This is a genomic window from Roseovarius tibetensis, from assembly GCF_050896375.1.
In the GTDB taxonomy this organism is placed as follows: Bacteria; Pseudomonadota; Alphaproteobacteria; order Rhodobacterales; family Rhodobacteraceae; genus Roseovarius; species Roseovarius tibetensis.
Map to the genome: position 1 here is coordinate 1 of NZ_JBPBBB010000021.1, position 57,671 is coordinate 57,671.

Here is a 57,671-nt window from a genome sequence, read left to right on the forward strand (position 1 = left end):
GGCGGCTCCATGGTCGTGCCGCCGCAAAGATTCAGAAAAATCCTCTCTTGTCACTGTCACATGAGTTCGGAGCCCTGGGGCCGGGGCAGGGGCGTGATAATGACGCGACCCCTGCCTCGCGTCGCGACGTGGCGGCGGTGTCGGACGCCGGCGCAGGCGGATCAAGATTTGCGTGCGGCAACGTCCCAATGCAGGGCAGTTGCGACGGCGCAAGGGTGCCCCCGCTGTCTAGGAAACATTCGGGAACGCGGCGCATCGCGGATGTCGTCAATCGACGCGGCGCACCAAAAGCTGATTGCCGGGGCCGGATTTCGTTTCGAACACCTTGAGTTCCTTGATCAGGTCGCTCAGCTTTTTCTTGCCGTAGCTGCGCGTGTCGAAATCTGGCTTGTCGGCCTGGATCTGCTGGCCGATGCGGCCCAGCGGATACCATTCGTCATCGCTGTCGATCTTTTCCATCGCGTCAAAGATCAGCCGCCGGGCATCGGCGATGCGTTCGCTGTCAAGTTTGGGTTTCGGTGCGCTGCGCGGCGTTTCGCCGCCGTCGTCATAGATATTCTCGATGGCAACGAACCGGTTGCAGGCATTTTTCAGCGCGTCCGGCGCCTTGGCCTCGCCGATGCCGATCACCGTCAGGCCCTGCTCGCGGATGCGGCTTGCCAGCCGGGTGAAGTCGCTGTCCGACGACACCAGAACGAAGCCGTGGAAGTGACCCGCATGCAGGATGTCCATCGCGTCGATCACCAGCCCGATGTCGCTGGCGTTCTTGCCCTTGGTATTGGCGGTTTGCTGATGCTGCACAAGCCCGAGGTTCTGCGCCGTGCGGGTCCAGCCGGCAAGTTGCGGGCTGGACCAGTCGCCGTAGACCCTGCGCAATCCCGGCTCGCCGTAGCTTGTGACCTCTCGCAGGATAGAATCCGCGTATTTTGCGGGCACGTTGTCTGCGTCGATCAGGACGGCAAGCAGTTGGGTATCGCTGACGGGCATGGCGGGTCTCCTTTTCGCCCTCATGCCCGATCAACGGCAAAAACGAAAGCGGTTTGCGCCCTCTTTTCGCCTGTAAATCAGCCCGGCGCAGGCAACATGGCGCAGCCCCGTTTCCTGCACCTGTCTCAGCCGGCCTCGCCGATCTTGTCCTGGGTCTGGGTGTCGAAATCCTCGGGCGAATGCCGTTCGTGCAGCTGCATGTGCGGCGCACCAAAGCTGCGATTGACCATGCGACCACGCTGGACGGGTGCGCGCGCGTCGATCTTTTCGGCCCAAGCCATGACATTCGCGTAGCTCTGCACGTCAAGGAAGGTCGCCGCATCGTAAAGCCGCCCGAGGCATAGCTGCCCGTACCACGGCCAGATCGCCATGTCGGCGATGGTGTAGTCGTCGCCGGCGATATAGGGGCGCTCGGCCAGTTGCCGGTCGAGCACGTCGAGCTGACGCTTGGATTCCATCGCGAACCGGTTGATGGGATATTCCAGTTTTTCAGGCGCATAGGCATAGAAATGCCCGAACCCGCCGCCGAGGAACGGCGCGCTGCCCATCTGCCACATCAGCCAGTTGAGCGTCTCGGTGCGCGCGGGCCCCGAGGACGGCAGGAACGCATCGAATTTTTCGGCCAGATGTATCAGGATCGACCCGCTTTCGAACACTCGCAGGGGTGCGGCACCGGTATGATCCACCATCGCGGGGATCTTGGAATTGGGGTTCACCTCGACGAACCCGCTGCCGAACTGATCGCCCTCGCCGATATCGATCAGCCACGCATCGTATTCGGCGTCATGCCCGGCGGCGAGCAATTCCTCGAACATCACCGTGACCTTGACCCCGTTGGGTGTGGCCAGCGAGTAGAGCTGGAAGGGATGCGTGCCGACAGGCAGATCCTTGTCATGGGTGGCGCCGGCAACGGGGCGGTTGATCGAGGCGAACTTGCCGCCGGACGCGGCCTCCCACGTCCAGACCTCGGGCGGGGTGTAGCTGTTGTCGCTCATGGCGTGACATCCTCTTGTCCGTGCTTTTGGCGCAGGGTAACCGACCATCCACCGGATACAAGCAGCGCTGTCGCACGGAACCTGTGCGACAGCGCAACTGCGTCAGCCCAGTTGATAGCCCGGCGTCGAGGCCGAGATCGCCTGTTCCTCGTCGTTCATGTCCTCGCCGATGCCTTCGAACAGGGGCGTGGTCATGTAACGTTCGCCGGTATCGGGCAGCATGCACAGGATCACCGATCCGGGCGCGGCGGTCTCGGCGATCTGCAGCGAGACGGCAAAGGTCGATCCGCCCGAAACGCCTGTGAAGATGCCCTCCTTCGATGCCAGATCGCGGGCGCATTTGATGCCGTCGGCCCCGGCGACGGGGATCAGATCGTCGTAATACTTCTTGTCGACGGCCTCTTGCAGAACAAGCGGGATGAAATCCGGCGTCCAGCCCTGAATGGGGTGGGGCTGAAAGGCCGGGTGGCTGACGGCGGGGTTGCCCTCGGGTGTGCGCTCTTGTGCGTGGCCGCTGCCCAGAAGGGCGGCGTTGTCGGGCTCCGACAGGACGATCCTGGTGTCGGGGCGCGCCTCGCGCAGCACCCGGCCAAGGGCCGTCACCGTGCCGCCGGTACCATAGCCGGTGACGACGTAATCCAGCCGGTCGCCTTCGAAATCGCCCAGGATCTCCTGCGCGGTGGTGGCCTCGTGGATCGCGGCGTTGTCCTGGGTCTCGAACTGATGGGCCAGGAACCAGCCGTTCTTCTCGGCCAGCTCTTCGGCCTTCTTGTACATGCCGAAGCCCTTTTCGCCCTTGGGTGTCAGCACGACCTTGGCGCCCAGCATCCGCATCAGGCGGCGGCGTTCGATGGAAAAGCTTTCGGCCATGGTGATCACCAGCGGATAGCCCTTCTGCGCGCAGACCATGGCAAGGCCGATGCCGGTATTGCCGCTGGTGGCCTCGACCACCGTCTGTCCGGGCTTGAGCCGCCCGTCGCGTTCGGCCGCCTCGATTATGTTGACGGCGAGGCGGTCCTTGACCGAGGCTGCCGGGTTGAACGCTTCGGCCTTGACATAGATCGTCACATGATCGGGACCCAGATTGTTGATCCGGATCACCGGCGTGTCGCCGATCGTGTCGAGAATGCTGTCATAGCGTTTGCCGCGTCCAGTGGTGCGGCGAATGGTGCTGTCGGTCATGATGACTTCCTCCTACGGTGTGACGTGAACTTATGACCCGCGCAGGCAGGGGAAAAGGGTTGTTCCGGATATCGACGGTATCCGAGGCGAATTCAGGAAGAAATTTCAATTTTAGCCTGAATGTAAGAAGGATGGACCGCGCGGCGGATTGGCTGTTCAAGGGCATGCCATCACCGACAGGCACGAGGCATCCGGTGCATGACGATCGCGATATGCGGACGGCATGACCCGTCAGATCCAGCCGCCCCGCGACATGAGACCGAGGGCTTCCAGTTGCCGCCATCCGGTCAAGCGGGTGGCGCCTGCGCACCACAGGTCGGGGTTGGCGCAAAGGGCGTCATAGTAGTCGTCGTAAAGCCTGCTGTTGGCGAAATGCTCTTGCCGGGCCTTTTCCTCGGCGGACCGGGCGACGACGGTGTCGAGAAATTTCGTGTGCAACAGTACCCCCGAGGTCAGCTCGCCGCCATTCGTGGCGTAGACATGGTTCAGGCGCCGGGGCAAAAGCGAATGCGTCGAACTGACATAGGCATGACGCCAGTGCCATTTGACCAGCGGCACCTTGCCCATGGTGGGCGCGCGACGCGGATCGCCGGCGAAGAACATCCGTGCGCGCGGCCCGCCCTGTATCCACAGGTTTTGCAGATCCCGCTTGCGCCGAATGGTGTGATTTCCGGCATCGAACCAGCACAGCCGCGTGAACGGGTCCTCGCCCGGCGCATAGGGGTGCGCCGACAGCGGCCCCTCGGGATACATGTCAAGCATCAGCGCACCGAAGGAGGCGTGGCCCTGCCGATCCAGCCAGTCGCACAGCGCGGGCAGGGGCCGGGTCTCGTGATAGGGGTAGATCAGACATTCATCGGCATCGAGCGTCAGGCACCAGTGGCCGTGCCCGTGCCGCATCTGCAACCCTGTCAGCCAGTCGACCCCGAAACGCGACAGCCGGTAACTGTGCGCCGTCGTCCAGAGCGACACGTCGGGTTGTGCCGCCAGATAATCGCGCGTGCTGTCATCGCTGGCATTGTCGACGATCAGGAAATGCCGCACCCCGAGACGACGGTGATGGCCCAGGAACCACGGCAGGCGCACCGCCTCGTTGCGTATGGTGGCGAAACACAGGACGTCGTCGGCTTCGATGTCATGCGTCCGGTCGATCACCGGGCGCAACTGGCCCCTTTTGCGCAGGCTGCGCCAAAGCAGGCGGCGGCGTTTCCACCGCAGCCGGTACGCCAGCGCCGCATCGCCCAGCCACTCGAAAGCCTTGACCATCAGCGCAGCGTCGATCCTATCTGTCGTAATGTCCAGCCTGATGCCAACGCCACGCATCGCCGATCATCAGGTCCAGCGTTGAACGGGCCGGGCGCCAGCCCAGGTCCGCCTCGGCGCGGGTCGATCCGGAGACGAGCCGCGTGCAATCGCCGGGGCGCCGCGCCCCTTCGCGTATCGGGACCGTACGGCCTGTGACCTGCGCTGACTGGTCGATCACCTCGCGCACCGAGAACCCGCGACCGGTGCCAAGGTTGAACACCCGGCTGCCGCGCCCGTCGAGCAGCCATTTCAGGCCCAGCACATGCGCGTCGACCAGATCGGTGACATGCACGTAATCGCGGATGCAGGTGCCGTCGGGCGTGTCGTAATCGGAGCCGAAGATCGTCAGCGCCTCGCGCCTGCCGCATGTCGCCTCCAGAATCAGCGGGATAAGGTGTGTTTCGGGGCGGTGATATTCGCCGATCTCGGCCTCGGGATCGGCGCCGGCGACGTTGAAATAGCGAAAGATCACGTGGCGCAGCCCGTGCGCGGCCTCGAAATCGCGCAGCATGTCCTCGATCGCGCGTTTCGAGGCGCCGTAGGCATTGATCGGGGTCTGCGCGCAGTCTTCGTCAAGCATGATGCCGTCGTGATCGCCATAGGTCGCACAGGTCGAGGAAAAAACGATGTCGCGGCAGCCCGCCGCGACCGCCGCCCGCATCAGGCTGAGGGACCCGGCGACGTTGTTGTGCCAGTAGAGCCCCGGATCGCGCATGCTCTCATTGACTTGGCTGAGCGCCGCGAAATGCAGGATGGCGCGCGGGCGATAGGCCGCGAACACCGCGTCGAGCCGGGCGCGATCAGTCAATTCGCCCTGTTCGAACGGGCCGAACCTGACCGCGTCGGACCAGCCGGTACTCAGGTTGTCATAAGTTACGGGCGTGTAGCCCGCCGCGCCGAGCGCCTTGCAGGCATGGCTGCCGATATAGCCGGCCCCGCCCGTGACCAGAACATGGGTCAAGTCAAGCCCCGCCTGCGGTTACTGTGCCGCCTTGGACGCGTTCATGACATCCGACAGGTAGGACCACAGCTCGTCCCGCAGATCGTCGCGGGCCAGCGCGAAGGCGACCGTCGCCTGCAGAAACCCGGCCTTCGAGCCGCAATCGAATCGTTGCCCCTGAAAGCGGAACCCGTACACCTCTTCGCCATCCTTGCGGGCGTCGTCGATCGCATCGGTCAGCTGGATCTCGCCACCCGCGCCCGAGTGTTTCTTGTTGAGCTTCTTGAGGACGGTCGGTGTCAGGATATAGCGACCGATCACCGCCAGGTTGGATGGCGCGGTGCCCGGCTCCGGCTTTTCGACCATGCCCTTGGTGGACACGACCCGGCCCATGTCCTCCTTGATGTCGAGGATGCCGTAAGAGTTGGTTCTCTCGTCGGGGACGTCCATCGCCGCGACCATGTTGTGACCGGTTTCCTCAAACGCCTCGACCATCTGCTGCAGGCACGGTTTGTCGGCGGCGATCACGTCGTCGGGCAGGATCACCGCGAAGGGCTCCTTGGCGATGAACCGGCGCGCACACCACACCGCATGGCCAAGGCCCATCGGCTTGGCCTGGCGCAGATAGGCGATCTCGCCGGAATCCATGTTCGTGGATTTGAGGATGTCCAGCAGGTCATCCTTGCCCTTGCGGCGCAGTTCCTGTTCGAGTTGCGGGGCAGTGTCGAAATAATCCTCCAGCGCGCTCTTGCCGCGGGCGGTGACAAAGATGAATTCCTTGATGCCCGCCGCACGCGCCTCGTCGATGGCATATTGCACCAGCGGCCGGTCGACCAGAGTCATGATCTCCTTGGGCACCGACTTGGTCGCCGGAAGAAACCGCGTCCCCAGCCCGGCCACCGGAAATATTGCTTTTGTTACCTTACGACGCATGATCCGCTCCAATTTCAGCAATTGTTTCCGTACTAGAATAATTAAATAACAGATTCATCACCTATCACCTGAAAATCGGCATTTATCTTGGCGCAATCCCGCTCATTTGCAGACATGTGGTCATCTTGGCGGCAAGGATACACTGTAAACGTGCCTTGGGCACGTCGTGTTCCGGTTTAACGTGGTGTGATGGCTGCAATTTCGGCCCCCGTGCTGACGTTCTGACGCGCACTCTTGGCGTGATTTGCGATACGTGCGGCTTTTAGCCGGGCGCCATGCCGGTCGTGCCACGGGACAAGGCCGGCAAGGCTTGTTTCCAGGTGCAGTGACCCGGCCCGGTGTCAGGGCCGGATCATGCGCTGTCAGTTGACAATTCGCGCGTCTGTGGCGGCGCGAATCTCGTCCTCGGTCACGCCTTCCGCCGTCTCGACGATCCTGAGACCGCCCTCGACCACGTCGAGCACCCCGAGATTGGTGATGATCCGGTTGACCACGCCTGTACCGGTCAGCGGCAGGGTGCATTCCTTCAGCAGCTTGCTGTCGCCATGCTTGTTGGTGTGATCCATCACCACCACCACGCGCCGCACGCCGGCCACGAGATCCATGGCCCCGCCCATGCCCTTGATCAGCTTGCCGGGGATCATCCAGTTCGCGAGGTCGCCGTTCTCGGCCACCTCCATCGCGCCAAGGATCGCCATCGCGATCTTGCCACCCCGGATCATCCCGAATGACGTGGCGCTGTCAAAATAGCTGGTATGCGGCAATTCGGTGATTGTCTGCTTGCCGGCATTGATGAGATCGGGATCGACCTCGTTCTCGGTGGGGAAGGGGCCCATGCCCAGCATCCCGTTTTCCGATTGCAGCGTCACCTCGACGCCCTCGGGAATGTAGTTGGGCACGAGGGTCGGGATGCCGATCCCGAGATTGACGTAAGTGCCGTCCTCAAGTTCCTGTGCCGCGCGCGCGGCCATCTGGTTGCGATCCCAAGGCATGGTCTCAGCCCTCCCTCAAAGTGCGTTTCTCGATGCGCTTCTCGTGGTCGCCCTGGATGAGACGGTGCACGTAGATGCCGGGCAGATGGATGTGATCGGGCTCCAGCTCGCCGGGCTCCACGATCTCCTCGACCTCCATGACGCAGGTCTTGCCGCACATCGCCGCGGGCGGATTGAAGTTGCGGGCGGTCTTGCGAAAGATGCAGTTGCCGGTGGTGTCGGCCTTCCACGCCTTGACGATCGCGAGGTCGGCGAAGATCCCGCGCTCCAGGATGTAGGGTTCGCCGTCGAACTCCTTGACTTCCTTGCCCTCGCCGATCTGCGTGCCATAGCCGGTTTTCGTGTAGAACCCGGCGATGCCCGCGCCACCGGCGCGCATCCGCTCGGCGAGCGTGCCTTGCGGGTTGAATTCAAGCTCCAGCTCGCCCGAGAGATACTGCTGCATGAACGTGTCGTTCTCGCCGACATAGGACGACATCATCTTCTTGACCTGCCGGGTCTGCAACAGGATGCCGATGCCGAAATCGTCGACGCCCGCATTGTTCGAGGCAAAGGTCAGATCCTTGGTGCCCGCCTCCTTGATCGCCTGCAACAGCAGCTCGGGGATGCCGCACAGACCGAAGCCCCCGGCGGCGATCGTCATCCCGTCGAATAGCAGACCGTCCAGCGCGTCGGCGGCCGAGCCATAGACCTTTTTCATCGCGCAACTCCTTCTGACGTTTGTCTGGGCGGTGTATTGGGCGGATCATCGCGTCGAGTCAACGCGCTGTCCCGAGCCATGTGTAAAAAACCGGGGCGCGACACGGGCTTTCACGGTATCACGCCGTTGTCTTCGACAGAAGGCCGGCAGAGATCCGTCAACGGTCGTCGCCTGCGCCCTCAGCCGGCCTTCTTCTTGGCCGCGGGCTTTTTGGCTGCCGGTTTCTTTGCAGTCTTGCGCGGCGTGCCCTTTTTCGCGGCTTTTTCGGCGATCAGCTCGACGGCCTTCTCGGGGGACACATCCTCGGGTTTGACGTCCTTGGGCAGGGTGGCGTTGATCTTGCCCCATTTGACATAGGGGCCAAAGCGCCCGTCCATGATGTGGATCGGCCCGCCTTCCTCGGGATGTTCGCCCAGATCGTGCAGGGGTTTGGCGGCCGAACGCCCACGCCCGCCGGGATTGGCGCGTTTCTCGGCCAGCAGTTCCACCGCGCGGTTCATGCCGATCTCGAACACGTCGGCGGGATCCTTGAGATTGGCATAGACGGGTTTCTTGTCCTCGGGGCCCTGGTGCATGACGTAGGGCCCAAAGCGGCCGAAGTTCGATTTGACCATGCCGCCCTCGGGGTGCTCGCCCACCTCGCGCGGCAGGCTCAGAAGGGTCAGCGCCTTTTCCAGATCCATCTCGTCGGCTTTCCAGCCCTTGGGCAGGCTGGCGCGATCGGGTTTTTTCTTCTCCTCGGTGGGTTCGCCGCGCTGGACGTAAGGCCCGAAGCGTCCCGAGCGCAGCGTGATCTCGTTGCCCTCCGCGTCCTCGCCCAGCACCCGGTCGGCGTTCTCGGCGGCATCGCCGCCGATGGGCCTCGTGTAGCGGCATTCGGGGTAGTTGCCGCAGCCGACGAAACCACCGGACTTGGAGGTCTTCAGATGCAGCCGCCCGGTGCCGCAAAGCGGACAGGCGCGCGGGTCCGCGCCATCCTCGCGCGGCGGGTAAAGCTGATCGGCAAGTGCCTCGTCAAGCACGTCGAGAACCTCGGAAATCCGCAATTCCGAGGTTTCGGCGATCGCCGCCGAGAAATCGCGCCAGAAGCGGTCGAGAACCTCCTTGTAATCCTTTTCCCCGGCGCTGACGCGGTCGAGATCCTCTTCGAGATTGGCGGTGAATTCGTAGCCCACGTATTTGCGGAAGAAATTGATCAGGAAGATCGTGACGATGCGGCCCTTGTCCTCGGGGATCAGGCGGTTCTGTTCCTTGCGGACGTATTCGCGATCCTGAATCGTGCCCAGCACGCTGGCATAGGTCGAAGGGCGGCCGATGCCCAGCTCCTCCATCCGTTTGACCAGCGTCGCCTCTGTAAAGCGTGGCGGCGGCTGGGTAAAATGCTGCAGGCCAAGGACGGATTCATTGTCCGCCAGCACGGCCGCGGTATCGTCCTTGCCCTCTTGCGCCTTGGCGAAATCGGGCCGCATCGAGGATTTGGCGAAATCGGCCGCGTCGCCCTGGCTGATCTGCGGCAGGCGCTTGTCGTCCTCGTCGCCGGCTACATCATCGCGGCCCTCCTCGTAGACCTTCAGGAAGCCGTCGAACAGCATCACCTGCCCGGTCGCGCGAAGCCCCACCTGGCCGTCGGCGCTTCCGATCTCGACGGTCGTGCGCTCAAGCTGGGCGGCCGCCATCTGACAGGCCAGCGTGCGTTTCCAGATGAGATCGTACAGCTTGCGCTGATCGGCATCGGTGGCCTTGATCTGCCCCGCATCGCGGGTCATTTCGGTCGGACGGATGCATTCATGCGCCTCCTGCGCGTTCTTGGCCTTGTTCTTGTACATGCGCGGCGATTTGGGGATGTAATCCGCGCCATAGCGCTCTGTGATCGCGTCGCGGGCGGCCATCACGGCCTCGGACGCCATGTCGATACCGTCGGTCCGCATGTAGGTGATGTACCCGGCCTCGTAGAGGCGTTGCGCGGCAGACATGCACTGCTTGGCGCCCATGCCGAACTTGCGGCTCGCCTCTTGTTGCAGGGTCGAGGTCATGAACGGCGCCGACGGGTTGCGCGTCGCCGGTTTCGCCTCGACCGAGGTCACTGACAAGGCGCGCGATGTCACTGCCTGCACGGCCATCTCGGCCTGCGTGGCATTTTCCAGGTCGTATTTTTCCAGTTTCTTGCCGGCGAGCGTCACCAGCCGCGCCTCAAACTCCTGCCCGCGCGGGGTGGCCAGCAGAGCCTTGACCGACCAGTATTCGCGGGGGTTGAACGCCTCGATCTCCATCTCGCGCTCGACGATCAGGCGCAGGCAGACCGATTGCACGCGGCCCGCGGACTTTGCGCCGGGCAGCTTGCGCCAGAGCACCGGGCTTAGATTGAAGCCCACGAGGTAATCCAGAGCGCGTCGTGCGAGATAGGCCTCGACCAGTGGCGCGTCGACCTGACGCGGGTTGTTCATCGCCTCGGTGACGGCGGACTTGGTGATCGCGTTGAACACGACGCGGCTGACCGGCGTGTCCTTCTTTATGGCCTTGCGCTTGCGCAGCGTCTCTTCAAGGTGCCAACTGATCGCCTCGCCCTCGCGGTCGGGGTCCGTGGCGAGGATGAGCGCGTTGTCGTCCTTCAGCGCGTCGGCGATCGCCTTGACGTGCTTGCGGCTGTCCGTGCCGACCTCCCATGTCATCTCGAACCCGTTCTCGGGATCGACCGATCCGTCCTTCGGGGGCAGGTCGCGCACATGGCCGTAGCTGGCCAGCACCGTGTAATCGTCGCCGAGATACTTGTTGATCGTCTTGGCTTTGGCCGGCGATTCGACAACGACGACGGGCATGGGCAATCCTTCCGGCTGATAACGCGCTTCGAGGCGGCAGCATGTGGCGTGCCGGGGGGGATTGTCAATGTGGTCGCTGCGGCGCAGCGACGCGGCACTCAACTGGAGCGTGAAAGAAGTCCGCCCGGCGCCCGCGTGATCCGACCGTCAAGCTCGAGATCGACGAGCACGGGGGCGACCGCGCCCGCCGGCGCGCCGAGATCCCGGATCAGCTGATCCTCGGCCAGCGGCGAGGGGCCGAGGCGTTGCAGGATTCGGGTGTGCAGCGCCGCGGTTTCGCGCAGCGATCGCGATGGTGGTGGCGCATGCTGCGGCGTCGGATCCAGTGGCAGTTCGACCTGATCGCGGGGCGCGTCGGGGCGGGGCATCGCCTCGATCACGTCGGAGGCGTTCCGCACGAGTGTCGCCCCGTCGCGCAGCAGCATGTTGCATCCGCTGGCGCGGGCATCGATGGGGTGGCCGGGCACTGCCAGAACCTCGCGCCCTTGGTCGAGCGCGCTGCGCGCGGTGATCAACGAGCCGGATTTCGCGGCGGCCTCGACCACCACCACGGCCTGTGCCAGACCGCTGATCAGGCGGTTGCGGCCCGGAAAGTGGCGGGCCTGCGGCACGAGTCCCGTGGGATGCTCGGATATGCGCAGGCCGGTTCGGATGATGTCGCCGGCCAGCCGGGTGTTTTCGGCGGGGTAGATCACGTCGACGCCGCCGGCCATGACCGCGATGGTCCCGCGTTCGGCACTGGCCAGATGCGCGGCGGTATCGACACCGCGCGCCAGGCCAGAGACGATCGTGTACCCCTTTTCGGACAGTTCCGCCGCCAGCGACCGGGCCATCCGCGTGCCGAGCGACGAGGCGTTGCGCGCGCCGACGAGCGCGATCATCGGCCGATCGAATACGCTGGCATCCCCTATGACCCACAGCAGCGGCGGTGCGTCGGCGAGATCACGCAGCGCATCCGGATAGCCGGGATCGGCAAGGGTCATCATGCGCGCGCCGGCGGCCTGACCGGCGCGAAGTTCCGCCTCGGCCACACCGGGCGGGCAGGGGGTGTAATCGGTCACGCCCGCGGCCCGTGCAACCTCTGGCAGCGCGTCGAGAGCGGCCGCGGCGCTGCCATGCTCAGCCATCAGGCGATGAAATGTCGTCGGTCCGACCCGGCGAGAGCGCAAGAGGCGAAGCCACGTCACCCGGTCATCTTCCGTGGTGGGTGGGAGTGGGGGGTGAGTGGAAGGATGTGTATCCCCGGGCATCCGTGACCTCGCCAATTGCCCCGTCTGGATAGCGCGCCATTGGTTAATACACGGTAAACCAGGACGCGGTTTTCGAAGGTGGGGCGAATTCTCTGCCGCGCCCCCCGTTCGGTGCGTAGGGTTGGGCCTGAAGGTCGAGTATTTTTGGAAAGATGAAACCCGTGTCAGAGCCAGGGTTTGGGCTACGTCAGGATGTGGCCGATCCGCCCACCGTCAGCCCGCCGATCAGAACCGTTGGTTGGCCCACGCCCACCGGCACCCATTGGCCGTCCTTGCCGCAATTGCCCATGCCGGGATCGAGCGCCATGTCGTTGCCGAGGCCCCGGATCTGCTGCAGGGCCGTGGCGCCGTCGCCGATCAGCGTCGCCCCCTTGACAGGCGCGCCGACCTTGCCGTCCTTGACGCGGTAAGCCTCGGTGCAGGAGAAGACGAACTTGCCGTTGGTGATGTCGACCTGGCCGCCGCCGAAGCCCACGGCATAGATGCCGTCGGTCATCTCGGCCACCAGATCATCCGGCGTCGCGTCGCCGCCCAGCATGTAGGTGTTGGTCATGCGCGGCATGGGCGCGTGGGCGTAGCTTTCGCGGCGGCCGTTGCCGGTGGCTTCGACCCCCATCAGGCGGGCGTTCTGGCGGTCCTGCATGTAGCCTATCAAGATGCCGTCCTCGATCAGCACGTTGCGGCCCGACGCTGTGCCCTCGTCGTCGATGGTGAGGCTGCCGCGGCGATCGGGGATCGTGCCGTCATCGAGCACCGTGACGCCCTTCGATGCGATCCGCTGGCCCATCAGCCCGGCGAAGGCGGAGGACCCCTTGCGGTTGAAGTCGCCTTCCAGCCCGTGGCCGATCGCCTCGTGCAGCAGGATGCCGGGCCAGCCGGGGCCGAGCACCACGTCCATCACGCCGGCCGGGGCGGGTTCGGCCCGCAGATTGACCAGCGCGATGCGCAGCGCCTCGCTGGTCTTGGCCTGCCAGTCTTCGGGGGTCAGCAGACCGTCAAGCCCGATGCGCCCGCCGCCGCCGGCGCCGCCCTGTTCGCGGCGGCCGTCCTGCTCGACGATCACCGACACGTTGACGCGGGTCATGGGGCGGATATCGCCGACCTCTGTCCCGTCGGGGCGCAGGATCACGACCTCCTGGTGGGACGCGGCGATCGTGGCGGTGACCTGCACAACGCGTGGGTCGAGATCGCGGGCAAAGGCGTCGATCTCGCGCAGGGTGTCGAGCTTGACGGGAAAGGACGCGCCCGCGATCGGGTCGGCATCGGTGTAGAGATGCCGGTTGGTGCGCGCCGGGGCCGCGGCCAGCGTGCCGCCGCCGGACCCCACGGCGAGGCGCGCCGTCTCGACCGCGCGGCCCAAGGCCGCGTCGCTGACATCCGAGGAGTGCGCGTAGCCCGTCACCTCGCCCTGCACGGCGCGCAGTCCGAACCCTTCGGACGCGTCATAGGACGCGGTCTTGACCCGGCCATCGTCGAAGGTCAGCGCCTCTGCGCGGCGGCGTTCGAGGAAGAGCTCGCCGTCATCGGCACCGCGTGTCGCCTCTTGCAGATGCGCAAGCGCACGGTCGCGATCCAGCAGACTGTCGAAGGGGCGAAAGGGGGTGTCGCTCATGGGGCTTCATCCTATATCATGTCGAGGGCGGCGCGTGCGGCTTTGCCTCGCGGTCGGGAAAAGCGTCCGATTGCCGCAATGCTCTTTCTTGTCGTTCCCGGCAGGATATGGTTTTAGACTGAAACAATGCAATGGAAGCCTGACCACAGCGCGGCGCGGCTTTCAAGACGGACAGACCGCATCAACAAGCAGGATGTATCATGCGACCAATCTTCAGCCTACTGGCGGGCCTGAGCGCCCTGACCGCCCTGCCCGCGATGGCGCAGCAGAACCTCGAAATCGTCGGCAAGCCCGAACAGGGCGGGATGGGGTTCCAGACCGCCGCGACCGAGCTGGCGCGCGATCTGCAATGGCTGGACGGCACGATCAACGTGATCATCATCGCCATCGTGCTGTTCGTCACGGCGCTTCTGGGGGTCGTGCTGGTCAAGTACAATCGGCGCGCCAACGACACCCCGGCGCGGTTTACCCACAATTCGCCCGTCGAGATCGCGTGGACCATCGGCCCGATCGTGATCCTTGTCTTCATCGGGGCCTTTTCGCTGCCGATCCTGTTCAAGCAACAGGAAATCCCCGAGGGCGACGTGAACATCAAGGTGACCGGTTACCAGTGGTACTGGGGCTACGAGTACACCGACCACGATTTCGGTTTCGAAAGCTTCATGATCGGGGCCCCGGCAACGGGCGGTGACAATCGCCTGACACCCGAGGTCGAAAAGCAGCTTGTCGAGGCCGGCTACAGCCGCGACGAGTTCTTGCTGGCGACCGACACCTCGGTCGTGGTCCCGGTCGACAAGACCGTTGTGATGACCGTGACCGGCGCTGACGTGATCCATAGCTGGACGATCCCTGCCTTCGGCGTGAAGCAGGACGCCGTGCCGGGTCGCCTGGCGCAACTGTGGTTCACGCCGGAGCGCGAAGGTGTCTATTTCGGACAATGCTCCGAGCTGTGCGGGCAGGCGCATGCCTACATGCCGATCACCGTCAAGGTGGTGAGCCAGGACGAGTACGAAAAATGGCTGGACGGCGCGATCGAGGACTATGCCGGGACACCGCGCGACGTCGATGTCGCCCTGGCCGAGTGACGACCGCGTGACGACCCCCGGGCACGTGCCCGGGGCAGCCTGACAGGAGATCCCGATGAGCGATGCCAGCCTTCAGACAGCGCGCCCCGCAGCCGCTGGGCCCGTGGACGATGCCGGGTTCCGCGATTTCTTCGCCTTGCTGAAGCCGCGGGTCATGACGCTGGTCGTGTTCACCGCGTTCGTGGGATTGCTGTCGGCCCCGGTTGCGGTGCACCCCGTGGTCGGGCTGGCGGCGATCCTGTTCATCGCAGTGGGCGGTGGCGCGGCAGGCGCGCTTAACATGTGGTGGGAATCGGATATCGACGCGCTTATGAAGCGGACGGCGAAACGGCCGATTCCGGCAGGCCGCGTGACCCGCGACGAGGCGTTCGCGTTCGGCATCGCGCTGGCGGGCATATCGGTGGTGATGCTGTGGTTGGCGACAAACGCGCTGGCTGCCGCGATCCTCGCCTTCACGATCTTCTTCTACGTGGTAATCTACACCATCGGGCTGAAGCGTTGGACGCCGCAGAACATCGTGATCGGCGGTGCGGCCGGGGCGTTTCCACCGATGATCGGCTGGGCCGCCGCGACCGGCACGGTAAGTATTGAATCCGTGCTGATGTTCGCGCTGATCTTTCTGTGGACGCCGCCGCATTTCTGGGCGCTGGCGCTGTTCATGCGGGGCGATTACGACGGCGCGGGCGTGCCGATGCTGACAGTGACGCGTGGGCGGCGCTCTACACGGCGGCATATCCTGGCATATACCGTCGTGTTGGCCGTGATGGCGATCGCGGCGGCGTTTACCGGGATCGGAGGTCCGATCTACCTTGCTGTCGCTGTCGTGTTCAACGCGCTCTTCCTGCGCGACGCCGTCGCAATCTGGCGGCGCGACGAAGCCATGGCAGAGGCGGACAATTTCAAGGTCGAAAGGCAGGCGTTCAAGCTGTCGCTCTGGTACCTTTTCGCACATTTCGCCGCGATTCTCGCCGAGGCGACGCTTGGCGGGTTCGGATTGGGGGGCTGGGCATGAGCTTTCGTGTGATACACGAGCTGCACAAGCGCCGGTTCGGGCGCAATCTAGGGCTGGGGCTGGTGCTTGTCGGGCTGGTCGCCCTCGTCTTCGGGCTGACAGTGGTGAAGGTCACGACCGACGATTTCAAGATGCTGACGAATGAAGAGGAGAGTCGCTGATGGCACTGGATGCCAACACAAAAACCGTGACCCGACTTGTCGGTGTCGTTGTTCTGATGGGCGGGTTGGCCTGGGCCTCGGTGCCATTCTACGACTGGTTCTGCCGGGTCACCGGCTTTGGCGGCGTGACCGGTCAGTCTGACATTGCCAGTGACGAGGTGCTCGACGAGACCATCACCGTGCGCTTCGACGCCAGCAAGGCGCGCGACATGCCGTGGGAGTTCAAGCCCGTCGAGCGCGAGATGGACCTGCGCATCGGCGAGACCGGGTTGGCCTTCTACGAGGCCTACAACCCCACCGACCGTCCCGTCGCGGGGCGGGCGAATTATAACGTGACGCCCTACGACGCTGGCGGGTTCTTCACCAAGATCGACTGCTTCTGTTTTCAGGAGCAAGTGCTTCAGCCGGGCGAGCGCGTGCAGATGCCGGTGACGTTCTATGTGGACCCGGAGATCGTCGACGACCGCGAGGGGCAGTACATCCACACCATCACCCTGTCCTATACCTTCCACGAGATCGATTTGCCCGAGGATGTCGCGCAGGCCGCGCTTGAACCGGGCGTGGAATCGGGTAAACCCGTGAATTGAAGCAGTCGACGAGGACAAGACCGCCATGGCACATGCAAAGAACCACGATTACCACATTCTGTCACCTTCCATCTGGCCGTTCCTGGGGGCCTTGGCGGGGTTCATCATGCTGTTCGGGGCCGTGCTCTGGATGCACGACAGCGGTCCGTGGATGTTCCTCGCCGGGCTGATCGGGGTGCTCTACGTGATGTTCGGCTGGTGGGCCGACGTCGTGACCGAAGGCGAGACCGGGGACCACACGCCGGTGGTGCGGATCGGTCTGCGCTATGGCTTCATCATGTTCATCATGTCCGAGGTGATGTTCTTTGCCGCATGGTTCTGGAGCTTCTTCAAGCATGCCATGTACCCCATGGGCGAGAATTCCCCGATGGTGGACGGGCAGTGGCCGCCTGCCGGGATCGAGACGTTCGATCCGTGGCACCTTCCGTTGATCAACACGCTGATCCTGCTGTGTTCCGGTTGTGCGGCAACATGGGCGCATCACGCATTGGTCCATGAGAACAACCGCAAGGACATGAAATATGGGCTGATGCTGGCAATCGCGCTCGGCGCGATCTTCACGGTGTTCCAGGTGTACGAATACACGCACGCGGCCTTCGGCTTCTCCGGCAATATCTATGGCGCGAATTTCTTCATGGCGACCGGATTTCACGGGGCGCATGTGGTGATCGGCACAATCTTCCTGTTCGTTTGCCTGATCCGGGTTCAGAAGGGTCATTTCACGCCCCAGCAGCATGTCGGTTTCGAGGCCGCGGCGTGGTATTGGCACTTCGTCGACGTGGTGTGGTTGTTCCTGTTCGCGTCCATTTACATATGGGGCTCGTGACAATCCTGCGACGGATCATCGACGCGCCTGGCGCGGGTATTTGAACCAGGACGGAATGTGCGGGGGATGGGTGCCCCCGCGCATTTTGCGTTTGAGAGTGAGAGATGCGAAAAAACCTGGGCGTGCCTCTTGTCTTCGGCCTCGTTGGTGTCGCCGTGCTTGTGTCACTGGGCAAATGGCAGCTGGACCGGCTGGCCTGGAAAGAGGGCGTGCTGGCGGATATCGAGGCGCGCATCAGCGCCGACCCCGTGCCCCTGCCCGAAGAGAAAGAGGTGGACCCCAAAGCGGACCGGTACCTGCCGGTGACGGTCTCGGGACGGATCGCACCGCAAAGCTTGCGCGTTCTGGTCAGCCAGAAGCGGATCGGCGCGGGCTATCGTCTTATCTCGGCGCTCGATACCGGCGCGCGACGGGTGATTGTGGATCGCGGGTTCATCCTGGTGGGCGAGGATATTCCCGACCCGCCCGCCACGCGGGTCACGGTCACCGGAAATCTGCACTGGCCCGATGACCGGCTGGAGTCGACGCCCGAGAACGACGTGGCGGACAACATGTGGTTCGCCCGTGATGTGGCGATGATGGCCGAGGTGCTGGACACCGAACCGCTGCTGGTGATCGCGCGTGAGGTGTCACCACCCGAACCGGATGTGGAACCCCTGCCGGTGGACACCAGCGGCATTCCGAACGATCACCTTGAATACGCGATCACATGGTTTTCGCTGGCCGCGATATGGGCCGCGATGACAGGATTTCTCATCTGGCGGCAGCGTCGCGCCGCGAAAGAGGCAGAGGCATGAAATACATCTCGACACGCGGTCAGGCGCCCGCGCTGAGTTTCGAAGAGGCAATGCTCACCGGGCTGGCCCGCGATGGCGGGCTTTACCTGCCCGAGCGCATCCCGCGGATGGAGCCTTCGGAAATCCGCGCACTGGAGGGTGTCCCTTACGAGGAGGCCGCGTTCCGTGTGATGCGTCCCTTCATCGGTGATGCCTTCACGGACACCCAGTTTGGCGACATCATCGGTCGCGCCTATGCGGGGTTCGGCCATGCCGCGCGCGCGCCCTTGACGCAGCTCGACAGCGGTCATTTCCTGCTGGAACTGTTCCACGGCCCGACCCTGGCGTTCAAGGATTTCGCCATGCAGCTTATCGGGCAGATGTTCGAGGCCTCGCTGAAACGTTCCGGCAAACGGGTCAGCATCGTCGGCGCGACCTCTGGCGATACCGGATCGGCCGCGATAGAGGCGTTTCGCGGTCTTGATGCGGTGGATGTTTTCATCCTCTACCCGCATGGCCGGGTCAGCGAGGTGCAGCGCCGGCAGATGACCACGCCGGTCGAGGCCAACGTGCATGCGCTTGCCATCGACGGGGATTTCGACGCAGCACAAGCGCGCGTCAAGGACATGTTCAACGACTTCGACTTTCGCGACGGCGTGCGGCTGGCGGGTGTGAATTCCATCAACTGGGCGCGGGTGCTGGCGCAGGTGGTCTATTACTTCACCTCCGCCGTCAGCCTTGGCGCGCCGGATCGGAAGGTGTCGTTCACGGTGCCGACCGGCAATTTCGGAGATATCTTCGCCGGCTACATCGCGCGTGCCATGGGCCTGCCCATCGACCGGCTGGTGGTGGCCACCAACCAGAACGACATCCTGCATCGCTGCCTTGCCACCGGCGACTACCGCCCCGACGGTGTGATCCCCTCGATCAGCCCGTCGATGGATATCCAGGTCAGCTCGAACTTCGAGCGCGCCCTGTTCTATGCCTACGCGCAGGACGGGCGCGCCGTCGCCCAAGTCATGGACGAGCTGAAGGAAGGTGGCACCTCGATCAGCCAGGGCGCGCTGGAAACCCTGCGCGAAGCGTTCCAGAGTGGGCGCTGCGACGAGGATGCGACCCGCGCCACTATCCGGGCGACGTGGGATCGCGCGGGCGAATTGTTGTGCCCGCATTCGGCCATCGGCGTGCATGTGGCGAATGCGCAGCGCCGCCCCGGCGTGCCGATGATCACGCTGGCCACGGCGCATCCGGCGAAATTCCCCGACGCGGTCGAAGAGGCGAGCGGCCTGCGTCCCCCCTTGCCCGAGCGCATGGCGGACCTGTATGACCGCGACGAGCGCGTCACGCGCATCGCCAACGACCTTGGCGCCATCGAAACCTTGATCAAGGAACGGATCCCGCATTGAGTTTCCAACTGACCACCCTGCCGAACGGCTTTCGCGTTGCCACCGAATACATGCCGGGGCTTGAATCGGCGGCCATCGGGGTCTGGGTGCTTGCCGGCGCGCGCCACGAGCGGGCCGAACAGAACGGCATCGCGCATTTCCTCGAACACATGGCCTTCAAGGGCACCAAGCGCCGCAGCGCCTTGCAGATCGCCGAGGCGATCGAGGATGTGGGCGGCTACATCAACGCGTATACCAGCCGCGAAACCACCGCCTATTACGCCCGTGTCCTCAAGAACGACGTGCCGCTGGCGCTGGACGTGGTGGCAGATATCCTGCGCAACCCGGTGTTCGACGCGCGCGAAATCGAGACCGAGCGCGGCGTCATCCTGCAGGAGATCGGGCAGGCCGCCGACACGCCCGACGACATCATCTTCGACTGGCTTCAGGAAGAGGCCTACCCCGATCACCCGCTGGGGCGCACCATCCTTGGCGCCGAGGCGCGGGTGCAGGGCTTTTCCCGTCCCGACCTCGAAGGCTTCGTCGATCAGTATTACCGCCCCGGCCAGATGGTGTTGTCGGCCGCTGGTGCCGTCGATCATGACGCGCTCGTGCGCATGGCCGAGGACATGTTCGGCGACATGATCCCCTCGGGCACGATCGAGCCTGCAACGGCGCGGTTCCGCGGCGGCGAGACGCGGCATGTCAAGGATCTGGAACAGGCGCATTTCGCGCTGGCCTTTGAATCGCCCGAATACGGCAGCCCGGATATCTACACCTCGCAGATCTACGCGCTGGCGCTTGGCGGGTCGATGTCCTCGCGCCTGTTTCAAGAGATCCGCGAACGGCGCGGGCTGTGCTACACCATCTTCGCGCAGGCCGGGGCGTATGCCGATACCGGCATGATGACGATCTATGCCGGCACGTCCGAGGATCAGATGGGCGATCTGGCGGGAATCACCATCGACGAGATGAAACGCGCCGCCGACGACATGTCCGAGACCGAGGTCGAGCGCGCGCGCGCGCAGATGAAGGCCGGGATGCTGATGGGGCTGGAAAGCCCCAGCAACCGGGCCGAGCGTCTGGCGCGGATGCTTCAGATCTGGGGCCGGGTGCCCGATCTGGCCGAGGTGGTCGCGCGGATCGATGCCGTGAGCCTTGCCGATGTTCGGCGACTGGCCGAAACGACCGTGACGCGCGCGCCATCGGCGCTGGCACTGTACGGGCCGGTGGATCGGTCGCCGACCCTGCAAAGCCTTGACGCGCGGCGCGCCGCCTGATGTTTCTGCGTCCCGGCCGGAAGCTCAGGATCGAGACCGAGCGTCTTACCCTGCGTCCGCCGGTTATGGGCGATTTTCTGGACTGGACCGGGCTGCGGTCCGACAGTGTCGATTTCCTCGCCCGGTGGGAGCCGGCCTGGGCCAGCGATCACCTGTCGCGCAAGGGATTTTCCAACCGCGTCTACTGGGCGCAACGCTCGATCTCGAGCGGCAGCGCGCTGCCGCTGTTCCTGATCCGTCGCGAGGACGAGGCGCTGATCGGGGCCATCACGCTGGATCATATCCGGCGCGGCCCGGCGCAGTCGGGCACCCTGGGTTACTGGATCGGCCAGCCTCATGCGCGGCAGGGCTACATGCGCGAGGCCATCGCGGGCGTTGTGCATTATGCCTATGACCGGCTGGACCTCAGCCGGATAGAGGCCGCGTGCCTGCCGGAAAACCACGCCTCGCGCGGGGTGCTGGAAAAATGCGGCTTCAAGTATGAAGGCGTCGCGCAAAGCTATTTGCAGATCAACGGACGCTGGCGGACCCATGTTCTCTATGCTGCGCTGCGTCCCGACCGGCGCGGCCGCACGGATGCCGGGTAGGGGCCGCCGCCGCTGCCCGGCCTTGGGGTGCGGCGAAACGGCGCGGTGACGCGCAAGATGCGCCTGCGGCCTCGATCGAAGGCATGTAGCCCCCGCGCAAGCTGCGCGTCTGAACGCCGACTGCACGTGAAATCAAGGGGTTGGGCCGCATGTGCCGGCAGCACCCGCACGCGCCGGGCGGGTTTGCCCGTCCGGCAGAAGGCGCGCCGCCGGACCGGATGGTCGCGCATGAAATCGTGCTATCCTCCATCAACCTGATGGAGGTCTGCCGATGATTCGACTTGTCCTGTTCATCCTGATGCTTGCCGCGCCCGCCCTTGGGCAGGATCGGCGGCCCAGCCATTGCATTGCACTGGCCGAGGCGGCGCCGGGGCTAGACTATCTTCACAAGGCCGGGTTTCGCGATCCGCTGCCCGAATACGCGGTGCGTATCCGGTATGTCGGGCATGCCGCGTTTCTCATTCAGGCGGGCGATCTGTCGGCGGTGACGGATTTCACCGGGTTTCTCGGCAATGTCGATTTCATCCCTGATGTGGTCACCATGAACCATGCCCATTCCACCCATTGGACCGCCAACCCCGATCCGGCCATCCCGCATGTGCTGCGGGGCTGGGGCGCGGAGTTCGGGCAGGGGATCGACCATCACGTCGATCTGGGCGACATGCTGGTGCGCAACGTGTCGACGGACATTCGCGCCGGCGACCGGGTCGAGCCGGAAGGCAATTCCATCTTCGTGTTCGAGGCCGAGGGCCTGTGCATCGCCCATCTGGGACATCTGCATCACGAGCCGTCGGACGATCAGTATGCGGCCCTTGGCCGGATGGACGTGGTGATGGCCCCGGTCGATGGCGGCTATACCATGTCGCTTGGCAACATGATGAACGTGCTTCGGCGGGTGCGCGCCAGCATCGTGATCCCGATGCACTGGTTCACCGACCGCACGCTGGAGCGGTTCCTTGCCGGCATGCAGGGCGATTTCGTGATAGATCGGCCCGGCACCAGCGAGATCGAGGTGTCGCTGCGCACCCTGCCTGACCGGCCCACGATCAAGGTGCTGCGCCCCTCTCGCCTGCGCGCGACCGAGTAGGGGCTGGCGGCCCCGCCGGTGGCGGGTGATGCCACCGCGAGCCGCATGTCGCGCCGGCCCTGCCGCACAGGTGACCGTGACGCCGTCATCCGCCGGAGAGCAGGTCGGCATACGTCTCGCGCAGCGTGTTCTTCTGCACCTTGCCCATCGTGTTGCGTGGCAAGGCATCAAGCACGACAAGCTTGCGCGGGTGCTTGAACCGCGCAAGGCGTGTGGCGGCGGTCGCGCCGATGGCGTCGAGATCGGGCGTCGTTCCGGCATGAGGCACGATGAAGCCCACCACCGCCTCGCCGAGATCGGCATGCGGCAGACCCACCACTGCGCTTTCAAGCACGCCGGGCTGATCGTCGAGCATCGATTCGATCTCTTTGGGGTAGACGTTGTACCCGCCGGTGATGATCAGATCCTTGGCGCGGCCGACGATCTGGACGTAGCCCTGATCGTCGATCAGTCCCAGGTCGCCGGTGATGAAGAAACCGGTGTCGCGCAGTTCCTCGGCGGTCTTTTCCGGCATGTTCCAATAGCCCTTGAACACGTTGGGCCCGCGTACCTCGATCATGCCGGTGTCGCCTTGCGGCAACTCGGCCCCGGTGTCCGGGTCGGTGATCGTCACCTCGATCCCCGGCAGGGGAAACCCCACCGTGCCGGCGCGGCGCGCGCCGTCATAGGGATTGGACGTGGTCATGTTGGTCTCGGTCATGCCGTAGCGTTCAAGGATGCGGTGTCCCGTGCGCTCTTCGAAGGCCTTGTGCGTCTCGGCCAGCAGCGGCGCAGAGCCGGACACGAAAAGGCGCATATGCGCGACCAGATCGCGGGTGAATCGTGGATCGTCCAGAAGCCGCGTGTAGAATGTCGGCACGCCCATCATCGCGGTCGCGTCCGGCAGCGCCGCGATCATCCGGTCGGTGTCGAACTTCGGCAGGAAGATCATCGCCCCGCCCGCCAGAAGCATCGTGTTGGTGGCCACGAACAGCCCGTGGGTGTGAAAGATCGGCAGCGCGTGCAACAGCACATCGTCGCCCGTGAAGCGCCAGTAATCGACCAGCACCTCGGCATTCGACAGCAGGTTCTCCTGCGTCAGCATCGCCCCTTTTGACCGTCCCGTTGTGCCCGAGGTGTAAAGAAACGCGGCCAGATCATCCGCGTCGCGCGGCGTGGTCTCGAACGTGTCGGGCTGGTCGCGCGCGGCCTCCGGCAAGCTGCCGGTGCCATCCGGGCCAAGCGTCATCAGGGTCGCGCCCGCGCCTTCGGCCACGGGGCGCAGGGCCTCGGCGCTGGCCGGATCGCATAGCAGGCATCTCGCCCCGCTATCGGTCACGAAATATGACAGCTCGTCTGCGGTATAGCCGGTGTTGAGCGGCAAGAAGACGATACCCGCCTGAACACAGGCGGCATAGACGGCAAGCGCCTCGGGCGATTTTGCGATCTGTGCCGCCAGCCTGTCACCGGGACGCAGCCCCGCCGCCCGAAAGGCGTGCGCATAGCGCGCAGCCAGTTTCAGAAAGCTGTCATACCCCAGAGATGTGCCATCCGCGAGGTGCAGAAACGGCCCCGTCCGGCCCGCATGGCGACCGAAAAGCGTGTCGTAAAGTGGATTTGCCATGGTTGATGTCCCTTCATGCGTGATCCGTGCGGCGCTGTGCGCGCGTTTGGGATGCCTTGTGCGGCATCCGGCGCGCGGCGTAAAGGCCATGCCCCCGCCCGTGCCGCGCCACCGGCAATTCGGGCTGTGGCCATGGCGCCCGCGGTGGTGTACCGCGCGGTCATGTCCGATTATGCCCCGCCCGCCGATCCGCTGGATGTCCTGCATGATGATCACGAGATCCTCGTCGTGTGCAAACCCGCCGGTCTGCTCAGCGTGCCGGGCAAGGGCGCGGATCTGGCCGACTGCCTGCTTGCGCGTGTGCAGGACGCCTTTCCGACCGCGCTTTTGGTGCACCGGTTGGATCGGGACACGTCGGGCGTGATGATCTTCGCATTGACCCCGCATGCGCAGCGCCATCTCGGCCTGCAATTCGAAAAGCGGCAGGCCCGCAAGAGTTATGTCGCGCGGGTCGCCGGGATGGTGACGCCAAAGACCGGAACGGTCGATCTGCCGCTGACGGTGGACTGGCCGAACCGCCCTCTGCAGAAGGTCTGCCACGAGACCGGACGCCCGGCGCTGACCGATTGGCGCGTGCTGCGCCAGGGTGACGACGAAAGCCGCGTACGGCTGATGCCGAAAACCGGGCGCAGCCATCAGCTTCGGGTGCACATGCTGGTGCAGGGCCATCCGATCCTGGGCGATCCGCTTTATGCGACGGGGGCGGCGCGCGATCACCCGCGCCTGATGCTGCACTCCGAAGAGCTTCGCGTCCGTCACCCGGATGGTGGCGCGGGGGTCAGGTTCCGGGCCAAGGCACCGTTCTGAAACCTGCCGGGGTATGCTAGCGCAGCACGCGATCGGTCAGGTTCTGCCGCGCGGCCACGATGGGCCGCAGCGCGTCCGCCAGCGCAGGCTCGCGTGTCATGATCTCTTGCAACTCGTCCAGCCGGTTGGCGGCGATCAGGCTGAGCGCATCCATGCGCGCGCTGCCGTCGGCGTGACGCGGCAGCCGAGCGACGGGCTGGATCAGGTCGGGCTTGGGATCGGGGGCCATCTTGCGCAGCGCGTCTGCGTCGTGCGACGTCTCGACGAAGGCGTACAGCCCAACACCCTGCGCCGGCAGCGCGTAGGTGCACAGCACCACGTCGTCCACGGCGTCATCGCGCAACAGTACCGCGCGCAGGTTCGGGCCGTCGCGTTCGACCCGATCTTCCGTGCCCTCGCCATCGGACCAGTTCATCAGTCGGCGGGTCACCAGGTTGTAGAGCCGCTTGCCCGTTGCCATCCAGATACGCGCGGGCAGGGCCTTGCGCGCCAGCATGCGGTGCTCGGCCGGGGTCAGCAGTTCTGGCGCAAAGGCGCGTTTCTGTTTCAGCAGGTGCCGCAGATCCTCGCGTGCCATGATCCGGTAAAGCCGCCCGCGTCGGCGGTGGGTCGAGGCAAGCTGAAAGTCGATCACCGCCGCGCGGCCGTCGGGCGTCATCAGCCAGTTTTGCGGCTTGGCGATGTCGTTATGCGTGACGCCCGCGCGGCGCATCTCGCGCAGCAGGCGCCGGGCGTCGGCGTACCAGTTCCGATCGGCGGGCCGGGCCAAGTGCAGGGGCGTGCCCTTGGTCCATGTGCGCAAAAGCCCGGTGCGATCCGACCGGATCAGCAGCGGACAGCCCTCGATGCCGCGCACCGCGCGCAGGCCGCGGCTTTCCTTGCGTGCCAGCCACCACGCGACGGGCCGTGCATAGCGCGGCACCGTGTCCAGCTTGCGCAGCACCACCGGCAGGTCGGGATGGCCCTCCAGCCGCCCCGAGATCGTCTCGGAGAAGATGTCGCGCTTGTGCACCGTTTCGGGAAGGAACCGCGCATCTGACAGGCCCGTGACATCCATCACAACTGCACCCACCCCTCGGGGATCAGGTCCGGGTTCGCCAGCTTGGCCTTGCCGAACCAGTGCCGGGGGGCCACCACGCGCTTGGCCGGATCGGGGTTGAGCCATGCCCCCCACCACGAGAAGGTGGAATTCGCGATGACGTGATGTGCGCAGCGCGACATCAGGTGCATGTCGAACGGGCCGCGTGTTTCGTCGTTGATATCCACAACGACCTGCTCTGCCCCAAGGGCGAGATTGTCGCGTGCCCATTCGGGATCGTTGGAAAACACGAAGCAGGTGAGGGGGCCGTCGAGGTCATTCGCGATACGGTCCACGGCATTGCGGTAATGCTGCGGTGTACAGGCCGCGAAACTGCCGGAGTCGAGGTAATCGCCGCGCCGGACATGCACCGACACCGCATGCGGGGTGGCGTCGATCCGCGCCGCCATGTCGGCATTGGCGGGGTCGAGCGCGCTGGTGAATGTCAGATCGTCGCGCAAGCGCTCGCGGATGCTTTTGAAGTACCTTTCGGACTGCCAGTACCCGTGCAGGTAGGTATTGGTAGGCAGGTCGAAGAAATCGGGGTTGAATGCCAGCGTCCGCTCCCGGTGAAACGCGGGATCGCGTCCGAACAGCCGCCACGCCCCGTACCGCAGGATGCCGTCGGATTTGGCGGGCGGCAGATCCGGCGCATGGACGTACCGCGCCTTTGCGAAATGACCAAGGCAATCCGCACGGGTGCCGCCGACATAGCGGGCATCAATATGCAGATCCACGCCGCGAAGATCCGCCAGCGCACGGCCGGCGGCATACTGGAATAGCTGGTTGCCCGCCCCGCCGAACAGCCGGGACACGATGCGCGCCCGTGTCATGTCAGACCACCGTTTCGTGGCGCGGTGCTTTGGGCCGAACAGCGCCGGACCCGCGCCCGGTAGAGGCCCCGTGCCACTTCGCGGTAAAGACGCTGTCCCAGCGTTTTCTTGCCGCTCTGGATGGTCGAGCCGTCAAGCTGATCAGAAATGGTTGCGATGCCCGCCGGATAGATCGCGGCCGGGCGCAGGCCGGTCTGCCAATGGCTTTGGACGAAGGTGTCGACCGGACGGTCGAAGACCTCCGACAGGGCCAGAAGATGCGCGGCCGCGGTGCGGGTCACAAGCTGGGCCGAGGCGCGCAACGACGAGACGACGGGCACGCGCAACGTGCTGTCGCCGTCGTGATCGATCACCGGGCCGGTGCGTTCGGGCGGGCGGTTCTGCAGCTGGATGTAATGAAATGTTGGGGCATGCCGCACCGCCAGCCGCACGGCCCCGGCATAGGGGCCGGGGTCGATGGCCACGTCGTCTTCGAAGATCAGCCCGTAGTCGAGATCGCGGCGCACGATTTCGGCCCAGATCTGGCGGTGGCTGAGAAAGCACCCGATCTCACCGGTCTTCAGGCCAAACGGGTAGGCGGGCGTGAAAAGCGTATCATTGGCGCAGGCGTCGAGATCGGCCGATGTCATGGCGCGACCATCGACGGCGGGCCAGATCTCGCCCTCTGTCCCGCAGCGGGCCAGCAGCGCATGCGCATTCTCGCGCCGCGCCGTGGCCCGCAAAAGGTGCAGCACGAAGGCGTGACCCGCCATGCGTTCAGGCGTCCGGTGTCCAGCCCGAGACGGCCTTGACCTCGAGGAAATCCTCGATGCCCCATTTTCCGCCTTCACGGCCGTAGCCCGACTGCTTCATGCCGCCAAACGGTGCGCCGGCGCCGCGCGACTGGCCGTTCATCTCGACCATGCCCGACCGCAGACCGCGCGCCAGCCGGTTGGCCCGCGCCGGATCGCCCGTCTGCACGTAGTTGGTCAGGCCGTAGGGCGTGTCGTTGGCGATCGCGAGGCCCTCGTCCTCGGTCTCGAACGGGATGATCGACAGGACCGGCCCGAAGATCTCTTCGCGCGCGATGGTCATGTCGTTGGTCACGTCGGCAAAGACGGTGGGGCGCACGTAGTAGCCCTTGTTGAAGCCTTCGGGCCGTCCGGTGCCGCCGGCGACAAGGCGCGCCCCCTCGTCGATTCCGGTCTGGATCAGGTCCTGGATCTTGTCGAACTGCGTCGCGTTGACCACGGGGCCGATATGGCGGCCATCCTCATGCGCCGGACCCACCTTGATCGAGGCGGCGATCTCGGCGGCCTCGTCGACGGCGCTGTCGTATTTCTCGCGCTGGACCAGCATTCGGGTCGGGGCGTTGCACGACTGGCCGCTATTGTTCATGCAGGCCATGACACCGCGTTTCACGGCCTTCTCGTCGGCATCCGCGAAGATCAGGTTGGCGCCCTTGCCGCCCAGCTCGAGGCTGACCCGCTTGAGCGTGTCGGCCGCGGATTTCGCGATCAGCGTGCCTGCGCGCGCCGAACCGGTGAAGCTGACCATGTCGATATCCGTGTGCGCCGAGATCTGGCTGCCCACGCCCGGCCCGTCGCCGTTGACGAGGTTGAACACGCCCTTGGGCAGCCCGGCCTCGTGCAGGATCTCGGCGAAGACCATGGCGTTGAGCGGCGACTCCTCGCTGGGTTTCAGCACCATGGTGCAGCCCGCGACCAGCGCCGCGATCACCTTCAGCGTGATCTGGTTCATCGGCCAGTTCCATGGCGTGATCATGCCGACCACACCCACCGGCTCGTGGATGATCCGGTCGTTCGGGGCGTGATCGCCCAGGGGTTCGTCGAACTGGAAGTCTCGTGCGGCCGCCAGGAAATTGGTGATGTGAAAGATTCCGGCCCCCACCTGGGACTGTCGTGACAGGTCGATGGGCGCGCCCATCTCGGTGCTGATCGCCTGTGCAAGATCCTCGCCACGGGTCTTGTAGACCTCCAGGATCTTCTCGACATACGCGATCCGCTCGTCCACGGGGGTCGCCATCCAGCCCGGAAAGGCGGCGCGCGCGGCGGCCACGGCGGCGTCGGTATCGGCCTGACCGCCCAGAGAAATGGTCGCGCACGGCTCTTCCGTGGACGGGTTGATGACCTGATGCGTACGGCCGTCACGGGGCGCGTTCCATGCGCCGTCGATGTAGAACTCGGTTTTTTCGATCATGTGCAGGGCCTCCTTGGCTTTCGCTCATATGTGGCAGCGGCGTGCCGGGGCTGCAAGGCTGGAAATGGCGGACATGCGCCGCCGCCGTTCGGAATGCTCACGCGAAACGCGGCATGGCAACAACATGTGATCCGCCCGGTGCCGCCCGCGATCTTGCATTGCGCGCGGACATGGGGCTAATCATACCCATGCAGATTTATCTTCCCATCGCCGAAGTGTCGGTCAACGCCTTCCTGCTGCTGGGGCTGGGGGGGCTGGTGGGTGTGCTGTCGGGCATGTTCGGCGTCGGCGGCGGGTTCCTGATGACGCCGCTTTTGTTCTTCATCGGCATTCCACCCGCCGTCGCCGTCGCCACCGAGGCCAACCAGATCGTCGCCTCGTCCTTTTCCGGGGTACTGGCGCATCTGCGGCGCAAGACGGTGGACCTGCGGATGGGGACGGTGCTGCTGATCGGGGGGCTGGTGGGCGCGGCCCTTGGTGTTGTGGTATTCAATTACCTCAAGGCGCAGGGCCAGGTCGATCTGCTGGTCAAACTGTGCTATGTCGTGTTTCTCGGCGTTGTCGGCGGCATGATGTTCAATGAAAGCCTGCGCGCCATCCGCAACACCCGGCGCGGAATACCGTCGCGCCGCCGCAAGCATGGCTGGGTGCATGGCCTGCCTTTCAAGATGCGGTTCCGGACCTCTGGACTTTACATCTCGGTGATTCCGCCGCTGCTGGTCGGGGTCAGCGTGGGCATCCTTGCGGCGATCATGGGCGTGGGTGGTGGCTTCATCATGGTGCCGGCGATGATCTACTTGCTGGGCATGCCGACCAAGGTGGTGGTCGGCACGTCGCTGTTCCAGATCATCTTCGTGACCGCCTTTACCACGATGCTGCACGCCACGACCAACTACACCGTCGATATCGCATTGGCCGTTCTGCTGCTGGTGGGCGGCGTGATCGGCGCGCAGTTCGGCACCACCATCGGCACGCGGATGAAGGCCGAGCAGTTGCGCATCCTGCTGGCCATCATGGTGCTGGCGGTCTGCGGCAAGCTGGCGCTCGACCTGCTGTTGCAACCGTCAGAGCTTTATTCCATCGGTACAGAAGGGGGGCACTGATGCGGTGGCGTCTTGCCCTGCTTCTGATGCTGGCCGCGGTTCCGCTCAAGGCCCAGGACGAAGCGGTGGTGCTGGGCCTGTCGCGCGACCAGGTGGCGATCACCGCGACGTTCGAGGGCTCTGACATCCTGATCTTCGGCGCGGTCAAGCGCGAGACGGCGATCCCGGAAACGCCGCTCGACGTGGTGATTACCGTGTCGGGGCCATCGCTGCCGGTGACGGTGCGGCGCAAGTCGCGCGAATTCGGCATCTGGGTCAATACGGCGATGGTCGATCTCGATGCCGCCCCAAGCTTTTACGCCGTGGCCACGACCGGCCCGCTGGATCAGGTGCTGTCGGACACCGAGGATCTGCGCCATCGCGTATCGATCCCGCGCGCGATCCGGTCCGTCGGGGCGGCGACGATGGCCGCGGATGCCGAGCGGTTCATCGAGGCCCTGATCCGCATCAAGCGCGAGCAGGACGCCTACCAGATGCGCGAGGGTGCGGTGGCCATCGATCAACAGACGCTGTTCCGCACCGCGATCAGCATGCCCGCGAACCTTACCGAAGGGGCCTACCAGACGCGCATCTTTCTGACCCGCGAGGGTCGGGTGGTGTCGCAATACGAGACCGTGATCGATGTGCGCAAGGTCGGGCTTGAACGTTGGCTGTACACGATGTCGCGCGAACAGCCGATGTTGTACGGGCTGATGTCGCTGGCCATCGCGATTGCCGCCGGCTGGGGTGCGTCCGCTATCTTCCAAGTGCTGCGGCGGGGCTGACGCCCCGCCGTGTCAGGCGGTCTCGTGTTGCGGTTGCCGCGCCGGCGCGGGGTCGGCCGCCCGCTGTTCGATATCCTTGCGAAGCGCCGCGTTCTTCGGGTCATAGGGGCTGTCGCAGGTCACGGTGGCGTCCCAGAGCCGGTCGAACATCCTGACCTGCAAGCGCGTGCCCTCGACCGCCTGATCGGGGGTGACGTAGCCCATGCCGATGGATTGCCCGAAGGCCACCGAATACCCGCCCGAGGTCAGACGCCCCACGCGGGTGCCGTCGGCGGTATAAAGCGCCTCGCGCCCCCACGGATCGGCATCGTCGGGCCCGTTGATCAGCAGCGTGCAGCATTTCATGCGAATGCCCGTTCCCTGCATCGCATCCTTGCCGCGGAAGTCCTTGCCCATATCGATGAACCGCGGCAGATCCGCCTCGAGCGGGGTGCCGTCGCGGCCCAGTTCGTGGCCGAAGGCGCGATAGCTCTTTTCCTGCCGCAGCCAGTTCTGCGCGCGTGCACCGACCAGCTTCATCCCGTGCGGCGCGCCTGCGGTTTCCAGCAGATCGAAGAGGTAGTTCTGCATCTCGATGGGGTGGTGCAGCTCCCATCCCAGCTCTCCGGTATAGGCGACGCGGATGGCGTTCACCGGGCACATGCCCAGCTCGATCCGCCGTGCCGACAGCCACGGGAACCGCTTGTTCGACAGCGCTGTTGCGGGGTCGGCATCGCGGATCACGGCGCTCAGGACGTCGCGCGATTTCGGCCCGGCGATGGCAAAGACCCCCCACTGGGTGGTCACGTCCTGGATCTCGATATAGCCCAGCTCGGGCGCCTTGTCCTCGGCGGCCTTGCGCAGGTAATCGCCGTCATACTCGGTCCAGCCGCCTGACGAGATCAGGTAGTACTCGTGCTCGGCCACGCGCTGGATCGTGTATTCGGTGCGCGTCGTGCCATGATCGGTGAGCGCGTAGGTCAGGTTGATGCGGCCCACCTTCGGCAACGTGTTGCATGTGAACCAGTCGAGAAACGCCGTGGCCCCCGGTCCCTTGACCATGTGCTTGGTAAAGGCGGTGGCGTCGATCAGGCCGACGCCGTTGCGGATCGCGTTCGCCTCGTCCACGGCGTATTGCCACCAGCCGCCGCGGCGGAAGCTGCGGGCGTCGTGGTCGAAGGTTTCGGGCGCATCCAGGGGTCCGTAATAATTGGGCCGCTCCCAGCCGTTGACCCAGCCGAACTGCGCGCCGCGCGCCTTCTGGCGGTCATAGGCGGGCGAGGTGCGCAGGGGCCGCGCCGCCGGGCGCTCCTCGTCGGGGTGGTGGAGGATGTAGACGTGATCATACGCCTCCTCGTTCTTGCGCGCGGCGAACTCGGTGGTCATCCAGTTCGACGAGAACCGCTTGGGATCGAGCGACGCCATGTCGATCTCGGCCTCGCCATCGACCATCATCTGCGCGAGGTAGTACCCGGTGCCGCCCGCCGCGGTGATGCCGAAGGAGAACCCCTCGGCCAGCCACATGTTGCGCAAGCCGGGGGCGGGACCGACCAGCGGGTTGCCGTCGGGCGTGTAGCAGATCGGGCCGTTATAGTCGTCCTTCAGTCCCGATTCCTCGCAGGACGGGATGCGGTGGATCATCGCCATGTACTGATCCTCGATCCGCTCCAGGTCGAGCGGGAAGAGATCGGCGCGGAAGCTGTCGGGCACGCCGTATTCGAAACAGGCGGGCGCGGCCTTCTCGTAGACGCCGAGGATCCAGCCGCCGCGCTCTTCGCGCACATAGCTTTGCTTGTCGGCATCGCGGATCACCGGATGCTCCTTGCCGCCCTTGGCGCGGTAGTCCACCAGCGCCGGGTCCTTGTCCATGACGATGAACTGATGCTCGACCGGCACGGCGGGGATCTTGATCCCCAGCTTGGCCGCGGTGGTCTGCGCGTGATTGCCGGACGCCGTCACCACGTGCTCGGCGGTGATGACGATCTGCTCGTCACTGGCGACGAGGTTGCCGCCCTTTTCCACCATCTTGGTGCAGGTCACCTCCCACGCGGTGCCTGTCCAGTGGAAGGCGTCGGCCTGCCACTTGCGCTCGATCGCGACACCGCGCTGGCGTGCACCCTTGGCCATGGCTTGCGTGACGTCGGCGGGGTTAATGTAGCCGTCGGTGTGGTGGTAGATCGCGCCCTTGAGATCCTCGGTGTTGATCAGCGGCCAGCTTTCCTTGATCTCGTCGGGGGTCATCCACGTGTAGTCCACGCCGCAGGTCTCGGCGGTGGAGGCGTAGAGCATGTATTCGTCCATGCGCTCTTGCGTCTGGGCCAGACGCAGGTTGCCTACCACCGCAAAGCCGGCATTGAGGCCGGTTTCGGCCTCCAGCGTCTTGTAGAAATCGACCGAGTATTTATGGATATGGCTGGTGGCGTAGGACATGTTGAACAGCGGCAGCAGCCCGGCGGCGTGCCACGTCGAGCCGGAGGTCAGCTCATCACGTTCCAGCAGCATCACGTCCGTCCAACCGGCGCGGGCCAGGTGATAGGCGATGGAGGTGCCGATCGCACCGCCGCCGATGACGAGGGCTTTGACTTCGGTTTTCATGGCGCGCGACTCCCTTGGGACACATCTTTGGCGCATGTTGACCAATCGTGTGAAATTCGTCGCAGCCCATCCGACATAACGCTGCCCGAAAGCGACGCACCCCCGAGCACGATCCGCGATAAAGGACCGGTGGATTTCCGTCGCCAGTCTTGATAGCACCCGCGCCGAAACAGTCGCGACGGGAACACACGCCATGAGTGCCACGGCCCAGAAGACCGCCCCCCTGCCCGAAGACATCCGGGCGATGAAGGGCGGCACACCGATCGTCAGCCTCACGGCCTACACCACGCCAATGGCCCAGATGATGGACGCGCATTGCGATTTCGTTCTCGTCGGCGACAGCGTCGGCATGGTGCTGCACGGTCTGCCCTCGACGCTGGGCGTGACGATGGACATGATGGTGATGCACGGGCGCGCCGTGGCGCGTGGCCTGAGACGGTCGATGCTCGTCGTGGACATGCCCTTTGGCAGCTACGAGGAAAGCCCCGCGCAGGCGTTTCGCAACGCCGCCCACCTGATGGCGGAAACGGGTGCCGCCGCGGTCAAGCTGGAAGGCGGGCGGCACATGGCCGAAACGATCGCGTTTCTGGTGGCGCGCGGCGTGCCGGTGATGGCGCATGTCGGGCTGACGCCGCAATCGATCAACACGCTGGGCGGCTACAAGGTACAAGGACGCGGGCACGCGGCCGACGCGATCATGGAGGATGCGCGCGCGGTGGACCAGGCCGGGGCCTTCGCGGTCGTGCTGGAAAAGATCACCGCCCCGCTGGCGGACCGGATCACCGCCCAGATCACCGCACCCACCATCGGCATCGGTGCATCTGCGGGGTGCGACGGGCAGATCCTCGTGGTCGATGACATGCTGGGGCTGTTCACCGCGTTCAAGCCGAAATTCGTCAAGCGTTACGCGCAGCTTGGACAAGATGGCGAGGCCGCGATCAACGCCTATGCCGACGAGGTGCGCGCGCGCAGCTTTCCCGGGGCGGAGCACGTCTTTTCCGACAAGGCCCCTGACGCATGACCGCCCCGATCCTGCGCGCGCTGGACGATCTACGCGACCTGACCGGCCCCTTCATCCGCGCCGGCGAGACCATCGGCGTGGTGCCCACCATGGGGGCGCTGCATGACGGCCACCTGTCGCTGGTCGCCGCCGCGAAGGCGCGCTGCGACCGGGTGATTGTGACGATCTTCGTCAACCCCAAGCAGTTCAACAATCCCGAGGATCTGCAGAACTATCCCCGCACCGAGGTCGAGGATGCCCGCAAGCTTGCGCGCTTTGACGTTGACGCGCTGTGGGTGCCGGATGCCGAACGGATGTACCCGGCGCATTTCGCCACGACCGTTTCGGTCGCGGGGCTGACCGATGTCATGGAAGGCGCCCACCGGCCCGGCCATTTCGACGGGGTGGCGACCGTGGTGACCAAGCTGTTCACCCAGACGGCCGCCACCGATGCGTTCTTTGGTGAAAAGGATTATCAGCAGCTTCTGGTGGTGCGCCGGATGGCGCGTGATCTGGATCTGCCGATTACCGTGCATGGCTGTCCGACGATCCGTGACATAGACGGTCTGGCGCTGTCGTCGCGCAACATTCTGCTGTCGGACCGCGCCCGCACTCGCGCACCCGCCCTGTTCGAGGAGATGGGCCGCGTCGCGGAGGGGCTGCGGCACGGCGGCGATTTCGCGGATCTCGCGGCACACGCGCGCACGCGTCTCGAAAAGGCGGGATTCACGTATGTGGACTATCTCGATCTGCGCGCGCAAGAGGATCTCGGGCGCATCGCGACGCCCGATCGCCCCGCGCGGCTGTTCGCGGCGGCGCGTCTGGCCGGGGTCAGGCTGATCGACAATATCGCGGTGAACGACCAGATCGCGCTCTGAGCGTACGCGGGCGGGAAATCGATCCTTGGAATGTCGGATGCTAAAGCGTAAATGAGGCGCATGGCCAAGAACAAGCATCACGACGGATCCGGACCCTCGCAACGCCAGTTGCGGGTCGGCGAACTCATCCGGCGCACCCTGTCGGATGTGCTGATGCGCGGCGATATCCACGATCCGGACCTCACCCGCATGTCCGTCACCGTGGGCGAGGTGCGTACATCGCCCGATCTCAAGATCGCGACGGCGTTCGTCATGCCGCTGGGCGGCGAGGGGCAGGAGGATCTGATCGGCATCCTTGCGCGCAACAAGTCGGAACTGCGCCGCATGATCGGGCGCAAGGCCGGGCTGAAATTCACCCCGGATCTGCGGTTTCGACTGGACGAGACCTTTGACCGGATCGAGGAAACCCGCCGCCTGTTTGAACAGGAAGAAGTGCGCCGGGATGTGGAAGACTAGTCTTGCGGCGATTGCGGTCGGCGTGATCCCGATCGCGGGCGCCGCAGACGCGCCGTGCCGCGAGACGCAGGTCGAGGGCCACGGCTACACGATCTGCCGCGTGGACCCGGCCCGCGACGATTTGCGGCTGTTTTTCAAGAATCCCGAGACGGGCGATACCCTTGCAAGCTTTGCCGGTGTCGATGACGTTCTGGCCCGCGACGGCAAACGGCTGGCCTTCGGGATGAATGCGGGCATGTATCACGCGGATCGCAGCCCCGTCGGCCTTTACATCGAGGACGGGCGCGAACACGCGCCGCTGGTCACGCGCGAAGGGCCGGGCAATTTCGGCCTGCTGCCCAATGGCGTTTTCTGTGTGCGGCCGGACCGCGCCGATGTGATCGAGACGCTCCGCTTCGCCGAGAATCGCCCCGGCTGCCGCGATGCCAGCCAGTCCGGCCCGATGCTGGTGATCGACGGTGCGCTGCATCCCCGGTTCCTGAAGGACAGTGACAGCCGCTATGTGCGCAATGGCGTCGGCACCTCTGCCGATGGCGATCGCGCGTGGTTCGTGATCTCCGACGCGCCGGTGAACTTTCACCGCTTCGGGCGGGTCTTCCGCGATCACCTGGGCGTGGACCAGGCGCTCTATTTCGACGGCAACATCTCGCGGTTGCATGCCCCGGACCTGGGCCGCAGCGATCAGGGGTTTCCGCTGGGACCCATGGTGGGGGTTGTGGTTGACGCCGGTGCGGCGCTGGACTAGCCCTCCGGTCTGATCTCCGGCAACAAGAAGACATCGAACATGGCACGCAGACGCAAGGGGCGCGACATTTCCGGGTGGCTGATCGTGGACAAGCCCGTGGGCATGACCTCGACCGCCGTCGTCAACAAGGTCAAATGGGCCTTGCAGGCCCGCAAGGCCGGGCATGCCGGCACGCTCGACCCGGACGCGACCGGGGTACTTGCCGTGGCGCTGGGCGAGGCGACCAAGACGGTCCCGTATATCACCGATGCGCTGAAGGCGTACCAGTTCACGGTGCGGCTGGGCCAGTCCACGAATACCGATGATGCCGAGGGCGAGGTCATCGCCACCAGCGACGTCCGCCCGACCGACGCGGCAATCAAGGATGCGCTCGGGGCCTTTGTCGGCGACATCATGCAAGTGCCGCCGCAATACTCGGCCGTCAAGATCGACGGCCAGCGCGCCTACAAGTTGGCGCGCGAGGGCGAAACCTTCGAGGTCGCGGCAAGACCCCTCTGGGTCGAGGAACTGCTGCTGGTGGATCGCCCCGATCCCGACACGGCGGTGCTGGAGATGGTCTGTGGCAAGGGCGGTTACGTGCGCGCCATCGCCCGTGATCTGGGTGACGCCCTGGGCTGTCACGGCCATGTCACGGCGTTGCGGCGCACGTGGTCGGGGCCGTTCGACGCCGAGGATGGGCTGAGCCTCGACACGATAGAGTCTCTGGCCCACACCCCCGATCTCGACGCGCATCTGCGCCCGCTGGAGGACGGTCTGGTCGATCTGCCCATGGTCACCGTCCCGCCCGAGGGGGTGGCCCGCCTGCGCAACGGCAATCCCGGCATGGTGATCGCGACGGATGTCGAATACGGGGACGAATGCTGGGCGGCGATGGGCGGGCGCGCGGTGGCCGTGGGCCGCTACAAGGCCGGCACATTGCATCCCAGCCGGGTCTTCAACCTGCCCGGCGCATGACAGGCGGGCGCGGCATCGACGCCTTCATCGACAGGCTGGCGGCAACCGAGGCCCCGCTCGGATGCGTGAACCCCTACACCGTCTGCGTGCAAGGCGTCGATGCCGGCCCCGAGGCGCCGCAGATCCGCCGCCGGCAGCTTGCCGCCTATCTGCGCCGCCGCTGCGAAACCGCCCGGCTGATGCTGGTGGCCGAGGCGCCGGGATACCAGGGCGCGCGCTTTTCCGGCATCGCGATGACCTGCGAACGCACGCTGCTGGGGCACAAGCCCGGCGTGCCGGCCGAGGCCGTGCTTGGGCCAGATGACAAGGGTACCCGCACCAGCCATCCGGAAACCGGGCGCAACGGGCCGGAAAAAGCCCTTGGCTTTTCCGAGCCGACAGCGTCGATCGTCTGGCGCGAGCTTGTGGCGCTTGGGCTGACGGACCATGTCGTGCTGTGGAACGTGTTCCCGTTCCACCCGTACCGCGCGGGCGTCCCCCTGACCAACCGGACACCGTCGCATACGGATGTCGCGGCCCATCTCGACATCCTGACCGATCTGCACTCTCGGTTCCCTGCGGCCCGCGTGATCTGCATCGGCAATACCGCGCGCGATCACCTGCGCCCGCTTGCCCCGGATCTGCCTACATTGCGGCACCCCGCCAATGGCGGCGCGTCGAAGTTCCGCGCGGGGCTGCGCGACCTGGTGTCTGCGATCAACTGATCAGCCGCTTCAGCCAGCCCTTCTTTTCCGCTTCGGGTTCGGGATCGTCCTCCGAGGGGCCATCGATCACCTCCTGCAGCCGGGTGAAGAACTGGTCCGCCATCCGTTTCGCAAAGCCGTCCACGACGCGACTGCCAAGCTGCGCCAGCTTGCCGCCCACGCGGGCCTCGACATCGTAGCTCAGCGTTGTGCCGGTGCCCGTCTCCTTCAGCCGCACATCGGCCGATCCCTTGGCGTAGCCCGCGGCGCCACCCTTGCCCTCGCCGCTCAGCGTCAGGCTTTCGGGCTCGATCATCTCGGTCAGGGTCACCGTGCCCTTGAACGTGGCCTTCACCGGGCCGACCTTTTGCGTGACAGTGGCCTCGAACCCGTCCTGGGGCGTGCCGGTCACCTCCTGCGCGCCGGGTACACATTCCTTCAGCACCTCGGGGCTGAGCAGTGCGGCCCAGACGGTCGCGCGGTCGGCCTTGATCTCGCGGGTGTCGCTCATCTGCATCGGTCTGGTTCCTCTCCCTGTCGCTGCTGACGACAGTATCCCAGACACGGCATCCCGCCAAGGCCGCCACATGTCGGAACGTCGTGCCTTGGCAGCCGGCCCGGCCCGCGTCATAGTCGGGCGACAGGACAACGGGGCAGGGCGATGCTGGCAGGGTTGCGCGTGATCGAATTCGAGGGGCTTGGTCCGGCACCTTTCGCCGGCATGATGCTGGCCGAACTGGGGGCCGAGGTGGTGGTTGTCCACCGACCTGGCCCCGGCAACCTGGTGACGGGCAACGCCAGCCTGCTGGACCGCGGGAAACGCTCGATCGTGCTCGACCTGAAGGACGCGGACGACCTCGCCGTGGCGCGTGCGCTGGCAAGCCGCGCCGACGCGCTGATCGAGGGGTTTCGCCCCGGCGTCATGGAGCGGCTCGAGCTGGGGCCGCAAGAGTTGCGCGCAGCCAATCCGCGTCTCGTCTACGGGCGGATGACCGGCTGGGGGCAGGACGGCCCGCGCAGCGATCAGGCGGGGCACGACCTCACCTACCTCGCCACCTCGGGGGCGCTTTGGTATGCGGGCGCGTCGGGCACGCCGCCGACGCCCCCGCCCACGCTTCTGGGCGATGTGGGGGGCGGTGCGCTATATCTCGTGGCCGGAATGCTCGCGGGCATGTTGCAGGCCGCGCGCACGGGGCTGGGCACGGTTGTCGATGCCGCCATTGTCGATGGCTCGGCGCACATGATGGCGCTCCTGATGTCGATGCAGCCCTCCGGCAATCTCGACATGGCGCGCGGGCAAAGCCTTCTGGACGGGCCGCACTGGTCGCGGGTCTATGGCTGCGCCTGTGGCGGTTGGCTTTCGGTGCAATGTCTCGAGCCGCAATTCTACGCCGACTTCCTGGAACGCCTTGATCTGTCGGACGATCCGCGCTTTGCCGCGCAATATGACCGCGCGCACTGGCCCGCGCAGACCGAGGCCCTTGGCGCGATCCTGGCGGCCCGGCCGCTGGCATATTGGGCGGCGGTCTTCGAAGGGTCCGACGCCTGCGTGGCCCCTGTCCTGCGTCCCGACGACGCGGCGCGGGACGCTCACATGGCGGCGCGCGGCATCTGGCAAGGGCAGGGGGACGGCCTCGCGCCCGCGCCGGCGCCGCGCTTCGATGGCCGGATCAGCCCGGTTGCCTCGCCGCCCGAACGCGGGCAGGATGGCACCGCGATCCGCGCCGAGCTTGGCCTCTAGCGATGCGCCCGCGCGCCGATCCTTATCCATAACGGAGCTTCTTCTTGGCAAAAATACCCATGAAAATGCCGTGGCCCGCACGGCGCACGGCATCATGACCGCGCGTGACCGGCTGCACTACGCGCCCGACAACGCCTCGCTCGTCATCCGCCTCGCGCTGGAGGATCTGGGCGCGCCATACGAGGCGGTTCTGGTGGATCGCCGGGTCCGCGCGCAGAAATCGCCCGCCTATCTCGCGCTCAACCCCGGTGGACTTATCCCGGTGCTGGAAACAGTGCACGGCCCGATCTTCGAGACCGGCGCGATCCTTCTTTGGCTGGCCGACCGCCACGGACGGGGCGCGCCCGGTCCCGATGATCCCATGCGCGGCGATTTCCTGAAATGGCTGTTCGTCCTGTCCAACACCCTGCACCCGACCCTGCGGATGACTTTCTATCCCGACCAGTATGTCGGCGATGATGCGGCCGCGCAGGGGCGGCTGCGGTCGGTGATGCAGGCGCGCTTCGCCGACCAGCTCGACATGCTCGAAACCCGCGCTGCGCCGTTCTTTGCAGACGATCATGCCTCGCTGCTCGATCCCTACATCGCCTGCCTGATGCGGTGGCGCGCGCTTTACCCGCAAGGCGCGACGGGGGATTTCCGCGCCGATCGCTGGCCACGGCTGTTCGAGATGCTGATCCGCCTCGAAGACAGCCCCGCCGCCCGCGCAGGGATCACCGCCGAGGGGCTGGGGCCGCACCCCTTTACCGCGCCGCGCCCCGCCGACCCGCCCGAAGGGGCCGCGCTTTGACCCCCTGACGTGGCGGTGAGACGCAGCCGATGCGTCGCTTTCGGACAAGCGCCCTTTTCTGCTACAAGGCACAACACCCGTGACAAGGGAGCGCGCGCTACATGTTTCTATCCGTCTTCGATATGTTCAAGGTCGGCATCGGCCCGTCCTCGTCGCACACGATGGGGCCGATGGTCGCCGCCGCGCGGTTCCTCGACAGGATGCGCGCCGAGCCGTTCCATTATGCCGGCCTCAAGGGTGCGCTGCATGGCAGCCTCGCCTTCACCGGCGTGGGGCATGCCAGCGACCGCGCGACGATCCTCGGGCTGGCCGGGTTCCGCCCCGAAACCTATGACGCCGAAGAGGCCGAGACGGTGCTGGCACAGATCCGAGACACGCACACCATCGCGCCGCCCGACCTGCCGGTCATGACGTTCCACCCCAAGGACGACCTGATCTTCGATTTCGGCCTCAACCTGCCGGGCCACGCCAATGGCATGATCCTGATGGCCACGGACGCGCAGGGCGACGTGATCCTGCGTGAAACCTATTATTCCATCGGCGGCGGCTTCGTGATGACCGAGGACGAGCTTGCAGCAGGGCGCAACACGCAAGAGGGCGATCCGGTGCCCTATCCGTTCAAGTCCGCGGCCGAGATGCTGAAGATGGCCGAACGTTCGGGCAGGACCATCGCCGAGATGAAACGCGCCAACGAGGTGTCGCGCGGCGGTCGTGATACCTTGCGCACTGGCGTGGCGCGGATCTGGCAGGTGATGAATGACTGCATCGAGCGCGGGCTGACCTCGGGCGGCACGCTGCCCGGCGGGCTGAACGTCAAGCGCCGCGCCAGCGGCATCCGCGATGCGCTGATCGCCGAGCGGGGCACGAACCTGCAGGCGCCGCACAAGATCAACGACTGGATGAGCGCCTATGCCATGGCCGTCAACGAAGAGAATGCGGCAGGCGGGCAGGTGGTCACCGCCCCAACCAACGGGGCCGCCGGCGTCGTGCCCGCGGTGATCAAGTATTGGCTGGAGCATGTTCCGGGCGCCCAGGAGGCCCGGATCGAGGAATTCCTGCTGACCGCCGCTGCCATCGGCGGGCTGGTCAAGTTCAACGCCTCGATTTCCGGGGCCGAGGCGGGCTGCCAGGCCGAGGTCGGCAGCGCCTCGGCGATGGGGGCGGCGGGGCTGTGCGCGGTGCTGGGTGGCACCCCCGCCCAGATCGAGAACGCCGCCGAGATCGCGCTGGAACACCACCTTGGCATGTCCTGCGACCCGGTGCGCGGCCTCGTGCAGGTGCCGTGTATCGAGCGTAACGGGCTGGGCGCGATCAAGGCGGTCAGCGCCGCAAGCCTCGCGTTGCGCGGCGATGGCACGCATCTGGTGCCGCTCGATGCCTGCATCGAGACGATGCGCCAGACCGGCGCGGACATGAGCGAGAAGTACAAGGAAACCTCGTTGGGTGGTCTGGCGGTGAACGTGCCCAATTGCTGAGGGGCCGCCGCCCGCATGCCCCCGTGGGGAATGTTCCGACAGCTTGAGAAAAGGATAACGGCGTTAACCACATGAAGTTGCGCTGGACAGGCTGTCTGCGGCGGTATCTTGCCGAGACTCTCAAAACATGTATCGTTTCATGAATGTGTTGTTTGACCGGCTCGAAGACTTGTCTATACTTAGAATTGTTTGAAACACCACATAGCCAAGGGAGACCTCAGCCAATGTCCAACAAGTTCGAAACCGCGCGCCGCGCGTTTCTCACCAAGATCGCCGCCTTCGGCGCGGCAGTGCCGTTTGCCGGTCTCGGCATCACTGCGGCCGGCCCGGCCTTCGCACAGGAGCAGGCCGCGGACGGTCACGCGCTGGATTATGTCAACGATTTCAATGACGCGACCGATCACGCGCGGTACCGCGACGGATCGCAGTGCTCCAACTGCGTGTTCTGGCAGGGTGGCGACGACGAATGGGGCGGATGCCAGCATCCGCAGTTCCGCGATGTCCTCGTGAACTCGAACGGCTGGTGCAGCGCCTACGCCCCCGGCGGTTGATTCCCGACGATCGCATTTTCGCATGAGTTTTCTTACGGGCGGTGGATCTTTCCACCGCCCGTCGCAATTCCTGCGCCCTCGTCCGCGCGGACCTGGTGACACCCCTGATCCGTGCAACGCCACGTGCCCTGCGGGATCTATTGCGATCTCCGCCACCGCCGCGCACCGCGCCGCGTTCTCGACCTGCATGATCCGCGAATGGTGACCCCGGCAGGAGATAAACCAGCCCAGTAAAAACAGACACTTAGCGTGTCCAACCATGCAACCCTGCCCCATTGAAAACATTGGGGAATTTTGGGAATCGTCCAACCTTAAGTCCTACAAAAGAAAACGCCGAGGCAGCTGCAACTGCACTCGGCGCCAATATGTCGCAAAACAAAACGTCCTGCCAGGCGGAGGATACCATAACGGCGACGGTCGAAGCAAGTTGGATGACGCTAAGGCCAATCGATCCCGGAGCGTCAGATCCGCAATGACGGTGAGTCGGATTTGGCGTTTAGCTACGGCACAAGGCTTTGCTGGAGAGCCTGCGCAAGGTGCTTCTAGTCGCATTGGGGTGGTCCAATGAGCTGGCGTATCGCGAACGAATGCGCAGAGCGCCGCTTTGGCAGTGCAGCGCGCAAGCAGATCATCATGTTCCTTGCAGACAAGGCGAGTGACGACGGGTCGGGTATCTGGTGCTCGAAAGGCACCATCCAGCGCCACACAGAACTGGGCGAGACGACTGTTAAACGGATTATTTCCGAGTTTCTGCGAGAGGGGATTCTGGTCGAAACCGGACGCCGTCCCTGCCGCAACGGCTACACCGTCGTTTACCGCATCGTGACCAATACAATCCGCATGCTCGAACCGATCGCAGAGCCCGACATCGACACGGGGTCCACAGAGGACCCCGTCCAGCCTGAACCCGGTAGGGGGTCCACAGTGGACGGGGTAGGGGGTCCACAGTGGACCCCAAACCACCCTAAAACCATCCATAAACCACCCACGCGCGCGAGCGCGCGCGAGGCGGCGGCGGCGGAGGTTGAGGATCTGGAATCTGTAAAAATCCTCGCAGCCTATCCCGAGGACAGGATCCGAGACAGGCGGACCAGTCTGCGTTTGATCGCGGCAGCTGTGAAGGCCGGTGTGAAGCCCGATGACCTACTCCAGGCGGTCAAAGCCTATGCGAAGGAAAGCGAGGGCTACACGCGTAGCAAGGTTTGTTTCTCCGACAACTGGTTCAAGATGCGCCGGTGGGAAAAGGGGCTTGCCGAGATGCAGGCCGACCGCGAGAAGGCGCGAGAGGCCGAAGCCAAAAGCCGCGCCAGCCTTGCCGAGTGGATCCACGAGCGCCATCCCCTGTGCCGCCACATCACAAACCGGCAGATCGAGGACTTGATCGCGTCAAGGATGGTGACGCCTGAGCAGGTACGTGCTGCGGGGCTGCAGACATGAAAGCTGTGGCGCAATCTAAGATAAGGCTGCCATTAGCTCAGCAACAGCGGTGTTTTCTGAGTTATGTCCATGTCGGAGCTGTCAGCTATGTCCTTCAAGTCATATTTTGTCTTTATGAACCGCGGATCATATTGACATTTTATGGCTTGTGGATCATATGGCTTCGCAGGAGGACACTCATGAAGCATCTCGTCCGCACGTCGAAAAATTTTGGCCACGCCATCCGTCAGGCTCGGAAAGCCAAGAACCTGACCCAGAAGGAGCTCGCCTCGATGAGCGGTGTCTGGCAAGAGACGATCTCCAAGGTTGAGAACGGCAGCGGCGGCACGAAGCTGGAAACGGTGTTCGATCTCATCGCGGCCCTGGACCTCGAGATCACGGTGACCGAGCGTAGCAAAGGCGCACCAGACGGGCTTGAGGACATTTTCTGACATGGGCCGCAAGCGCAGCTACATACCGCTGAACGTTTTCCTGAACGCGCGGCTCGTGGGTCAATTGGTGCGTGACCCTTCTGGCGGCGTCAGTTTCAGCTATGCACGAGATTGGCTGGACTGGCAGCACCGGATGCCGGTGTCTTTGTCGTTGCCGCTGCAGGAGAACCGCTACAGCGGCGCACCTGTGATGGCCGTCTTTGACAACCTGCTGCCTGACAGTGACCTGATCCGCCGAAGGGTTGCTGAACGTGTTGGGGCCGAGGGCGTGGATGCCTTCAGCCTGCTGTCACAGATTGGTCGCGATTGCATTGGTGCACTTCAGTTTTTGCCCGACGGGCAAGAACCACACCCCATGTCGGAATTGACGGGGGAGCCTGTTAACGAGGCTCAAATCGGGGCAATCTTGAGTGACCTGGATCTTGCGCCACTCGGTATCCGTCGCGAGAATGATTTCCGGATTTCTGTGGCTGGTGCACAGGAAAAAACCGCTCTTCTGCGCCATGATGGCCAGTGGATTGAGCCAACCGGCACGACGCCCACCACCCACATCATCAAGCCGCAAATTGGCAGGCTACCCAACGGCATGGACCTGTCGGACAGCGTCGAAAATGAATACCTTTGTCTCAAGCTGATGGAGGCGTTCGGGCTTCGGACTGCGAATGTCGAGATGGCGCAGTTCGGTGACAAGAAAGCCTTGGTTGTTGAGCGTTTTGATCGGCGTTGGACCTCTGATGGTCGCCTGATCCGCCTGCCGCAGGAAGACTGCTGCCAAGCACTATCTGTGGTGCCCACGCAAAAGTACCAGAACGAGGGTGGCCCTGGCATCTCGGACATCATGGATCTTTTGTTGGGAAGTGATGACCCCAACAAAGACCGGTACGACTTTTTCAAAGCCAACGTGCTGTTTTGGCTTCTCGGAGCGACGGACGGGCATGGCAAGAACTTCAGCGTCAGTCTTTTGCCCGGCGGGCGTTTTCGCATGTCACCGCTCTACGACGTGTTGACGGTGCAGCCGACCGTCGACTCCCGGCAAATCGAGCGGAAATACTTCAAACTCGCCATGAACTTCGGCCATTCGAACCACTACAAGGTGGGTAATATCGTTGGTCGACATATCGTTGAGACTGGAGTTCAATCTGGTTTGTCTCGCGCGGTCGTTAAGGGTTTGTTCGACGAGCTCCAGGAGACAGCCCAGTCGATCGTTGAGGCCACGTTCAACCAACTGCCAGGTGGCTTCCCCGGGGCGTTACTCGCTTCGATCGACGGGGCGCTGAAGGCACGGTTGCATCTGTTGAAATGAAGCTGGTCGAGCCTGTCCGGTGCGCAGATGTGTCTAATCCGGTTCGGGCATGGTCGCTGGTCCCTGACATAAGTCCAGATCCGGCCCTTCTTCACCCCCTTTCCGCAAGCCGTACCGGAGGGTTAGGATAGGAGCGCCGCTAAGTTTGTGATACATCCAGAAATATGACGGGCGTTTCGAATCGGTGTTCTGGTGTTCTTGGACATCGCCGATCTGACTTGTGAAAAAATCCAAAAAGTAGACGGATGTAGTTATGCGACATATAACTGAGGATGCCGGGTGACTCGCAAAAAGGGCAAGCAGCTGAACTGGGGCGTCGAGCGCCGTTATGAGTTCATCGAGTTTCGCCTATTTTGGCAGGGGCGAATAAACAGAGGGGACTTGATGGACGCGTTTGGAGTTTCAACACAGCAAGCATCCCTCGATCTCAACGCCTATATTGAGCAGGCCAAGCGCAATCTATTCTATGATAAGAGCCTTCGGACCTACCTGCGCGGCAAGCACTTCAAGCCAAAATACCTGAAACCTAATGCCGAGGAATATTTCGCGCAGCTGCGGGCGGTTGATCAGGGGCTGGTGAGTGCGGACCAGAGCTGGATCAGCGTCTTCCCAAACTTTGGTGCCACGCCCACGCCTGCGCGCGGCGTTTCGCCCGAAACTTTGCGGGACGTCCTTGCAGCAATCCGTGAGCCTGCAGCGCTTCAGGTGACCTACCAGTCCATGTCGCGCCCTGAGCCAAGCGCACGCTGGATCGAACCACATGCGTTGGCATTCGACGGGTTCCGCTGGCATGCGCGGGCGTTCTGCCAGAACGACCAAGTGTTCAAAGACTTTTTGCTGTCGCGGATTGTCGAGGCCGGTGCGTACGGTCTCGTCACAACTGACCCCAAAAATGATGCGGCTTGGCACAGTGAGATGATCTTGGAAATCGGTCCGCATCCGGCCTTGTCGCCGGCGCAGCGGCGCGCCATCGAAATGGACTACGGCATGGAGAATGGGCGGGCGCACATTCCGGTGCGAAAGGCGCTTCTATTCTATGCCCTCAAGCGGTTGGGACTTGATACCGACCCGGAAGCAAGGCGACCGCAGGACCAGCAGATCGTACTGCTGAATTCGGATGAGATCGCCCAAGCACCAGGGAGGACGAGGGCGTGACGCAGCTGCAACCATACAAAATGTCTTTCGGCACGGGGGGCTTGATGCTGAACGAAAGCGTCGAGGTTGCGCGCCTTCATGTGCCTCAGGAGCCTTGGGAGGACACGATCCGCCGGGCACTGGAACAAGGTACGACAACGCTGCCGAAAGCAGCGTCGAACCGTCGAACCCTGCGGGAAATCTCCAACCGCCTTCTCACCTTGACTGATGCCGAGCGCGCTTTCCTTATAGACCAGGCCGATCGCGCTGACCGACAAGCCCTGCTATGGCTGGCAACGTGCCGAGCTTACCGCTTCATCCGAGAGTTTGCGGTGGAGGTGATCCGAGAGCGATACTGGTCCTACCAATACGATCTGCCGCTGGAGAGCTTTGACATCTTGCTGGATGCCAAAGCCGAATGGGACGACGGCCTCGCATCCTTGACTGCGTCGACCCGCTTGAAGCTCCGTCAGGTCCTGTTTCGGATTATGCGGGAGGCCAGCATCATCTCCCAGGATGGCCAAATACAAGCGGCGCTGCTTTCTAGCCAGCTAAAATCCATGATCGAAGATCGCGAGCCGGGAGACCTTGCCGTTTTCCCAGGTTTGCCCGTCGATGGAGCGTGACGTGAAGAGCGTATTTAACCGAAAGGAACTGGCAGAGCATCTGTTCCGCGTGGTGACCAGTGATCGGTTTCTTGAGAAACAGGGGCTGGGCAACGAGGTGCCATTTTTCATCTGTCCGTTTCCAGCGGAATTTGCTGTCGGGGTCGAGGAAGATCGTCGGGATCTCGTGACCCGGGCCGAACATGCTGGCGTGAAGGTGCTTGATCTCAGCCTCTACGATCTGACCATCGAGATCCTGCGTGAACGCGACATCCTCGATCAGATCCTTGAGGTCGAACAGGAGACCGATAAGTCCGAGTTCAAGGAGCTGCTTCAAGGGGTGCTCGACCCCCAGGCGCACCTGATCCCCAAGATTGGCGGGGCACTCGAGACCACCCCGCACGACGTTATCTTTCTGTCCGGCGTGGGCGAGGTCTACCCCTATATCCGATCGCACAACGTGCTGAACAACCTGCAGAGCACAGCCAAGGACGCCCCGACCGTTCTGTTTTTCCCCGGGAGCTACACGCATGAGCTCGCGACCGGTGCGTCGCTCGATCTCTTCGGTCGCCTGCACGACGACAAGTACTACCGCGCCTTCAACATTCTGAATTACGAGGTCTGATACAATGACCGAGCTACTCCAAGACATTTTCGAAAAGCCGGTTGATCGCCCCATCGATGGGGTCATCAAGGCCGACGACGAGGCCAGCCTGGGCGTGGAGCTGGACGAGTATGTCATCACGGATGAGATCGCCCGGCGGCTCGAAGACTTCCTCGAGGCGTACAACAATTACGACACATCGAATGGTGTCTGGATCTCGGGCTTCTTCGGCTCGGGAAAATCACACCTGCTTAAGATGCTGGCGCTTGTGCTGGAAAACCGTGAGCTGGATGGGCGTCGCGCTGCTGAAATCTTCGGTGATAAGCTGAAAAACCAGCCGATGTTGAGCGGGGCTTTGCAGAAGGCCGTCTCGATCCCGTCCAAGTCCATTCTGTTCAACATCGACCAGAAGGCCGATGTTATTTCCAAGACCGATGTAGACGCGCTGCTGGCGGTGTTCCAGAAGGTCTTCGATGAGTCCTGCGGGTTCTATGGTAAGCAACCTCATATCGCGCAGTTTGAGCGGGACCTTCACGGGCGCGGTTTGCTGGATGCGTTCAAAGACGCGTTTGAAAAGGCCGCGGGCAAATCCTGGGAACGTGGTCGAGAACAGGCCTTGCTGGAAGCGCCCAACATTGCCACCGCTTTCGCGCAAGTCACCGGGGGAAATCCGGCCGATGCCAAGGACATCCTCACCCAGTACCGCAAGGATACGCGTGTCTCGATCGAGGATTTCGCAGGCACAGTAAAAGCCTGGATCGACCAGCAGGAGCAGGGGTTTCGGCTGAATTTCTTTGTCGACGAGGTTGGGCAGTACATCGCGGATAACGTCAAGCTGATGACGAACCTGCAGACGATCGCGGAAAGCCTCAACACGAAATGCAAAGGTCAGGCCTGGATCATCGTGACAGCTCAGCAGGAGATGTCATCAGTAATCGGGGACATGACCCATCAGCAGGAGAACGACTTCTCGAAAATCCAAGCGCGGTTCAGCAACCGGGTCCCGTTGAACTCTGCGGATGTGGCCGAGGTCATTCAAAAGCGCCTTCTGTCCAAAACCGACAAAGGGACGGTCACCTTAGGCAACCTGCATGATCGTGAGGAAAACAACCTCAAAACGCTGTTCGACTTTGCTGATGGGTCGATCAAGCTCAAGAATTACCGCGACCGGGATCACTTCATCTCCAGCTACCCGTTCCCGCCTTATCAATACACGCTGTTCCAGATGGCCATCACGGGACTGTCGCAGCACAACGCCTTCGAGGGGCGGCACAGCTCGGTGGGGGAGCGGTCGATGTTGGGGGTTTTCCAGCAGGTCGCAAAGGAACTGAAAGATCAGCCTATCGGCGGGCTGGCGACCTTCGATTTAATGTTCGAGGGCATCCGGTCGGCGCTGAAATCCTCCGTTCAGCAAAGCATTCAGATCGCCGAGCGGAACCTCGAGGATCCGTTTGCGGTGCGCGTTCTGAAGGTTCTGTTCCTCCTGAAGTACGTAAAAGAGTTCAAGCCATCTGTGCGAAACATCAGTGTGCTTCTCCTCTCCGAATTCGACGCGGATCAGGTGAAGCAAAAGCGCCGGATCGAGGAGGCCTTAGGCGTTCTGGAGCGCAACACGCTGATCCAGCGCAATGGGGATGTTTACGAGTTCCTGACGAACGAGGAAAAGGACGTCGAAGCCGAGATCAAGGCGCTCGACGTTGACCCTTCGGAGGTTTCGAGGGAGCTTGAGGCCCTCGCGTTCGACACGGTCCTGCGCCATCGCAAGATCAAGCATGCTACGACAGGGCATGACTACCCGTTCACCCGCAAGCTCGATGATCACGCCCTCGGGCGGGAATACGAGCTGTCAATCAACCTGATTTCTCCGTTCAGCGATGACGTGGACCACGCTGAGGCGGTGCGCATGAAAAGCATGTCCCACGAAGAGCTGGTCGTTTTAATGAAAGCGGACGCGACCTTTGTGCGCGACCTCATTCTCTACAAGCAGACTGACAAATTCATCCGGCAGGCACGCAGCGGCTCGCCACAGCCGGGGCGTGATCGGATCGTGGCGGAAAAAGGCGAGCAGAACGCACGTCGAGCCAAAGGCCTGGAAATGCGCCTGCGTAAACTCATGGGCGCCGCGCGGATGTTCGTGCGCGGGGATGAGCTGGATATCGGCGGTGAGGATGCGCAGGACCGGATCATCAAGGCGTTCCAAAGCCTTGTCGACAAGGTTTATACCAACCTGCCGATGCTGCGCAGTGTCAGCTATACCGAGGCTGACATCAACAAGGCTGTCCAAGCGGAAAGCGGGCTGTTCGGCGAGGATGGCGGCGGCGTAAACGAGGCCGAACAGGACGTCCTCAGCTTCATCAACGCGCAGGCGCGCAACGGCGTGAAGGTCTCGGCGAAATACCTGACCGAGCGCTTCACCATGAAACCCTATGGCTGGCCAATAACGGCGGTGCTCTGTCTCGCCGGCAGCCTTGTCGCAAAGGGCAAGATTGAAGCGCGGGTCGACAGCACGGTGACCGAAGGGCTCGACCTGGCCAAGGCGCTCTCCAACAGCCATGCGTTGCCCAATATACTGCTGACTCCGCAGGCCGAGTTCAGTGCGGCCCAGATCCGCAAGGCCAAGGAACTCTATCAGGAGCTCTTCTCGAAGCCGGCCGGTGGCACGGATGCGCGCAGCATCGGCGCCGAGTGGGCGGCCAGTGTCGATGAGCTGGAGGCCGAGGTCGATGATCTCACCCGCCAGAAACACGACTACCCCTTCATGACGGCGCTTGAGCCGTTCCGAGACCGGCTCAAGGCCATGAAGGGCAAACCCGCGGTGTGGTACATCACCGAGCCGGCAAAGGCCGAGGATGAACTTCTGGACGCCAAGGAGGACGTCTACGACAAGATCAAGTCCTTCATGGCAGGCGCACAAAAGGGCATCTACGACGATGCACGCGACACGCTCACGCGGCAGGGCGCGAACCTCGACTACGTTGACGCCGAGGCGGCACAGGCCCTGCGCAGGACGCTGGACGATCCAGAGTGCTACAAGGGCACCGCGATCCAGTTGCTCAAGACCGATCTCTATGAGCTGAAGAACAAGGTTGATCTCAAGGTCCTCGAGGAACGCAAGGCAGTCGAGGCAGCGGTGGACGAGGTCGCGGCCAAGGTCACCCAGATGGCGGAATTCCAGGCGCTGCCCGAGGAGCGCCAACAACAGGTCACCGCGCGGATCAATACCCGCAAGACCGGGCTGGACCGGATCGAGCTCATCCCCGTGCTGCGCGACAGGTCCAACGACATCCGCAACAACCTCTTGGCGGAGGTCATCGGCGAGATTGACCGGATGAACCGCCCCGCGCCTGGCCCCACGCCGAGCGGCGTCAACGAGGCCCCCGGCCCGGCCCCGCAGCCGCCCAGCTACGTCAATGCCTCACAGGTCAAGGTGACGTTCGCCAAGCCGTACCTGGCCGACGACGCGGACGTGGACGCCTACGTCGAAGAACTCAAGAAGACCCTGCTGGCCGAGATCCACGCGGGCAAGAAAGTGATCGTTTGAATGGATACTGGCGCTCTCAAGACATTCGCGCAGGCCGCGCGCAATCTGCTCATCGATCAGGTCACCTCGAAACTTGACCTCGTGCTGGCCGAGGGTGCGCCTGCGCGGCGGGAGCATCCACAGGCCGTCAAAGACCTCGAAAACGCCATACGCAAAACCGACCGCAAACAGGTCATCGAACAGGTCGCCTATACCTGGTTCAACCGCTTCACCGCCCTGCGCTTCATGGATGCCAATGGCTATACGCAGGTGCGCGTCGTCTCCCCCGCCGACAATGCCACCCGGCCCGAGATCCTGACCGAGGCGCTGGCCGGCAACCTTCCCGACGGCGCGCCCACTGAAATCGCCGCGCTGCTGGAAAACCGCACGCCGTCGAACGACCCGCAGGCCGAGGCCTACCGCCTGCTGCTCGTCCACGCCTGCAACGGCTGGCACAAGCACATGCCGTTCCTGTTCGAGAAGATCGACGACTACACCGAACTGCTCATGCCCGAGGATCTTCTATCGCAGACCTCCATCCTCGCCGAACTCCGCAAGGTCATGACCGAGGACGCCTGTCAGGATGTCGAGATCATCGGCTGGCTCTACCAGTTCTACATCTCGGAGAAGAAGGACCAGGTCTTCGCGGGGCTGAAGAAGAACCAGAAGATCACGGCCGAGAACATCCCCGCCGCGACGCAGCTCTTCACCCCGCACTGGATCGTCCGCTATCTTGTGGAGAATTCGCTGGGGCGGCTCTGGCTGCTGAACCGGCCGGGCAGCCGCCTGGCCGAGAGGATGGACTATTACATCGCGCCGGAAGAGCCCGAGACGGACTTCCTGCGCATCACCCGCCCCGAAGACATCCGCATCTGCGATCCCGCCGCCGGGTCGGGGCACATGCTGACCTATGCCTTTGACCTGCTCTACGCCATCTACGAGGAAGAGGGATATGACGCGACCGAGATCCCGGCGCTGATCCTGCAGCACAACCTGGCGGGGGTGGAGATTGACGACCGCGCGGGGGCGCTCGCGGCCTTTGCGCTGGCGATGAAGGCGGCGGCGAAGCTGGGGCGGCGGCGGTTCCTGCGGATGGAGACGAAGCCTGACATCTGCGTGCTGCAGAACGTGAGCTTTACGCCCGAGGATGTCCGGGATGTGGCCGCCGTGGTGGGCAAGGATCTGTTCACCGATGAGCTGCGCGAGACGCTGGGGCAGTTCGAGCAGGTCAAGAACTTCGGCTCGCTGATCGTGCCGAAGCTGCGCGACCCGGCAGAGACGCTGCGGGTGGTCGAGGCGCGGGATTTCGGCGGCGACCTGTTGCTGAAAGAGGTGCAGGAGCGTGTGGTGGCCGTGCTGCGCATGGCCGAAGCGCTGTCTCCGAAATATCACGTGGTGGTGGCCAACCCGCCGTATATGGGCGGAAAAGGGATGAACCCGGCTCTTCAGAGCTTTGCGAAAGCATATTACCCGGACAGCAAATCCGATCTTTTCGCCATGTTCATGGAGCGCGCACTTCGAATGAGTGTCACGCGCGGCTCGATGGCGATGATCAACATGCAGTCTTGGATGTTTCTATCTTCTTTCGAGAAACTCAGGTCGAATCTACTCTCAAACGCCTGTTTGCAGTCGATGGCCCATCTTGGCCCTCGCGCATTCGACACTATCGGAGGCGAAGTCGTTTCCACAACTGCCTTTGTTTTTGGCAACTACTATTCCGCGGACCAACACGGGACATACCTTCGATTGGTTGACGGCAGCAACGAAACAGAGAAAGCGCAACTGGCACGAGACGCAAAGGAACATCAATCCAAAGATGTTCGATATTCTGCAAGTGTTTCCGAGATTACCAAGTTGCCTGGCCAGCCAATCGCGTATTGGCTAACAAATAGCTTTCGGGCGGTGTTCGACTCAGATTGGGTTGTTGAGGAACTCGCCGAGAAGGTCACAAAAGGCATTTTTACCGGGGACAATAATCGATTTCTCCGTTTCTGGTTCGAAGTTGCTAACGACGCGAATGGATGGAAAAAATACGACAAAGCAGGCGAGTCTCGTAGATGGTTCGGCTCCGCAATGCATGTCGTTGATTGGCGCCACAATGGTGCTGTCCTAAAAAACTTCGACGGGGCTGGCCTGGGTGCGATGAAGTTCTATGAAAAGCCGCACTTCGTTTGGAGCGGCCTTTCCACTGGAACACCGAGTTATCGGTTTGCCGACGACTACGTATGGTTCGATGATGTTTCGCCAAGTGTGATCGGGGCGCAGCAAAGTGAAGCTTTGCTCGCCTACCTGAACTCCCGCGTCGCAACCAAGGTTCTGATGACCCTAAACCCCACGCTTCACTATCAGATCGGCGATGTAAAACGTATTCCTGTCCCAGACTTGAAAGCTGATTACCTACAAACCGCAGTTGCTTGCGTTGCGCTTGCCCGTGCCGACTGGGATGCCTACGAAACCTCCTGGGATTTCACCACGCTCCCGCTGCTCTCGCCGGATCATCGCGGCGAGACTCTGGAGGACAGCTACGCCACCCTCCGCGCCCATTGGCAGGGCACGACGGACAAGATGCAGCGGTTAGAGGAAGAGAACAATCGCATCTTCATCGACGCCTATAGTCTGCAAGACGAGTTGACCCCCGAGGTGCCGCTGAACGAGATCACCCTCACCTGCAACCCCGCCTATCGCTATGGAATCAAAAACGACGTGGAGGCCAACGAGACCCGCCTGCGCGCCGACACCATGGCCGAGTTCCTCAGCTATGCCGTGGGCTGCATGTTCGGTCGCTACAGCCTCGACGCGCCGGGCCTGATACTCGCCAACCAGGGCGAGCGGCAGGAGGACTACCTGGCCCGCGTTCCCGAACCGAGCTTCATGCCCGACGGTGACAACGTCATCCCCGTGCTCGACGCCGACTGGTTTGCCGACGACATCACCGACCGCTTCCGACTGTTCCTGCGCGTGACCTTTGGCGAGGCGCATTTCCGCGAGAACCTGCGCAATATCGAGGACGCGCTCGGCAAGGACATCCGCAAGTATTTCACCAAGGATTTCTATGCCGATCACGTGAAGCGGTACAAGAAACGCCCGATTTACTGGATGTTCTCCAGCCCCAAGGGCACGTTCAACGCGCTGATCTACATGCACCGCTATCGGCCCGACACCGTGTCGGTCCTGCTCAACGACTACCTGCGTGAGTTCATCACCAAGCTGGAGGGCGAACGCGCCCGGCTCGACAAGCTGGCCGATGACCCGACCGCGACGCAAGGCCAGCGCACAAAGGCGCTGAAGGACGCGGGCGTGGTCTCCAAGCAGATCGACGAGCTGCACGCCTGGGAGCGCGACGTGATCTTCCCGCTGGCACAGCAGAAGATCGAGATCGACCTCGATGACGGGGTGAAGGCGAACTACCCGAAATTCGGAGCGGCGCTGAAGAAGATCCCGGGGCTTTCATGAGCGACCGGATCGCCAACGGACTGAAGCGCCTGTTCGAGGAGCACCGCATCGTCTTCTGGTACGATGCCGCGCGTGACATGCGGGGCGAGTTCGAGGCGCTGAATCTGCCAGGCGTCGAGAAGGTCGAGATCGCCAACAACGAGTTCGGCCTGAAGTACCGGATGTTGCGGCAAGAGCCGAAGCAGCGGTTCCTGGCGTTCCACGAGGGCCCGGAGCCGGAGATGAAGGACAACTGGCTGCTGGACCTGCAGCTGGCCCATGCGGTGTTCAAGGCGGACCAGGCGGCCATCTGGCTGGCCGAGCTGGGGCTCCCCGCCCAGTTCGAGGACGTCGTGCGCGACCACATGGAGTTCTACCGCTCGAGGCACCGGATCGAGCATCTCAAGCGGCTGATCACGCCGTCGGACACGAAGACGGATGTGCTGCGCCGCATGCTGGCCGTCTGCGCCGGCGCCGATGGCGCGCTGGACACCGTGATCGAGGAGTTGCTGGGCGAACTCGCCGAGGGCCGCGACGACGCGATGCGCCTGATGGAGCGGGCCGGGCTCACCGGATTCTTCTGGAAGCAGGTCGAGAACGCCTATGGCTATGCGCCGGAAGAGCCCGATTTCGAGGATTTCGCGATCACCCTGTTCCAGTCGGCCTACCACCGTGCGCTGGAGGAGGATGGCGCGCTGAACGCCGAGGCACTGCTGGTCTTCCGCCGCTGGAAGAACAACCGCCATTGGGGCGAGGCATTCGAGACGCTGAGCAAGCGGTATCAGGACATCCTGAAGATCCCCGAGGATCTCGCGGACCGCGAACTGCGCGCCCTTCATGGGGTGGATCATTTCGAAGAGATCGACCGCCACTTGATCCGATCGCTCGTTGCGGCCATGGCCGCCCAGACGGTAAGCGCCGCCAACGTGCTCAAGACCGTCCGCGCACGCCGGCAAAGCCACTGGTACGGAACCTACGCGGATATCTACCAGGCGATCGGCTATGCCACCGAGTTCCAGCAGGCGCTGGCGGAGGCGAACCTTGGCATGACCAGCCCCGAGGAGGGGGTGAAGCGGTATGTGGCGAGCTGGTACAAGCTCGATCAGCTCTACAGGAAATTCATCTACCACATGCAGAAGAGCGGGCAGGCATCGCTCTTGAGCGCGCTGTTCGAAAGCGTTGAGAACCGGTACACGACCAGCTTCCTGCTGACAGTGAATGATGCATGGCAGGATCAGGTGGCGCGCCTGTCTGAGTGGGCCGTGCCAGGATTGCCGCGGCAGGTCGATTTCTACCGCGACCAGGTGGCCGGGTTCCGACGGCGCGATCAGAAGGTCGTTGTGATCATCTCGGACGCCCTGCGCTACGAGGTGGCCGAGGAGTGCCTGCGCGAGATCCGCAAGCTGAACCGGTTCGACGCGGAGTTGAAACCGATGATCGGGGCCCTGCCGAGTTACACGCAGTTGGGCATGGCAGCGCTTCTCCCGAACAAGGACCTGACCCTGTCCGACGATGCCAGTGTGTCCTCCTTCGGCGAGCCGACCCAGGGGACAGTGAACCGTGAAAAGATCCTCGGCCGTGGTCGCGACGGGGATCGCGTGAAAGCCATGAAGGCCGACGCCTTCATGGCGCTGAAGGCGGATGACGGAAAGCAGATCTTCCGCGACCACGAGGTGCTCTACCTTTACCACAACCGCATCGATGCGATGGGGGACAAGCTCGCCACCGAGGAGCGGCTGCCCGAGGCGGCAGAGAACGCGATCGCGGATCTGACCAAGCTTGTCCGAAAACTCACCACCGCGAATTTCTCGAACATCCTGATCACGGCCGACCATGGGTTCTTGTATCAGCACAGGCAGCTCGACGATGCTGAGTTTTCCGTCGCTGATCCGACTGGCGATGAAATCATGGTCAAGAACCGGAGGTTCGTGATCGGTCGCGGCCTAAAAGAGACAGCGGGCATGAAACGCTTCCAGGCTGGTGATTTAGGCCTGTCCGGGGACCTCGACATCCTGATCCCGAATTCGATCAACCGAATGCGCGTCAAGGGCGCCGGGAGCCGGTTTGTCCATGGCGGGGCAAGCCTTCAGGAAATCCTCGTGCCGATCCTGCGCGTCGGTAAACAGCGGGAGGCCGATATCGGCAAGGTGGAGGTCCAGATCATTGTGCCTGGCCGTAGCCTGATCTCTTCGGGGCAGACCGCTGTCACATTCTATCAAGTTCAGGCAGTCTCGGACAAACTGCACCCACGCGAGATTTCGGCTGGGATTTATGCCGCGGACGGCACCCTGATCTCGGATGAACACGACCTGACTTTCGACTTCGCGTCCGACAATCCGCGGGAACGCGAACAACCGTTCAAGCTCCTGCTGTCTCGCGAGGCCGACAACTTCAACAACCAGGACGTTTTCCTGAAGCTGCGTGAGCGTGTCGGCAAAACCCGGCATTTCGAGGATTACGCCAGCCACCGGTT

General features: G+C 63.7%; 51 protein-coding genes (1 of these 51 running past the window's edge). 33 read left to right on the plus strand and 18 right to left on the minus strand.

The window, feature by feature from the left end:
* Nucleotides 1–267: 267 nt before the first annotated feature.
* From ACROSR_RS13420 to tldD, 11 genes are all read right to left on the minus strand, one after another.
* Nucleotides 268–987 (minus strand): NYN domain-containing protein, encoded by a 720-nt coding sequence (locus tag ACROSR_RS13420; RefSeq protein ID WP_432685875.1) that lies wholly within the window; start codon nt 985–987, stop codon nt 268–270.
* Nucleotides 988–1,112: 125 nt separating this feature from the next.
* The gene (gene yghU, locus ACROSR_RS13425) at nt 1,113–1,982 is read right to left on the minus strand and encodes a glutathione-dependent disulfide-bond oxidoreductase (RefSeq protein ID WP_432685877.1); all 870 of its coding nucleotides are present in this window, start codon (nt 1,980–1,982) and stop codon (nt 1,113–1,115) included.
* A gap of 102 nt (nt 1,983–2,084) precedes the next feature.
* Complete coding sequence (locus ACROSR_RS13430) at nt 2,085–3,164, minus strand: PLP-dependent cysteine synthase family protein (RefSeq protein ID WP_432685879.1); 1,080 nt, start codon at nt 3,162–3,164, stop codon at nt 2,085–2,087.
* Nucleotides 3,165–3,395: 231 nt separating this feature from the next.
* Nucleotides 3,396–4,430 (minus strand): glycosyltransferase family 2 protein, encoded by a 1,035-nt coding sequence (locus tag ACROSR_RS13435; protein ID WP_432685881.1) that lies wholly within the window; start codon nt 4,428–4,430, stop codon nt 3,396–3,398.
* Nucleotides 4,431–4,446: 16 nt separating this feature from the next.
* A complete protein-coding gene (gene galE, locus ACROSR_RS13440) occupies nt 4,447–5,430 on the minus strand; it encodes a UDP-glucose 4-epimerase GalE (protein ID WP_432685883.1) in 984 nt (327 codons plus the stop codon).
* Nucleotides 5,431–5,448: 18 nt separating this feature from the next.
* Entirely contained in the window at nt 5,449–6,342 is an 894-nt protein-coding gene (gene galU / locus ACROSR_RS13445; RefSeq protein ID WP_432685885.1) for a UTP--glucose-1-phosphate uridylyltransferase GalU, read from the minus strand.
* A 362-nt stretch (nt 6,343–6,704) separates the two neighbouring features.
* Nucleotides 6,705–7,334, minus strand: coding sequence for a 3-oxoacid CoA-transferase subunit B (locus ACROSR_RS13450; protein ID WP_432685887.1), 630 nt, complete (start codon nt 7,332–7,334; stop codon nt 6,705–6,707).
* A 4-nt stretch (nt 7,335–7,338) separates the two neighbouring features.
* A complete protein-coding gene (locus ACROSR_RS13455) occupies nt 7,339–8,034 on the minus strand; it encodes a CoA transferase subunit A (RefSeq protein ID WP_432685889.1) in 696 nt (231 codons plus the stop codon).
* A gap of 179 nt (nt 8,035–8,213) precedes the next feature.
* Entirely contained in the window at nt 8,214–10,850 is a 2,637-nt protein-coding gene (gene topA / locus ACROSR_RS13460) for a type I DNA topoisomerase (RefSeq protein WP_432685891.1), read from the minus strand.
* Nucleotides 10,851–10,948: 98 nt separating this feature from the next.
* Nucleotides 10,949–12,100, minus strand: a complete 1,152-nt coding sequence (gene dprA, locus ACROSR_RS13465) for a DNA-processing protein DprA (RefSeq protein ID WP_432685893.1) — start codon at nt 12,098–12,100, stop codon at nt 10,949–10,951.
* A 187-nt stretch (nt 12,101–12,287) separates the two neighbouring features.
* Nucleotides 12,288–13,712 (minus strand): metalloprotease TldD, encoded by a 1,425-nt coding sequence (gene tldD / locus ACROSR_RS13470; RefSeq protein ID WP_432685895.1) that lies wholly within the window; start codon nt 13,710–13,712, stop codon nt 12,288–12,290.
* Between the two features lie 200 nt (nt 13,713–13,912).
* On the opposite strand from tldD, the gene coxB reads away from it, so the two are divergent.
* From coxB to ACROSR_RS13525, 11 genes are all read left to right on the plus strand, one after another.
* The gene (coxB, locus tag ACROSR_RS13475; protein ID WP_432685897.1) at nt 13,913–14,797 is read left to right on the plus strand and encodes a cytochrome c oxidase subunit II; all 885 of its coding nucleotides are present in this window, start codon (nt 13,913–13,915) and stop codon (nt 14,795–14,797) included.
* Between the two features lie 55 nt (nt 14,798–14,852).
* A complete protein-coding gene (cyoE, locus tag ACROSR_RS13480; protein ID WP_432685899.1) occupies nt 14,853–15,809 on the plus strand; it encodes a heme o synthase in 957 nt (318 codons plus the stop codon).
* A complete protein-coding gene (locus ACROSR_RS13485) occupies nt 15,806–15,970 on the plus strand; it encodes a cytochrome c oxidase system small membrane protein (protein WP_432685901.1) in 165 nt (54 codons plus the stop codon). The genes cyoE and ACROSR_RS13485 overlap by 4 nt, the downstream gene beginning before the upstream one ends.
* Nucleotides 15,970–16,557 (plus strand): cytochrome c oxidase assembly protein, encoded by a 588-nt coding sequence (locus ACROSR_RS13490; RefSeq protein WP_432685903.1) that lies wholly within the window; start codon nt 15,970–15,972, stop codon nt 16,555–16,557. Before ACROSR_RS13485 ends, ACROSR_RS13490 begins: the two co-directional genes overlap by 1 nt.
* A gap of 25 nt (nt 16,558–16,582) precedes the next feature.
* Nucleotides 16,583–17,383: a cytochrome c oxidase subunit 3 gene (locus tag ACROSR_RS13495; RefSeq protein WP_432685905.1), complete on the plus strand. Its 801-nt coding sequence runs from the start codon at nt 16,583–16,585 to the stop codon at nt 17,381–17,383.
* 104 nt (nt 17,384–17,487) lie between these two features.
* Complete coding sequence (locus ACROSR_RS13500; protein ID WP_432685907.1) at nt 17,488–18,180, plus strand: SURF1 family protein; 693 nt, start codon at nt 17,488–17,490, stop codon at nt 18,178–18,180.
* Complete coding sequence (gene thrC, locus ACROSR_RS13505) at nt 18,177–19,565, plus strand: threonine synthase (protein ID WP_432685909.1); 1,389 nt, start codon at nt 18,177–18,179, stop codon at nt 19,563–19,565. The genes ACROSR_RS13500 and thrC overlap by 4 nt, the downstream gene beginning before the upstream one ends.
* On the plus strand, nt 19,562–20,824 hold the full coding sequence (locus ACROSR_RS13510) for a M16 family metallopeptidase (protein ID WP_432685911.1): 1,263 nt from the start codon (nt 19,562–19,564) through the stop codon (nt 20,822–20,824). Before thrC ends, ACROSR_RS13510 begins: the two co-directional genes overlap by 4 nt.
* Nucleotides 20,824–21,411, plus strand: a complete 588-nt coding sequence (locus ACROSR_RS13515; RefSeq protein WP_432685913.1) for a GNAT family N-acetyltransferase — start codon at nt 20,824–20,826, stop codon at nt 21,409–21,411. The genes ACROSR_RS13510 and ACROSR_RS13515 overlap by 1 nt, the downstream gene beginning before the upstream one ends.
* Nucleotides 21,412–21,560: 149 nt before the next feature.
* Nucleotides 21,561–21,686: a hypothetical protein gene (locus ACROSR_RS13520; protein ID WP_432685915.1), complete on the plus strand. Its 126-nt coding sequence runs from the start codon at nt 21,561–21,563 to the stop codon at nt 21,684–21,686.
* Nucleotides 21,683–22,498 (plus strand): MBL fold metallo-hydrolase, encoded by an 816-nt coding sequence (locus tag ACROSR_RS13525; RefSeq protein WP_432685917.1) that lies wholly within the window; start codon nt 21,683–21,685, stop codon nt 22,496–22,498. Before ACROSR_RS13520 ends, ACROSR_RS13525 begins: the two co-directional genes overlap by 4 nt.
* A gap of 85 nt (nt 22,499–22,583) precedes the next feature.
* Here ACROSR_RS13525 and ACROSR_RS13530 read toward each other — a convergent pair whose 3' ends face one another.
* Complete coding sequence (locus tag ACROSR_RS13530; RefSeq protein ID WP_432685919.1) at nt 22,584–24,101, minus strand: malonate--CoA ligase; 1,518 nt, start codon at nt 24,099–24,101, stop codon at nt 22,584–22,586.
* Nucleotides 24,102–24,263: 162 nt separating this feature from the next.
* On the opposite strand from ACROSR_RS13530, the gene ACROSR_RS13535 reads away from it, so the two are divergent.
* A complete protein-coding gene (locus tag ACROSR_RS13535; protein WP_432685921.1) occupies nt 24,264–24,908 on the plus strand; it encodes a pseudouridine synthase in 645 nt (214 codons plus the stop codon).
* 16 nt (nt 24,909–24,924) lie between these two features.
* On the opposite strand, the gene ACROSR_RS13540 is transcribed toward ACROSR_RS13535, so the two are convergent.
* The 4 genes from ACROSR_RS13540 to ACROSR_RS13555 are packed head-to-tail and all read right to left on the minus strand — an operon-like array spanning nt 24,925 to nt 29,018.
* Nucleotides 24,925–25,965: a serine/threonine protein kinase gene (locus ACROSR_RS13540; protein WP_432685923.1), complete on the minus strand. Its 1,041-nt coding sequence runs from the start codon at nt 25,963–25,965 to the stop codon at nt 24,925–24,927.
* Nucleotides 25,965–26,819, minus strand: coding sequence for an alpha-1,2-fucosyltransferase (locus ACROSR_RS13545; RefSeq protein ID WP_432685925.1), 855 nt, complete (start codon nt 26,817–26,819; stop codon nt 25,965–25,967). Before ACROSR_RS13545 ends, ACROSR_RS13540 begins: the two co-directional genes overlap by 1 nt.
* Nucleotides 26,816–27,571, minus strand: coding sequence for a glycosyltransferase family 25 protein (locus ACROSR_RS13550; RefSeq protein ID WP_432685927.1), 756 nt, complete (start codon nt 27,569–27,571; stop codon nt 26,816–26,818). Before ACROSR_RS13550 ends, ACROSR_RS13545 begins: the two co-directional genes overlap by 4 nt.
* A 4-nt stretch (nt 27,572–27,575) precedes the next feature.
* Nucleotides 27,576–29,018: an aldehyde dehydrogenase family protein gene (locus ACROSR_RS13555; RefSeq protein ID WP_432685929.1), complete on the minus strand. Its 1,443-nt coding sequence runs from the start codon at nt 29,016–29,018 to the stop codon at nt 27,576–27,578.
* 188 nt (nt 29,019–29,206) lie between these two features.
* Between ACROSR_RS13555 and ACROSR_RS13560 the strand changes: the two genes are divergently transcribed.
* Nucleotides 29,207–30,121: a sulfite exporter TauE/SafE family protein gene (locus ACROSR_RS13560; RefSeq protein WP_432685931.1), complete on the plus strand. Its 915-nt coding sequence runs from the start codon at nt 29,207–29,209 to the stop codon at nt 30,119–30,121.
* Nucleotides 30,121–30,885 carry a TIGR02186 family protein gene (locus tag ACROSR_RS13565; protein WP_432685933.1) on the plus strand — a complete coding sequence of 255 codons (765 nt, stop codon included), beginning with the start codon at nt 30,121–30,123 and terminating at the stop codon, nt 30,883–30,885. The genes ACROSR_RS13560 and ACROSR_RS13565 overlap by 1 nt, the downstream gene beginning before the upstream one ends.
* 12 nt (nt 30,886–30,897) lie before the next feature.
* Here ACROSR_RS13565 and ACROSR_RS13570 read toward each other — a convergent pair whose 3' ends face one another.
* Complete coding sequence (locus ACROSR_RS13570; RefSeq protein ID WP_432685934.1) at nt 30,898–33,459, minus strand: GcvT family protein; 2,562 nt, start codon at nt 33,457–33,459, stop codon at nt 30,898–30,900.
* A 193-nt stretch (nt 33,460–33,652) separates the two neighbouring features.
* Between ACROSR_RS13570 and panB the strand changes: the two genes are divergently transcribed.
* From panB to ACROSR_RS13600, 6 genes are read left to right on the plus strand one after another with little or no spacing between them, the layout of a single operon-like run.
* On the plus strand, nt 33,653–34,480 hold the full coding sequence (gene panB, locus ACROSR_RS13575) for a 3-methyl-2-oxobutanoate hydroxymethyltransferase (protein WP_432685936.1): 828 nt from the start codon (nt 33,653–33,655) through the stop codon (nt 34,478–34,480).
* Nucleotides 34,477–35,337: a pantoate--beta-alanine ligase gene (gene panC, locus ACROSR_RS13580; protein ID WP_432685938.1), complete on the plus strand. Its 861-nt coding sequence runs from the start codon at nt 34,477–34,479 to the stop codon at nt 35,335–35,337. The genes panB and panC overlap by 4 nt, the downstream gene beginning before the upstream one ends.
* A 60-nt stretch (nt 35,338–35,397) precedes the next feature.
* Nucleotides 35,398–35,793: a 30S ribosome-binding factor RbfA gene (gene rbfA / locus ACROSR_RS13585; RefSeq protein WP_432685940.1), complete on the plus strand. Its 396-nt coding sequence runs from the start codon at nt 35,398–35,400 to the stop codon at nt 35,791–35,793.
* A complete protein-coding gene (locus ACROSR_RS13590; RefSeq protein ID WP_432685942.1) occupies nt 35,780–36,538 on the plus strand; it encodes a phosphodiester glycosidase family protein in 759 nt (252 codons plus the stop codon). The genes rbfA and ACROSR_RS13590 overlap by 14 nt, the downstream gene beginning before the upstream one ends.
* A gap of 39 nt (nt 36,539–36,577) precedes the next feature.
* Complete coding sequence (gene truB / locus ACROSR_RS13595) at nt 36,578–37,492, plus strand: tRNA pseudouridine(55) synthase TruB (protein ID WP_432685944.1); 915 nt, start codon at nt 36,578–36,580, stop codon at nt 37,490–37,492.
* Nucleotides 37,489–38,196 carry a uracil-DNA glycosylase gene (locus tag ACROSR_RS13600; RefSeq protein WP_432685946.1) on the plus strand — a complete coding sequence of 236 codons (708 nt, stop codon included), beginning with the start codon at nt 37,489–37,491 and terminating at the stop codon, nt 38,194–38,196. Before truB ends, ACROSR_RS13600 begins: the two co-directional genes overlap by 4 nt.
* Here the strand turns inward: ACROSR_RS13600 and ACROSR_RS13605 are convergent.
* A complete protein-coding gene (locus ACROSR_RS13605) occupies nt 38,189–38,692 on the minus strand; it encodes an SRPBCC family protein (protein ID WP_432685947.1) in 504 nt (167 codons plus the stop codon). The genes ACROSR_RS13600 and ACROSR_RS13605 overlap by 8 nt on opposite strands.
* Before the next feature lie 144 nt (nt 38,693–38,836).
* On the opposite strand from ACROSR_RS13605, the gene ACROSR_RS13610 reads away from it, so the two are divergent.
* The 13 genes from ACROSR_RS13610 to pglZ all read left to right on the plus strand — a co-directional run.
* The gene (locus ACROSR_RS13610; RefSeq protein ID WP_432685949.1) at nt 38,837–39,916 is read left to right on the plus strand and encodes a CaiB/BaiF CoA transferase family protein; all 1,080 of its coding nucleotides are present in this window, start codon (nt 38,837–38,839) and stop codon (nt 39,914–39,916) included.
* A 94-nt stretch (nt 39,917–40,010) separates the two neighbouring features.
* Entirely contained in the window at nt 40,011–40,706 is a 696-nt protein-coding gene (locus ACROSR_RS13615) for a glutathione S-transferase family protein (RefSeq protein WP_432685951.1), read from the plus strand.
* A gap of 101 nt (nt 40,707–40,807) precedes the next feature.
* Nucleotides 40,808–42,181, plus strand: a complete 1,374-nt coding sequence (locus ACROSR_RS13620; protein ID WP_432685953.1) for an L-serine ammonia-lyase — start codon at nt 40,808–40,810, stop codon at nt 42,179–42,181.
* 224 nt (nt 42,182–42,405) lie between these two features.
* A complete protein-coding gene (locus ACROSR_RS13625; protein WP_432685955.1) occupies nt 42,406–42,732 on the plus strand; it encodes a high-potential iron-sulfur protein in 327 nt (108 codons plus the stop codon).
* Nucleotides 42,733–43,296: 564 nt separating this feature from the next.
* Nucleotides 43,297–44,169: a hypothetical protein gene (locus ACROSR_RS13630; RefSeq protein ID WP_432685957.1), complete on the plus strand. Its 873-nt coding sequence runs from the start codon at nt 43,297–43,299 to the stop codon at nt 44,167–44,169.
* 179 nt (nt 44,170–44,348) lie between these two features.
* On the plus strand, nt 44,349–44,600 hold the full coding sequence (locus ACROSR_RS13635; RefSeq protein ID WP_432685959.1) for a helix-turn-helix domain-containing protein: 252 nt from the start codon (nt 44,349–44,351) through the stop codon (nt 44,598–44,600).
* Between the two features lies 1 nt (nt 44,601).
* On the plus strand, nt 44,602–45,903 hold the full coding sequence (locus ACROSR_RS13640; protein ID WP_432685961.1) for a type II toxin-antitoxin system HipA family toxin: 1,302 nt from the start codon (nt 44,602–44,604) through the stop codon (nt 45,901–45,903).
* Nucleotides 45,904–46,182: 279 nt separating this feature from the next.
* The gene (locus ACROSR_RS13645; protein WP_432685963.1) at nt 46,183–47,058 is read left to right on the plus strand and encodes a BrxR family helix-turn-helix transcriptional regulator; all 876 of its coding nucleotides are present in this window, start codon (nt 46,183–46,185) and stop codon (nt 47,056–47,058) included.
* On the plus strand, nt 47,055–47,663 hold the full coding sequence (locus ACROSR_RS13650; RefSeq protein WP_432685965.1) for a DUF1819 family protein: 609 nt from the start codon (nt 47,055–47,057) through the stop codon (nt 47,661–47,663). Before ACROSR_RS13645 ends, ACROSR_RS13650 begins: the two co-directional genes overlap by 4 nt.
* Nucleotide 47,664: 1 nt before the next feature.
* Nucleotides 47,665–48,267: a DUF1788 domain-containing protein gene (locus ACROSR_RS13655; RefSeq protein WP_432685967.1), complete on the plus strand. Its 603-nt coding sequence runs from the start codon at nt 47,665–47,667 to the stop codon at nt 48,265–48,267.
* Nucleotides 48,268–48,271: 4 nt separating this feature from the next.
* The gene (brxC, locus tag ACROSR_RS13660; protein WP_432685969.1) at nt 48,272–51,787 is read left to right on the plus strand and encodes a BREX system P-loop protein BrxC; all 3,516 of its coding nucleotides are present in this window, start codon (nt 48,272–48,274) and stop codon (nt 51,785–51,787) included.
* Nucleotides 51,788–55,219, plus strand: coding sequence for a BREX-1 system adenine-specific DNA-methyltransferase PglX (pglX, locus tag ACROSR_RS13665; protein WP_432685971.1), 3,432 nt, complete (start codon nt 51,788–51,790; stop codon nt 55,217–55,219).
* Nucleotides 55,216–57,671, plus strand: the 5' portion of a protein-coding gene (gene pglZ / locus ACROSR_RS13670; RefSeq protein WP_432685973.1) for a BREX-1 system phosphatase PglZ type A. The gene runs 40 nt beyond the window's last position; the window shows 2,456 of its 2,496 coding nt (coding positions 1–2,456); its start codon is at nt 55,216–55,218; the stop codon falls past the right edge of the window. Before pglX ends, pglZ begins: the two co-directional genes overlap by 4 nt.

Excerpts from the sequence above, each read along its gene's own strand:
- ACROSR_RS13420 (WP_432685875.1), bottom strand. The coding sequence starts at position 987 with ATGCCCGTCAGCGATACCCAACTGCTTGCCGTCCTGATCGACGCAGAC.
- yghU (WP_432685877.1), bottom strand. The coding sequence starts at position 1,982 with ATGAGCGACAACAGCTACACCCCGCCCGAGGTCTGGACGTGGGAGGCC.
- ACROSR_RS13430 (WP_432685879.1), bottom strand. The coding sequence starts at position 3,164 with ATGACCGACAGCACCATTCGCCGCACCACTGGACGCGGCAAACGCTAT.
- ACROSR_RS13435 (WP_432685881.1), bottom strand. The coding sequence starts at position 4,430 with ATGGTCAAGGCTTTCGAGTGGCTGGGCGATGCGGCGCTGGCGTACCGG.
- galU (WP_432685885.1), bottom strand. The coding sequence starts at position 6,342 with ATGCGTCGTAAGGTAACAAAAGCAATATTTCCGGTGGCCGGGCTGGGG.
- ACROSR_RS13450 (WP_432685887.1), bottom strand. The coding sequence starts at position 7,334 with ATGCCTTGGGATCGCAACCAGATGGCCGCGCGCGCGGCACAGGAACTT.
- ACROSR_RS13455 (WP_432685889.1), bottom strand. The coding sequence starts at position 8,034 with ATGAAAAAGGTCTATGGCTCGGCCGCCGACGCGCTGGACGGTCTGCTA.
- topA (WP_432685891.1), bottom strand. The coding sequence starts at position 10,850 with ATGCCCGTCGTCGTTGTCGAATCGCCGGCCAAAGCCAAGACGATCAAC.
- dprA (WP_432685893.1), bottom strand. The coding sequence starts at position 12,100 with ATGCCCGGGGATACACATCCTTCCACTCACCCCCCACTCCCACCCACC.
- tldD (WP_432685895.1), bottom strand. The coding sequence starts at position 13,712 with ATGAGCGACACCCCCTTTCGCCCCTTCGACAGTCTGCTGGATCGCGAC.
- coxB (WP_432685897.1), top strand. The coding sequence starts at position 13,913 with ATGCGACCAATCTTCAGCCTACTGGCGGGCCTGAGCGCCCTGACCGCC.
- cyoE (WP_432685899.1), top strand. The coding sequence starts at position 14,853 with ATGAGCGATGCCAGCCTTCAGACAGCGCGCCCCGCAGCCGCTGGGCCC.
- ACROSR_RS13485 (WP_432685901.1), top strand. The coding sequence starts at position 15,806 with ATGAGCTTTCGTGTGATACACGAGCTGCACAAGCGCCGGTTCGGGCGC.
- ACROSR_RS13490 (WP_432685903.1), top strand. The coding sequence starts at position 15,970 with ATGGCACTGGATGCCAACACAAAAACCGTGACCCGACTTGTCGGTGTC.
- ACROSR_RS13495 (WP_432685905.1), top strand. The coding sequence starts at position 16,583 with ATGGCACATGCAAAGAACCACGATTACCACATTCTGTCACCTTCCATC.
- ACROSR_RS13500 (WP_432685907.1), top strand. The coding sequence starts at position 17,488 with ATGCGAAAAAACCTGGGCGTGCCTCTTGTCTTCGGCCTCGTTGGTGTC.
- thrC (WP_432685909.1), top strand. The coding sequence starts at position 18,177 with ATGAAATACATCTCGACACGCGGTCAGGCGCCCGCGCTGAGTTTCGAA.
- ACROSR_RS13515 (WP_432685913.1), top strand. The coding sequence starts at position 20,824 with ATGTTTCTGCGTCCCGGCCGGAAGCTCAGGATCGAGACCGAGCGTCTT.
- ACROSR_RS13520 (WP_432685915.1), top strand. The coding sequence starts at position 21,561 with ATGTGCCGGCAGCACCCGCACGCGCCGGGCGGGTTTGCCCGTCCGGCA.
- ACROSR_RS13525 (WP_432685917.1), top strand. The coding sequence starts at position 21,683 with ATGATTCGACTTGTCCTGTTCATCCTGATGCTTGCCGCGCCCGCCCTT.
- ACROSR_RS13530 (WP_432685919.1), bottom strand. The coding sequence starts at position 24,101 with ATGGCAAATCCACTTTACGACACGCTTTTCGGTCGCCATGCGGGCCGG.
- ACROSR_RS13535 (WP_432685921.1), top strand. The coding sequence starts at position 24,264 with ATGTCCGATTATGCCCCGCCCGCCGATCCGCTGGATGTCCTGCATGAT.
- ACROSR_RS13540 (WP_432685923.1), bottom strand. The coding sequence starts at position 25,965 with ATGGATGTCACGGGCCTGTCAGATGCGCGGTTCCTTCCCGAAACGGTG.
- ACROSR_RS13545 (WP_432685925.1), bottom strand. The coding sequence starts at position 26,819 with ATGACACGGGCGCGCATCGTGTCCCGGCTGTTCGGCGGGGCGGGCAAC.
- ACROSR_RS13550 (WP_432685927.1), bottom strand. The coding sequence starts at position 27,571 with ATGGCGGGTCACGCCTTCGTGCTGCACCTTTTGCGGGCCACGGCGCGG.
- ACROSR_RS13555 (WP_432685929.1), bottom strand. The coding sequence starts at position 29,018 with ATGATCGAAAAAACCGAGTTCTACATCGACGGCGCATGGAACGCGCCC.
- ACROSR_RS13560 (WP_432685931.1), top strand. The coding sequence starts at position 29,207 with ATGCAGATTTATCTTCCCATCGCCGAAGTGTCGGTCAACGCCTTCCTG.
- ACROSR_RS13565 (WP_432685933.1), top strand. The coding sequence starts at position 30,121 with ATGCGGTGGCGTCTTGCCCTGCTTCTGATGCTGGCCGCGGTTCCGCTC.
- ACROSR_RS13570 (WP_432685934.1), bottom strand. The coding sequence starts at position 33,459 with ATGAAAACCGAAGTCAAAGCCCTCGTCATCGGCGGCGGTGCGATCGGC.
- panB (WP_432685936.1), top strand. The coding sequence starts at position 33,653 with ATGAGTGCCACGGCCCAGAAGACCGCCCCCCTGCCCGAAGACATCCGG.
- panC (WP_432685938.1), top strand. The coding sequence starts at position 34,477 with ATGACCGCCCCGATCCTGCGCGCGCTGGACGATCTACGCGACCTGACC.
- rbfA (WP_432685940.1), top strand. The coding sequence starts at position 35,398 with ATGGCCAAGAACAAGCATCACGACGGATCCGGACCCTCGCAACGCCAG.
- ACROSR_RS13590 (WP_432685942.1), top strand. The coding sequence starts at position 35,780 with ATGTGGAAGACTAGTCTTGCGGCGATTGCGGTCGGCGTGATCCCGATC.
- truB (WP_432685944.1), top strand. The coding sequence starts at position 36,578 with ATGGCACGCAGACGCAAGGGGCGCGACATTTCCGGGTGGCTGATCGTG.
- ACROSR_RS13600 (WP_432685946.1), top strand. The coding sequence starts at position 37,489 with ATGACAGGCGGGCGCGGCATCGACGCCTTCATCGACAGGCTGGCGGCA.
- ACROSR_RS13605 (WP_432685947.1), bottom strand. The coding sequence starts at position 38,692 with ATGCAGATGAGCGACACCCGCGAGATCAAGGCCGACCGCGCGACCGTC.
- ACROSR_RS13610 (WP_432685949.1), top strand. The coding sequence starts at position 38,837 with ATGCTGGCAGGGTTGCGCGTGATCGAATTCGAGGGGCTTGGTCCGGCA.
- ACROSR_RS13615 (WP_432685951.1), top strand. The coding sequence starts at position 40,011 with ATGACCGCGCGTGACCGGCTGCACTACGCGCCCGACAACGCCTCGCTC.
- ACROSR_RS13620 (WP_432685953.1), top strand. The coding sequence starts at position 40,808 with ATGTTTCTATCCGTCTTCGATATGTTCAAGGTCGGCATCGGCCCGTCC.
- ACROSR_RS13625 (WP_432685955.1), top strand. The coding sequence starts at position 42,406 with ATGTCCAACAAGTTCGAAACCGCGCGCCGCGCGTTTCTCACCAAGATC.
- ACROSR_RS13630 (WP_432685957.1), top strand. The coding sequence starts at position 43,297 with ATGAGCTGGCGTATCGCGAACGAATGCGCAGAGCGCCGCTTTGGCAGT.
- ACROSR_RS13635 (WP_432685959.1), top strand. The coding sequence starts at position 44,349 with ATGAAGCATCTCGTCCGCACGTCGAAAAATTTTGGCCACGCCATCCGT.
- ACROSR_RS13640 (WP_432685961.1), top strand. The coding sequence starts at position 44,602 with ATGGGCCGCAAGCGCAGCTACATACCGCTGAACGTTTTCCTGAACGCG.
- brxC (WP_432685969.1), top strand. The coding sequence starts at position 48,272 with ATGACCGAGCTACTCCAAGACATTTTCGAAAAGCCGGTTGATCGCCCC.
- pglX (WP_432685971.1), top strand. The coding sequence starts at position 51,788 with ATGGATACTGGCGCTCTCAAGACATTCGCGCAGGCCGCGCGCAATCTG.